Below are 57,671 nucleotides of genomic sequence, written 5' to 3'. Positions count from 1 at the left end.
AAATTGGACAAAAAGATACAATAGCGCATGAAATTTCAAGAGTTAACCAATATAAAGAAAATATAGGTTTGGTATTTACTCTAATTACCAATATTCAATTAGAAAAATTTGCAGAATTTATCTCTAATTTAGCGAAAAAACATAGTGAATTTAAGGATTACTTTCGTAGTGAAGAACAAAAAGAGGGGTTTTTTAAAGAAGATGCTTATAAAAAAGTTGTTAATAAAGGTAAATTAGTTGAAAAATTCCAAAACTCATATAAATATAATTATGAAAAAATAGAACAAAATGTTCATGAATTACAAGCGTATTTAGATTCATATGAATATAATTGTGGTATTCTTAAATCTGATTTATTAAGGCATGATTATTATCATAATGCATAAATTATTATGCTATCTATTTTAGAAGTAGTGGTTTCAATAAAAATCTTATTAATTTTCTTATGACAATATCTATAAATGATTTAAATTTAAGATATAGGAGTTAAATTGAAATAAAAAATATTTAAGTTGAAATTTAAATAAATGTTACTACTATTATGTAGTATCTAACTAAATTCTGTGAAATTAATGATGTTTGATCAGTTAAATATCTTATATCCTCTGTTAATAAGTATTGTTATTTTTCTTGTTGTAGTTGTTATTTCTAAAATAACAAAGTATAAACAAGCCTTAAAAGAAAAAAATTTAAGTATTATTCCTTATGACCTTTTTCATAAGCATAATGCAGGGATGGTAATTGTTTAACCTTTCTATTTTAATTCTTGCTTTATTTTCAAAGAAACTTTCTAAAATTTTTAACATAAGACGCTATTTAAATATATGTGCGTCTTAATAGTCTATTATATTTAATATAGCAGCTACTAATTGAGAGATTTATCGCAAGTTTGTTTGGCCATTTCATACCAGCAATTTTCAGAAGTGGTAGATTTATTACTAAAACCGCATATAATCAGCCTGTCTTTAGCTCTTGTCATTGCAACGTAGAGTAGTCTTATATATTCTTGCAAATCTTTTAATTTTTCAGCTTCTTTCAGCTCTTGCAAAAACTCAGGAGTATCGGCAGCAGCATTAGCAGAGAAAAACATTTCTCCTTTATCATCCCAAATAAATTTATTGCTGCTTATCGGTAAAGTAGTAGAATCGCATAATATAACAATAGGAGTTTCAAGCCCTTTAGAGCCGTGGACGGTCATTACTCTTATTTTGTCTGAATGCTCTATATCACGTTTAATATAGATATCGTTATTCTCAAACCAAGCAACGAATCCTTGCAGTGAATTATCTATATCATTTGCATAGTTTTTGCTTAATGTTAATAGCTCATTTATCATATCATCACTATCATCATCGTAAATCTCTCGTAAATTTAGATTATGTACCACTAAATCAAAGAAGTTCTCAACAAGCGATATTTTATAAATTTCAATTAGAGAATCTAACTTATTATATATCTCCTCATGTGAAGAGAGTATATCCCATAAGCTATTCTCACTTTTATTTACAAGAAGTTCGTATAATTGCTGCTCGCTTATTCCAATAATCGGTGATTTTAGTAAACCGGCAAGATTTAAATCATCATCAGGTAGTAACACAAATTTAGCTAATGAAATTAAATCCATTATAGTTAGATTTTCCTTAAGGTTCATTCTATCGCTTACCTCAACTTTAAGCTTAGCTTTGCTAAGTTCTTTGATCAGATTTTTACTAAATTCATCTCTCTTTCTGACTAATATCATGAAATCTTTTTCAGATATTCTGTTTGCAGTAGACGGTAAAATTTCTTCGCTTTCTATTTGTTCTTTTATAAAATTTACGATTTTTTCTATGAGTAAATCGGCAGCAGATTTAGAATTTTTATAATCTTCAGGTAGTGCCCAAAAAAGCTCTTCTTGTTTTTCACTCGTCACTAATGGCCAAACCGTTACAGAGCCTTGATGTGTACGAAATGAGGATATTAAAGGATTATTCGAAAGGAATAAACTCGGGTAATTGGATTTTATATTTTTTAAAACATTATAAGTAAATTGTAAAATCTCTGTACATGATCTATAAGAATATTCAAGGGTGATATTTTTGAATTTCTTATTAGCATTTGTAAGATTTGCTTTTAGTCGCTCATTTACTAAGTTGAAATTATGAAGATCAGCCCCTTGAAAACTGAAGATCGATTGTTTATCATCGCCGACTATGAAAACACTATTATTTGGCCTCTCTACAGCATTAAACTCTGTTATTAAAGTAGTAATAATATTCCACTGCGAGGGGCTTGTGTCTTGTGCTTCATCGACAAGAATATGATTTATCTCGCTTTCAAGCTTATGCAGCAACCACTTATGAGTAGTTTTATTATTTAGTAATTGCTCGGTGTAGTAAATTAAATCGTCGTAATCGAGTAAATTATTTTCTTCCTTATATGAATCGTATTTTTTTAAAATAATATGCGCAAGTTTAGTAAGTAAGTTCGTATGATATTCTAGCTCTTCTATGCGACGCAGCTCATCTAATCGGTAAATTTCAGAGGTAATTTTTTCTAGCTCTAGTAATAATTTAGGATATTTCCTTATTAATTCTTTCGATAAAAGGCTTTTTCGTTTTTTCCCATCTTTGGTAAAAAAAATTTCTTTCGGTGCTATCTCCACATCATACTCGGCAAATAAGTTTGTTACCTTATCGTAAATATTATTTAATTCCCCTAACGCTAATCTTTTATTAGATATTTCTTTGGGAATTTGCTTATTTATAAATAACTTTCTGAATTTAATTTTCTGCTCGATTATCTCGGTAAAAATATCTTGCAGAGTTATTTCATGAAATCGGTTAAGTAAAATTTTCATTAAGTCATTATGTTCATCGCTTAAGTAAATTTCGTTTCTGATATTTAGGAAGATATCTTGTAATTTAGTTTCTTCAAGGATTTTAAATTCTGGTGTTATGCCGGCTTCTAAGGGAAAAGTGTTAAGGATTTTTTGACAAAAAGCGTGAATTGTATAGATATTTAAAAGCTTATTGCTATTTAGTATTTTATCATATAAAGTTTTTGCGTTTTCTGTGTCTTGCGGCGATGGCTTATTGCCGCTCATTAAGAAAAGTGCTTCTTCTAGTTTCTCAGCGTTGCAAAGAGAAAGATATTTAAGTCTGCTATTAATCCTTACTTGCATCTCTATAGCTGCAGCATTAGTAAAAGTAAGGCATAAAATATTGGAAGGCTCTACGCCCGTTATTAACAGACGTAAAAATCGATCGGTTAGGATTTTGGTTTTACCGGTACCGGCAGATGCCGATACCCAAACGGAGTAATTAGGATCGGATGCTTCTCTTTGTAAGTCACTCATTTATGTATCGATTTTCTACTGTTACCCCGTGGCTTGACCACGGGGTCCAGTCTTTTTAATTATTTTTCTGGACCTCGCTACAAGCTCGCGGGATGACATCCAAAGCCATATAACGACGCCGATAAATTACATATATTACGATTAAAGAAATAGCAAGTCCAAACCAAGTTAGGGCGTATTCTAAATGGTCATTTCTGATTGCTGCTAAATGATTTATTGCAAGAGGTAATAAAATATCTAGATTGCTAATATCTTTTCCTTCCGCAATAATATAAAAATTCTCAAGATCTAAGCCTAACACTTTGGATGTTTCTTTTAAATTTAGCGTTAGCCACACATTATTTTTTATATCGTTAGCAGGTAAGTAGATACGAGTTTTTTCTGATGGCATGGTAACACCGATAATCTCGTGCGGTCGGTCGTTTGTAGCTTGCGTGATAATATTTTTATTGCGATTACTGAACCAACCTCGTGCTACTAAAATCACTTTATCTTCTATGGTTTTAAAAGGAGTAACTAAATAATATCCGTCTTTTTCACTCGACATTGACCTTCTACCGTATAAATATATGTCTTTATTAGGCAAAAATTGACCGGTAATTTTTACTTTGTGATAAGGTAACCCGTCTTGAATTTCTGCTAAATTAATTGCAGGTGAGGTTAGGTTAGCTTGCATTGAAGCTAAAAATAATTTCTTTTCTTTTAAACGACTAAGCTGCCAAAAGCCTAAAGAGATAAGTATTGTAAAGGTTATAAATACAAGAAAATTTGTTTTCATAGATAAGGGGATTATTGATAATCGTCATTGCGAGCGACTAAAAGGAGCGTGGCAATCTCATGAAATAATATAAAATTCCTGAGATTGCCATGTCGAGGCTTTGCCTCTCCTCGCAATGACGTTTTACTAAGCAGTTTTTAAAATCCTACTGAGAAACTCTTTATGTTTTTGCAGCTCTTCTTTTGTAGGTTTAATAACAATAGTAGTTTGCTCTGTTTTGTTATTTACTTGATTAGTTGCTAAATTATTTATTACGGCAGATTTATCAACCATTTTAAAAGCGGATTGTCTACCGCCCATTAACTCTACATATACTTCTGCAAGTAATGCGGCATCTTTCAAAGCTCCGTGAAGCTGCCTACCTGAATTATCAACTTTAAATCTTTTACATAATGTATCAAGATTATATTTTGAGCCTGGAAACATGCTTCTAGCCATTACTAAAGTATCAATAGTATTTGCTAGTTCCAAGAGTTTAATGTCGGTTCTTTTTAATAATGATAATTCGTGATTTAGAAATTTAATATCGAAAGGAGCATTATGAATAATCAGTTTGCTATCTGAAATAAACTCTAAAAAATCATCGGCTATTGTATGAAATAGAGGCTTGTCTTTTAAAAATTCGCTGGATATGCCATGAATTCTATAAGCCTCAAACGGCATATCTCGCTCAGGATTAATATAAAAATGAAAATTCCTGCCTGTTAATACCTTATTTACCATCTCAATAGCACCGATCTCAACGATTCGATGACCTTGTCGTGGGTCAAGTCCCGTAGTCTCGGTATCTAAAATTATTTCTCTTAAACTTGACATTCCAAATCCTTTATTAGCGTTGCTATTTGTTTTTCCAAGTCTAACATATCAACGCCGCTATTTATAGCAAAATCTGCTTTTGCTATTTTGCTCTCTTGTGATAGTTGAATTTCTTTGATTTTATTATAAATTTCTATATCAAACGAAGATCTCGTTATTGCTCTTTGCATTCTTATTTCTTCAGAGCAGTATATTGTTACGACAAAATCAAAATATTTATCAAATTTAGCTTCATAAAGCAGCGGTATTTCGGCAAAGCAAAACTTGGAATTAGCATTTTCTTTTTTAAATAAAATGAGTTTATCTATTAGTAAGGGGTAAATAAAATTTTGTAGTTTTTCTCTAGCTAGGTCGTTATTGTAAATTAAATTACTGATTTTTCCAATATTGAAAGACTCAAGTTCAGGTAGTAATTTTAAAATCTGAGTTTGCAAAACTACATCTTGATATAATTCTTTTATGCATCTATCGGCACAAAAAGTTTTATATCCTTTGTCTGCTAAATAATCCAACATAAAAGTTTTACCCGATGCATAGCTACCGGTAATACCTATTGCTAACATTTTGTTATAAAAATTTTATGTTCATTAGCGAGTTTTATAGTTAATTCCTCTTCGACTATAATTACGTTATTTTTTTGAATCGCTACCCCTTTGTAATTATATTTAGCAAGATTCTTTATAGTATTAGGACCGATCGTCGGCATATCTAGTCTATTATCTTGACCGAATTTCGCTATTTTTACTAATACTCCTCCATGAGGATTTTTACGTAAATCTGCACATCTCGTTATTAAATTATCCGTTCCTTCGGCAGCCTCTATACCAAGTATATAGCCACTTTCAACTATAACCGATTGTGCGATATCGAATGCACTTAGATGATTCAATAATTTTATTCCAAGCTCAATATCATTTTTATCTGAACTTATAGGGTTAGTATCGGTTATAATATTGGAGTTACCTTGTTGATTTTTATATATTTCATTACTTGAAATTACCTTGAAACCGTAACTTTCAAAAAAATCCGCTACTATTTTTAGCAAACTATCATCTCCTCGAATTTTTTGCCCAACTATTTTGAAAAGCAATAAACCGCCTATTTTATCTACGGCTAAATTTTTAAAATTCGGTCTATTAACTCCACCGATAAAAATAATATTTTTTACCTTATGCTCCTTAAAATATTTTATAGCTTCCCCGACCATACCGATTTTTAAAATCTTATATTCAAAATCTTTAATTTGCTCTATATCAGCTTCGTCTTTAATTGCTGCGATATAGCAATTACCGCCTTGCTTTGTATAATTACCTGCTATTAAGTAAGGTAATGAACCTCTGCCGGCGATAATTCCAAGATTTGGTAGCATAATTAAGTTTTTAATTTAGAATTCTAACCATTTATTATAAGTCCATTTTTAATATAAATCTAGAATTCTTATTTGACCTTTACATTTTAATCAAATTAAGGCATAATATTTGGTGCTAATATAGCTATAGTAATAAACGTAATTTAGAATAGAGGTTGCGGACTCGGGGGCAGTACCCGACGCCTCCACCAAAACTTTCTAAATAACTTGCTCCTAAAGGTAATTTGTCGGTATTCGAATCCTCACGTTACTTGCGTGTATCCTGCGGTTCTGCGTTCCGTGTCGCCTTCAAATTTCTCTTTATTAGCTACGTCATTTAGAAAAGTTTAAATATGTAATAACTCTTAAAGAGTAGACAATACGAAGTTCATCGAGTATTTTTGGGGGCGAAATAGGATCGACGTGCCTAATAAAAAGATTGCTTTTACTCGGGATGATTCCGCCGATGGCTTGTGCCATATGGGTCAAAACAAAGAAACGCAAACGATAATAATCGTTCTGTAGGTTGTTTAGCTTTAGCAGCTTAATCCTACGCGGCTGGAGGGTTTGCCGGGCAACAGAAAAACCCTCACTTATACTTGTTTAATTTGAAAAATTGGCATTGCCTAAAAACGGTTGATCTTGTCATTGCAGGCGAATGTAGAGAATGTGGTAATCTCATAAAGTAGGACTCCTGAGATTGTTTCGTCAAAACTTACAGTTTTTCCTTGCAATGACTTACACTGTTCAAATTAAACTTCGTCGACCTATTTTTATTTATTTTTCTCGTATGAATATTGAATATAAAAAATTTGTGTATGAATCTATGCTAGAATTTGTGAAAAAAATTCTAACAAAAATTCAGCATGAAAATTTATATTGGGATCAGTTAATATACATATCGTACAGAACCGATAACCCTGCGGTAATTTTACCTTCAAAAGTTAAACAGGCATATCCGAAACAGATAACAATAGTACTGCAATATCAGTTTGAAAATTTAATAGTAAATGATACGGGCTTTTCTTTAACAGTAAGTTTTGACGGTGTTAAAGAAATAATTTACGTACCTTTTGATGCACTTATTAGCTTTGTTGATTCCAATAATAATTACAGTCTCACTTTTAATCAGTCGTTAAATATACATGAAAATCCTCAACATGAAGAGGCAATAAGTAATAATAAAAGTTATCAGACTTCATCATCTTCAAGCCCAAATGTTATAATGTTAGATAAGTTTCGTAATTCTTCTAAACCTAGTTAATGCATATTATGGATTCAAAAGTAGTGATATATACTGATGGTGCATGTGCGGGTAATCCAGGTCCCGGAGGGTGGGGCGCTTTGCTTCAATTTAATGATACTAGCAAAAAAGAAGTATTTGGGTATGAGTTAGATACGACTAATAATCGTATGGAAATTACGGCAGCACTTGAAGCCTTGAGGATTTTAAAAAAATCTTGTAATATTGAGATTTATACCGATAGCAAATATTTGCAACAAGGAATTACCGTTTGGATTCATAATTGGATAAAAAATAATTGGTGTAAAAGCAACAATGAACCCGTTAAAAATGCCGATTTATGGCAAAAATTATACGCAGAATTGAGTAAACATACTATTATTTGGAAATGGGTAAAAGGTCATGCAAATAATAGCGGTAATATTGCTGCCGATAAACTTGCAGTGCAAGGAAGAGAAACTGCTATAGAAATTTTAAAATGTCGTGGATAGATAAGTTTTTTATTACTTTTTTTCACAAAAAAGTAGGAGAAGATGAGTTTTTGAATCAATATTATGAAAGCCGTAATATTGATTATTTAGGGCGTCCAAGGAGGTTTGTTATTTATAAAAATGTAAATGAACCTACAAAAATTCCGCCAAGTTGGCACGCTTGGTTACATCATTTAGTAAATGAGATACCAAAAAATATTCAGCTTTTTCCATGGCAAAAGAATAATAAAATAGTTAAAAAGCTGCCTAAAGCATCAAATCTTAAATATAATAGATGGCAACCGTAATTAATTAATAAAATATAAAAAACAATGCAACAGAACATTATTGAAACAATTATAGGCTTTGTAGTATTAATTATTGCTTTGCTATTTTTGATTTTTGCCTACAAAACAGGTAGTTCTATAACTAGCTCAAAAGGATATCAGGTAACTGCTCATTTCCAAAGTGCGGAAGGGATAGCAGTTGGAAGCAACGTAATGATTTCAGGTATAAAAATCGGTAGTGTCAAGCAAATTACTTTAGATCCAAATAGCTTTGATGCAAGTGTATATCTAAATATTAATGATGATGTTAAAATACCTAAAGATTCTAAAGCCCAAGTAGTCACCAGCGGGTTACTTGGAGGTAAATATATTTCAATTGTACCGGGTAATGACGATGAAAATTTAGCGGCTAATGAAGAGATAAAATATACTCAATCAGCAATTAATATTGAATCATTAATTAATAAAATTGTTTCTTCATTCGGTAGTAAGTAGAAGTAATACGAAATAAAAAATCATTAAATTTAGCCAAATCTAGTTTAGATTCGGTTTTTTTATTGTTTAAGCTATTGTAAAGTTCTTATAAGAGGAGCAGCGTACAAGTTTTGTAGGCAAAATAATTTGCTTAACAAAATGTACACTAATAAAGGAGTAAATTATGCAAGAATCAAATTCAAACTCTGCTAAAGCAGATGTCGAAGGTATCAAAAAAGATATTGAAAGCTTAGTGTCAAGATTACCTAATTTAAAAGGTAAATCCGGAGATATTCTAGATGAGCAGTTAGGTAATTTATCATCCCGTTATGGAACATTATAAAGATAAAGGAATGGATAAAGGTAAAGCTAATGTAGCGGATTTATGTGAGTCGACACGTGACCACCCTTTGCGGAATCTTGCTTACGCTTTTGGTGCAGGTGTATTGCTCGCTATTCTTATGAAATAGGTAATTCCATGTTAAAATCTCTAATATATGAATTATTAAAAAGTAGCATTAAGCAAGAAGAGAAATCTTATGGCAAACCATTTGTCTATTTTTGAAATATTCTAGGTTTAGTTTTAATAATTATTGCTAATTATTGTTATTGTTCGGATAGTCTAGAATTTGTTATTTGAGTGTCTGATTTTGTTTTTGGGAAATCTACATTATCTTAGCCAAGTGTATGAAAGTGTTTAAGCTTTCTTCGTCGTCTTTGGTCATTATATAATGCACTTTGACATATATAAGCATTTGATGTGTTTTGTCCGATATTTTATTTTTCTCTAAAAACGCATATGATTTATGAGTATTGTTATGTTCATCTTGTAACTAAACACTTTATTTACTGTAACTGATTTATCGGATTTTGATATAAAATCATCAATAAAATAGTTTAAAGAATCTCTAAATAATTCGCTTAATTGCTTATCATTTTCAAGTTCTTCATATGATAACGATCTTGCGGTTTTCAACTTAAAATAAGATTTCATTTCAAGAGCAGAATATCTATCGCAGTTATTATTAAGAATTTAATATAACATTTTTTTATCAAAATATGCAGGTATTATTTTTAAATCCTTATTAATAATTTGCTGTTTGTAATTAAGATAATTGACGCATAAACACGATAACAGTAGCTGTAAGACCTGCAACTAAGATAGACTATAAAGTTAATGATTGAAAAAGCATATTTTGAATATATTTAATGATGACTACCAATGATAGTATAGTATTGTTACTTTTCAATCTAAAAATGAACCATTATTACTGTATATTATTTATTTTTTCTTTCAATTAGTTTATTTATCACATATCTACCCATGCTAATAAAATAAAGTAAATTTAAAGTACTAATTGTTAGTTTGTTTCTTGCTTTTAACGTTACTATTTGCTGGGGAATACAGTTAAATCTATATAATTACAACTTCTTATTTATCGTGTAAAGTGAAATTTTCTATTGATTTTTATATAAAACAGTATAAATTTCTTTACAATTTAATTTTTTGTAAAGAATTTATGCTAGGCTATGAAAAAGAACAGAAAAGTTTAACAAGCGACCAAAAAGCAGCCACGGGAATTTTATCTACAGCTACTTTTCTTGAGTATTTTGATTTAATGTTATACGTCCATTTAGCAGTATAAATGAATTGTTCTTTCCTAAATATGATGCGAGTGCAGCTGTTCTTCTCTCTGCCTTTACCTTTGGTTCTACCTTTATATTTAGACCACTAGGAGCATATGTTTTTGGTCGAATAGGTGATATAAATTAGGGCGAAAATCTACTGTTATTATCTACCTTAATGGCTTTATCCTGTATAATTATGGCAAATGCTCCTGCTTATGAATAAGTAGGTTATTTTGCTGCTGTATTAATCACAATTTGCTCTGCAATTCAAGGTATAGCTTTTATAGGTGAAATAGTTAGTAGCAGAACTTTATTTAACTGAAATTACAAAACCACCTATATAAATATCCCGTAGTTTCTTTTATCGCCGTAGCATCAGTAATGGGGACAACTGTAGCTTTAGTATCTTTAGTTCTACTCAAGGATTTAATTGGCGTCCTGCCGTTTAGATAGGTGCAATTATTGCAGTTGTGAGAGGCTACGCTAAAGCTCATCTTAGAGAAACGCCTGATTTTGTAGATGCAAGTGCTAGACTTTTACGAAAATATGAAAAAGCAAATATCGACAAAAAAGAATTAAAAAACGATGAGATTTTTTACCAAAAACCTAATAAGAAGACAACTATATATTTTTTCATAATGGTTGTGTTGGGCCCATATTTTCTACTATACTTATATTACTTGTGGTGAAGTTTTAAAGAATGCATTTGGATATAATGCAGCTCAGGTTATTCATCATAATTTTATTATTTCAATGTTCCACCTAGCTAGTATGTCTTTAATATGTTTTCTAAGTTATAAAATATATCCTTTAAAAATTCTTATAGTAAAATTAGCTTTACTCTTATATTTATTCTATTTGCACTATACCTTTTAAAAAGTACAACTACACCTTTCCAGCTTCTTTTAATTCAAATAGGTTTGATAATATGTTCATTTGATACTGTTCCTGCTGTTTCAATCTTTTTTAGGCTCCGGTTTTTAAACGCTTTACAGTAGTATGATATATGCTGTTTCTAGAGCCTTAATGTGTATAATCACTTCGTTTGGAATTATATATTTAACAAAATATTTGGGTCAATATGGTTTGTTTGTTGTGATGGTTCCATTACTTATAATTTGTATGTTTGGTCTAAACCATTTTCAAAAGTTGGAAAAAGAAGCAGGTTATTCATAGTGAATAATGATATTTATTTTTGTTGAGAAAATTTATCTTTGTATAAAAACCTATAGCAAATTTCATTAAACTTTTCTTCAATTTCATAACACTCTAAATGTATAGCAACAACTAGAAACTTCTTAAATGTTTCCACAATGATCTGCTTCGCTTTTTCAGGTGATTTAGCTGCTAATGTTTGTACATTATGAATACGATCAAATAATTTTATAAGTGTGGTATCCTATCTTTTTTGCTTAATTAATAGGTTTAAGCTTTCCTCGACACTGATTTGTCCGTGAGGTTTTAATTCTAGTTAAACCTTCTACATGTTTTGCTATTTCTTTACCAAAAATTTCGATGATCAGCTTTTCAGTAAGTTCTGTATCCTCAATAGTATAGTGGAAGTAGAGCAGCATTTATCATATTAGAAGTAAAAAGCTTAGGCGCTTCGTCTGCTACAAACTTTGCAAGCATAATCGCTACTTCGATCGGGTGCGAATAATACGGATCACCTGACTGACGCATTTGTGAACCATGATATTTACGAGCGTAGTAGATACCTGTTTTAACTTCCTCTATATCAACAGGATTTTTTACTTTAGTGTTTAAATATTCGAGTTTATCCAGTAGCTTTTTAGCGTAAACACAAATTTCAAACTTTTCTTTCCAAGAGTTTATATCTTCCATAAAAGTTATTTTATTTATATTAATAATAGTTGATTACAATGAAAGCAAAAGTTTAAAACTTGCAATAACAAATAATTTTTTAACTTTAAATAGATTAATAGTTTTTGGTTACATTGTATTTAAACAATTTCATTTTGTGTTATTATTTATTTTTGCTTCTTGTTCTTGCTGTAATTTATACCCTGCTGCTTTTTCTTCTATATAGTTAAAAAAGAAATAACAAAAAGTTAAAAAACTAGTGAGAATAATAGCAAATGTTATTAATATTAACTTAAGCTCTTTCCTTGCATTGTAGGCTTTTAAATGCTTTTCCTCCTCTTCATCTATTATTCACTCAAAGGTTAAAGTTTCTTCTTCTTGATTTTCCATATTTTAACTCTTATAAATTAGATTATATTATGAATGGCAGAGTTTAATTATCATTTTTAAGAAAAGTAATCTATAAAGTAATTAAAATAAGTCAATGACTATAATTATTTAGAGTTGAAAAGATTATCATTACGCGGGAATGACATCGGAAGGCTAAATTACAGCATAAAACAACTACTTTTAGGTGATACCTGCTTTTAATCTTAATTTTTATATTCCAGGATAAACTATAGTATGCTAAGATATTTTTTTTAAAAATAAGTGATTATCAGTGTCAAAATTTTCTTTTAATATTCATCATCAGCATAAAAAAGCTAGAAACGGTATTATCGTAACCGCACACGGTGAGATGCGTACACCCGCTTTTATGCCAGTTGGAACTAGAGGAACGGTTAAGGCAATGCTACCTGAAGCGGTAGCAGAAACGGGGGCGGATATATTGCTTGGCAATACTTACCACTTAATGCTTCAGCCGACTGCCGAACGTATAGTACAGCTTGGTGGCTTACATAAATTCATGAATTGGGATAAGCCGATATTAACCGATTCTGGCGGTTTTCAGGTAATGTCGCTATCGAAGTTATGCAAGATAACCGAAGAGGGAGTAAGTTTCAGCTCTCATATTAACGGCAATAAATATATGTTAACTCCTGAGCGTTCTACCGAAATACAATATCTGCTCGGTAGCACAATCACTATGGCTTTTGATGAATGTACGCCTTACCCTGCAACCTTTGAAGAAGCTAAAACTTCTATGCAGCTTACGACTAGATGGGCGAATAGATCACGTAATGCTTTTGTTAAGCGGGAAGGCTATGCACAATTCGGTATTATTCAAGGTAGCGTTTACGAAGAATTACGTGAGCAATCGGCTAAGGATCTAGTAGAACTTGATTTTGAGGGTTATGCTATAGGTGGACTTGCAGTAGGTGAGGGGCAGGAGCTTATGTTTAAAGTACTTGATTATGCTCCTGATTTTCTGCCGCAAAATAAGCCGCGTTATTTAATGGGAGTCGGTAAGCCTGCTGATATTATAGGTGCGGTTAGCAGGGGTATAGATATGTTTGACTGCGTAATCCCGACACGCTCAGGTCGCAACGGTCAGGCTTTTACGAAATACGGTACGGTAAATATCCGCAATAGCAAATATGCCGATGATAACAAGCCGCTAGAACATGATTGCCTATGTCCTGCTTGTAGAAACTATAGTAAAGCTTATCTACATCATTTAGTTAGAATCGGTGAAATACTTGGCTCTATGCTAATGACATGGCATAATTTAACATATTTCCAAAATCTCATGAGCCGTATTAGAGCATATATTAAACTAGGTAAAGATTTTGATTTTGATTCTTAAAGTGACTAGTTATAAAACATGCCTTATTACATGTAAACGTACTTAAGTAGGTTATGTTATGAAAAAAGTTTGTGCAGATCACATTTCAGTGATTGTAACTAGACAAAAACAAAAACCGGTGGTTATTATGTCGCTTGAAGATCATAATGCTATGGAGGAAACTATACTTATTAAAAAGTCCTAAAAATGCTGAAAGACTAAAACGAGCAATTAGCGATGTTGAAGAAAATAAAAATTTTAGGAATTGGATTTGATTGTACATTAAAATAAAAGTATGAACTACTAATGCAAAATATTGATTTAATATCTGAAGAGGAAGCACAAAAATTACTAGAAGAACTCGCTGATAAAATTGCAGCGTATAACCATGCTTATTATATAGAAGATAATCCTTTAGTTTCTGATAGCGAGTATGACCAGCTATTTAATACCAATCTCAAGTTAGAACAAAAATTTCCTCATTTAATTTTAGAAAATAGTCCTAGCAAAAAAGTAGGGGCTAAAATAGCAAATAAATTTGCTAAAGTTACGCATCAAGTGCCCATGCTATCGCTCAGTAATGCTTTTGATGAGCAAGATGTGAGAGATTTTGTAGACCGTATAAAAATTTTCTTACGCCTTAATGAGTTTGCTCCTATCTTTTGTGAACCTAAAATAGACGGTTTGTCTTTTTCTGCTGTTTATAAACACGGGGTGCTTACAACGGGAGCTACAAGAGGTGACGGATATGTCGGTGAAGATATAACAGCAAATATTAAAACAATCAAAAATTTTCCTCATAAAATAGATAATGTTCCGGAGTTTTTAGAAGTACGAGGGGAAATTTATATTGAAAAACAAGATTTTTTAAATCTAAATAAAGAACAAGAAGGGCAGGGCAAGGATAAATTTGCCAATCCTCGTAATGCTGCTGCCGGATCACTTCGTCAGCTTGATGCTTCTATTACGGCTAAAAGACCGCTCAAATATTTTGTATATTCAGGAGGGGTAACTGAACAGAATCTCGCTTCTTCACAAGATCAATTACTTACAAAATTAAAAGAATGCGGTTTTAACATTAATGAAATATCTAAACTTGCGAGTTCTGAAGAAGAAATTTGCGCCTTTTACGAATATCTCAAAACAAATAGAGAAAATTTACCTTATGAAATTGATGGAGTAGTATATAAGCTAAATGATTTTGCACTGCAAAATAGAATGGGCTTTATTGCACGAAGTCCACGCTTTGCTACCGCTCATAAATTTCCTGCAATAATAGGACAAACAAAGTTACTTTCTATTACTGTACAGGTCGGTAGAACTGGTACGTTAACGCCGGTAGCCGAACTTGAACCCATAGAAATAGGCGGGGTAACTGTTAGTAGAGCAACATTACATAATTTCCAAGAAATTGCACGAAAAGATTTGCGGATTAAGGATTATGTATTCCTGCAACGTGCTGGTGACGTTATTCCTAAAATCATGGGAGTTGATTTTGATAAACGTCCTAATGATACAGCAACGTTTGATACTCCTTTATTTTGTCTGTCATGCAATTCTAAATTGCATTATACGCCTGAAGATATTATTATACGCTGTGATAATGGCCTTAACTGCCCTGCTCAGAATTATGAGCGTATCTGTCATTTTGTATCGAAAAATGCTATGGATATTGAGGGGCTTGGGCGTAAGCAAGTTGAGTTTTTAATAGATAAGGGATTGATTAGTAATCCTTTAGATATTTTCTTTTTAAAAGAAAAAAATGACTCTAGCTTAGCAAAACTTGAAAATATGGATGGATGGGGTAAAAAATCAGTAGAAAATCTTTTTAAAAATATAGAAAAATCAAAAAACGTTAGTTTGCCAAGATTTATATATGCATTAGGCATAAGGCATATCGGTGAACAAAATGCTAAATTACTTGCTAGAGAATTTGGCAGCTATAATAATTTTATAGCTCAAATGGAATTGCTTAGAATAAATGAGCCTGATATTTATCAAAAACTAAACAATTTAGAAGGAATCGGTGATAAGATTTTAGTAGATATTATTGATTTTTTTGATGTTAAAGAAAATATTGAGCTTATCAAAAAACTTGGTGAAATATTAAATATTGAAGATTATAAAGAGACTAGAGAACAGAGTAGTTTAACGGACAAGATAGTCGTATTTACTGGTAGTTTACCGACGATATCTAGAGCAGAAGCTAAAGCAACGGCTGAGAAGCTTGGGGCTAAAGTTGCAGTTGGCGTATCATCGAACACGGATTTAGTTGTAGCCGGCGTTGATGCAGGCAGTAAACTTAAAAAAGCTAAAGAGCTTAATATTAAAATTATTGATGAAGCAGAATGGCTTACGCTTATAAAAAATGTTTAAGGCAAGGCATTGCTAACTAAATGATAGTAAATAAAAAACTCGATGTCATTTCCGCGAAAGCGGGAATGACATCGGAAAGCTAAACTACAATATAAAACAACTTTTTCTAGGCAATGCTAAACTTTTTGACAAAGATAGAACAGTTATTACAAAACATATTAATAAAATTCTAAAAGAAAGAAAACTAGACAATATAGTATGTGCAAATTTTGCACATACTGCCGCTGATGGTAAAACATACCAAGTAGAATACTATAATTTAGATATGATAATATCAGTAGGATATAGGGTAAATTCTAAGAGAGGGATCGCTTTCAGAAAATGGGCTACTAACTTACTTAAAGAATGTCTAATTAAAGGCTATAGTATTAATCTACACTGCTTTTACGCAAGATTGTACAGTAAATTATACTATGATATAATATATAATTACTGTAGCTAAATTAGATGAGATGTCTAAATCTACTAATACGAGAAGCCATTAAAAATTATTTACGTGAACTAAAAGAAGATAGAGAAGATGCAGAAACTGCTTTAGCAAGAAGCAATAATAAGAGTGATAAATTACTTACTTCAGCAGAAGCAACGGAATTCTTAAAAAAGAAATATGGTTTATAAAGTATATGCTCTATGTCATTCCCGCTTTCGCGGGAATGACATAGAGCCATGCGCGCGAGTTGGTCATAGAAGTGAAATTTATGATTAATTTAAAATGAACTATCGTCATATTTATCATGCAGGCAATTTTGCCGATATAGTCAAACATTTAGTCCTAATTAGTATTTTAGAACAGCTCAAGAAAAAAGAAAAACCTTTTGCGGTTTTAGATGCTTTTGCTGGGCTAGGTCTTTACGATTTAAACTCGGAGGCGGCTTCTAAAACTCTAGAAAGCGATACGGGAATTAATAAATTACTGCAAGCTACCGATCCTATTCCTCAGTTCTTACAAACTTTTTTAAATATAATAAATATAGCAGGCAAAAGTCACTACCCAGGTTCACCTTTTATAATTAAGCAATTATTAAGACCAAATGATCGCTTAATTGCCTGCGAACTTCATCCAAGCGATTATTTAAGTTTAAAAAAATTATTACCAAATGATACGCATAATATAGATGCTTATAATGCTATCAAAGCTTTGCTACCATTTAAAGAGAATAGAGGATTAATTTTTCTTGATCCGCCTTTTGAAGTAAAAAATGAGTTTCAAAAATTACTTGAAGCACTTAAAAAAATTAAGCTACGAGTTCTTAATAATACTGTCTTAATTTGGTATCCTATAAAAGATTTATCTTTAGTCCGTGATTTTTACCATAATTACAAAAATATCGGATTTAAAGAAACTATGATTATTGAATATGAGCTTTTAAATAGTGATAAAAATATGGTAAACTGTGGGTTAATGTTAATTAACCCACCAAATATTAGAGGCGAATTAGAGAAATTAACAGAATATTTAAGTGGCACTCTTAATTTGAAATTTACATACATTTATCTTTAATGTCTTTTAAAAAATATATCTTTTTACTGTTTATAGTTTTTCTTGTTCAAGGTTGTAGCAGTATTAAAAAATCTAGTGATACTACGTTACTTGCTACTACTTCATCTCAATTAAAACAAAAATATAAAATCAGCCATGCGGATTTAGTAGTACAGTATGATTTAACAAACAAAAATAGCAAATGTATATATGCAAAAAACTTAGGTCTAATAATTAATAACCCTAAACAAAATAAGATTTTTTTACACAAATTACATAATAAAAACCCGGCAGAATTTAATAAAGCAGCCGAAATAAAAATAGCTAATATAAAGGCAGTTGTAACAAAACTACATTCAAAATATAAGTTTCTCTCTAAACCGGAAGCTAGCTATTTTGCAAAAAAACAAACTCATAGGAATAATATCTCAGAATTAACCAAGCTTGATAAAATAATTAGTACAATACCACTTATGATGCCGGAATATGAGCCGAAAATTACTAGCCATTACGGCACTAGGACAAGTCCTCATAAAAAGAAAAGAAAAAAGAAATGTTTCCATAGCGGTATTGATTTACAAGCTAAAAAAGCAGCACCGATATATGCAGCAGCAAGCGGAATTGTTATAAAAGCCGCTAGATCACCTGATTACGGGAATTTTGTTGAAATTAAACATGGACGCAAATTTGTTACGAAATATGCTCATTTAAAAGAAATGTCAGTCAAGGAAGGAAATAAAATTAAGCGTGGTCAATTTATCGGTATACAAGGAAGCACTGGTAATGCAACGGGTGAACATTTGCATTTTGAAATTCTGTTAGATAATAAAGCAATCAATCCGTTTGACTTTATTTTTAACTACCATAAATGTTAAACTATGATCAAACTTTTATATCCTGAATTTTGGCAGAAGCGAAATATTATAGCTTATTTGCTTTTGCCTATAAGCTTGATATATCAATTTTTAGGCTATTTACGAGCTAGTTTAGCACGTCCTATTATGTTGCCTGCTAAAGTTATTTGTGTCGGTAATTGTAGCGTAGGAGGTACGGGTAAGACGCAGATAGTAATGTATCTAGCCAAATTACTAAAAGCTAGAAATGTAAGTTTTGTAATAGTAACTAAGGCTTATGGTAGTAACCTTAAAAGTGCAACTACCATACATCAAGGACATACAGCATTAGAGGTAGGAGATGAGGGGGTAATACTTGCAAAGTACGGAGCAGTTATTGCTACTAAAAATATTAAAGAGATTGTGCCGTTAATTAACGAGCTTAAACCTGATATAATAATAGTTGATGATTTCCTACAAAATCCTTATTTTCATAAAGACTTTACTATAGTCGCAGTAGATAGCCAAAGGCTTTTCGGCAACGGTTTTCTAATTCCTGCCGGTCCTTTAAGACAATATCCAAATAAAGCCCTTGATGCAGCTGATTTAATTTTTTTAGTCAGTAGCCACCAAGATAAAATACCGAATATTTTAACTCCTTATGTCAATAAGTTAATAAATGCTCAAATAGTGCCTTCCAATAATATAGATAAAACTAAAAATTATTTTGCTTTTAGCGGTATCGGTAATCCTGAGCGTTTCTTTGCGACTTTAAAAAATTACGGATTAAATATAACCGGTTACAAAATTTTTCCTGATCATTATAATTATTTACAAGCAGATTTAGAAAATTTATATTCATTAGCTAAAGAGCATAATGCTACCTTAGTTACTACAAGAAAAGATCATGTTAAGTTTAATGATTTAAATAATAATATTGTCTGTCTAGATGTAGAATTATCTATAAACCATCCTGATTTATTAAATGAAAAAATTTTTAAAAAAGCTTAGATATTTAATTGAGTATTTTATCGTTGTTATATTCCTGAAAGTAATAGGAATATTCGGTGTAGATAAAGCGGCGGATATTTGTAGTTTTATAGCAAGAAAAGTTGGTATATTATTTGCTGTTAATAAAATTGCTAGACGAAATATTAAAGTAGTATTTGGCGATATGTGTGATGTTGCAAAAATCATAGATCAAACTTGGGATAATTTCGGTAGGTTTATCGGTGAATTTACATATGTTAGCAAGATGGATGAAGCCGAGTTAGAGCGTAGAATCGCAATAATCGGCATAGAAAATATTAAAAAACTTGAAGGACAACCTTTTTTATTATTTAGCGGTCACTTTGCCAATTGGGATATTAGTATTAAGATTCTTCATAAATTTTATCCGAAAGTTGCCGTAATTTATCGTAAAGCAAATAACCCGTATGTTAACAAGTTGGTTAATGAAAGTCGTGCCGGTGATAAATTAAGACTTATACCGAAAGGTCCTAAAGGTAGCAGAGCTTTAGTCAGGGCTATCAAGGAGAGTGAATCTATTGTTATGCTTGTTGATCAAAAAATGAACGATGGAATTGAAGTGCCTTTTTTAGGGCATCCTGCTATGACTGCAAGCGCCATCGCTAAAATTGCTTTGCAGTATAAATATCCAATTATACCTTGCCAAATCATTAGAACTAAAGGCAGTTATTTTAAAGTAATAGTTCACCCGCAATTAAAGTTTGAGCAAACCGGCGATAATAAAGCCGATTGCTATAATATTATGCTTAATATTAATCAAATGCTAGGAGAATGGGTTAAGCAAAATCCTTCTCAATGGTTTTGGTTTCACAATAGATGGAAGAAATGAAACGTCATTGCTTGCGAGCAGCCGTAGGCTGCGTGGCAATCTCGTCAAATATCCTGAGATTGCTTCGTCAATTGCTATGCAATTTCCTCGCAATGACACAAAAATGAGCCACGGTATGATATTTTAAGAAAGCATAGTCCGTAATTTCTCAAGTACTTCTTGAGCGTGATTTTTAGCATTTACCGACCGCCAAATATGCTTAACTATGCCTTCCTTATCAAGTAAAAACGTAGCTCTATCAATACCCATATATTTTTTACCGAACATTGATTTTTCTATCCATACCCCTAATTGTTCGCATAAATTTGAATTTGCATCAGAGGCTAAATCAAATCCTAAATTATATTTTTCTTTAAATTTATCATGAGAGTCAAGCTTATCTTTGGATACTCCGATAATTACCGTATTAAGTTTATCGAATTCCGGTTTTAGCTTGTTAAAATCTTGTGCTTCAATAGTACATCCAGGTGTATCGTCTTTCGGATAAAAATATAATATTACGAATTTTTCTTTTAAATCCGATAGTTTAATTACGTTATCTTGACCTATGTGTAAAGATAAATCAGGAACTTTTTTTCCTAGTTCTAATGTCATAACACCCTCAAATTTATTTGATACAATAACTATATATTCAATATGTACTTTTTAAAATTGCTTTTTATAATTATATTATTTATGATACCGGTATATAATATTTAAGTTTAATTTGTATTAACTATTTCCATAAAGAGGTTTTATAAGAACTATAAGTGAAGCACTTGAAGAATTACATTTAAATCTTAAGGACTCTGCTAAAATTATTACTGTCGATTTTAATAAAAAATGTCATGAAGTAGCAGATAAATTATCCGTCAAAATTAATGATTTAGAGGAATATGCTAAGGATAGTAAAGACCATTCTTTAGAAACTATAAAAGCGCAATATTAAAATTTAACGAGAGAGTTACAGGATTATCAGAAAATTAAAGATGATAAAGTGGAAGAATATAGACAAAAAAACTTGATGATTTAAGTAAGAAAGTTGAACATTATAATAATAAACATAAATAATTGGAGAATATAATGAAAAAATTTTTAATAACATTAGGTGCTACCGCTACTTTATTATTAACACCTAGTATTTTTGCAGATTTGCCTACCAAGGATGAAACAAAAGCAAATGAAGTGCAAACTGAAGAAGTAGCTACAAGCAGTACAAAAACAATTACCGAAAGCTTACAGGAATTAAAAGACAATTTAACAAACCTAGCACAAACGGGAACCGATAAATTTAATCAGACCTTAAGCAATACTTATGATCAGATAGCCCAAAGCGTTACAGAGATAAAAAAGAATGTGAAAGATCAGAAAGATAAAAAAGGTGAAGAACTGCAAAAATCTATAGATGCTGTAAAAGCAAAAATGGAAGATTATAAAAAAGCAGGCAGCAAGAAGCAAGAACAAATACGTCAGCACCTAGTGGATAAATTAGAAGAGCTAAATAAAAATATTAACGAATATAATAACGATAAAGAAAAAGTAAATTCGTAATTTTTTAACGTCATTGCGAGGAGATGCGTAGCATCGACGCGGCAATCTCATAAAGTAGGATCAACTCCTGAGATTGCTGCGTCGAAACTTATAGTTTCTCCTCGCAATGACTGTAGACAATATACCCTTAAAAACCGGTATTATTTATGACTATTACCAAAGCAAAAATTGCAGCTATGTTAAGCTCTAAATTGGGTTTTTCAAATAATTTATGCGAGGAAATAGTTCATACGGTTTTTTCTAATATTTTAGAAATAGCAAAAGAGCAAAAATTAACTTTAAAGAATTTTGGTAGCTTTGAGGTGAAACAAAAAAATCCACGTCCCGGAATAAATTTTCATACCAAAGCACCGGTAATTATAGAATCAAAAAAGAATTTACGTTTTGTCCCTTCTTCTAAATTAAAAGCTTTAATTAATGAATCTACTCGATGAATTTCGTTATAATTTGTTGGTTTGTTGCATGTCTCGGAAAATGCTTTTTATGTCATTCCCGCGAAAGCAGGAATCCAGTAAAACCTATAAAAAACTTGTTTTTTTAGGTTTATTTCGTCAATGATGTGTATCAATATTAAGGTTATTTTTGGGACTCCCGCCTACGCGGGAATGACATAAAACGAGCCATGCAACAAAATCTGTATTCGGAGTATATGACAAACAATAAGCTAACAAAAAAATATTATTCTGCTAGTGAAGTGATTAAGCATTTAAATATTGCTTTACATCAATTAAGATATCTAGAGACAAAAAGCCCTGATTTATCTAATTATAAAATAAATAATAGAAAATATTATACTGTTAATGATATTGATCTACTCCAAAAATCTTTAAATAAAGATATTACATCTCTTTCTACCGCTAGAATCGATATATTACTTACCAATTTCCATAATTTGTCTCTTCAAATAAAAAAATTCTTGCCGATTCCTCGATGACGTGCGTATAGTACTTGTCATATCACGTTTTAAAGAAAAGAAAGGAACATATTATGACAATAAGACACATGGTAAAGCCAGTAATTATAGGTATATCTGGTCCTGAATTAACCGATGCCGAAAGAGAATTATTTGAAGAGCATAATCCTTTAGGTGTAATTTTATTCCGTCGTAATATTAGAAAGAAAGATAACGGTGCGCAGGCTAAAGAAGTCCTTATTAAGCTTATTGCAGATATAAAAGAAGTATTAGGGGAAGATACTATCATCTCTATAGATCAAGAAGGCGGTAGGGTACAAAGGCTTATAGCACCGACTTTTTATGACGCTCCGGCTGCTCAAACTTTTACTGATCCCCAAGCATGTAAACAAAATTATAGTGATATTGCGAAAGAGCTGAGAGAAGTAGGCATTAATCTAGATTTTGCACCGGTAGCGGATTTGCTCTACGAAGGAGCAGACAAGATAGTCGGCGATAGAAGTTTCGGCGGGGAGCCGGAAGTAGTCGTGCCTTTATGTTTAGCTGCTATAGACGGATTACAAGAAGAGAAAGTCGGGGCTTGTATAAAACATATTCCGGGCCATGGTAGAGCTACGGTGGATAGCCATAAAAAATTACCGATTGTCGATGTTGATATAGAAGAGTTAGCAAAAACAGACTTTAAAGTATTTAAGGAGCTCGCGAAGCACGATAATATTAAACTTGCTATGACGGCACATATAATTTATAAAGCTCTTGATCCTGAGAATCCTGCTACCCTATCAAAAAAAGTGATAGACTATATTAAAAATAATATTGGCTTTAAAGGGCTTATTATTTCCGATGCAATAGATATGAAAGCTTTAAGCGGTAGTATGGCAGATATGACCAAAGAAGTTTTAGATGCAGGCGTAGATATAGTGCTTGAATGTACCGGAGAATTTAACAAAATGTCTGAAGTTCTATGTAGTGTTTCGGAAAGTTCTATAGATAAATTTTCTGACTTGTTTATTGTGTAATGCTATTATTCATTTAATGTCATACCGCAGCTCGACCGCGGTATCTTAGGACACAGTCTGTGATGTAAGATCCCGTGGTTATAAAGCCACGGGATGACAACGGAACTGCACAACGGCAGGTATTTAGCCGTAAAATGGCTATTAAGGAACTTATCCAATTAATCTAAGTTAAAATTAATTAAACAATTATATTGAAAAAATTTATTTTTACTATTAATCTGTTTTTTAATTTTTAGTTAAAGAATTAATTTTATAAATTACTTGAATAGTGTTATGAACAGTCTTGTGGATTTAAGTTCTAAAAGCTATAGGTAATATTTACTAAGAATAGAGACATAGAGAATTTTAGGTGGCAGGAGGGGATTTGATTTGTGATATTATTAATCTGCTTAAAGAAGATTTAAATAAAGCAGATATAGAAAATGAGATATATATGCGTCTTAAAGACCCTTATTCTGTTTTAAAAAAGATGAAAAGGAAAGAAGTGCCGATTGATGCATTGAAAGACTTAATTGCATGTAGGATTATAGTTAAATCTAAAGCTCTATGCTATAATGCTTTGGACGTAGTTAAGAGTTCTCCGCATTTAGATTGGTTATACACCAAAGATTATATCAATAGACCAAAAAGTAACGGCTATCAGTCCCTTCATAATATAATGCAGCTTTTACACTCTAAACGTAATTTTGAAATACAGATAAGAAGTGAAAATATGCATAAAGATGCCGAGCTTGGTAGAGCAGCTCATTTAAATTATAAAGCAGAACAAGACCGTCATTTGAAAAAAGTTTTTGACGTTACTAATGACACGATACTTTCTAAAGCACGTCAAATGGTGAAACAATTTGAAGGATTAGAAGAGCAAATTGTAGAATATGAAAAAGAAATTATGCGTATTTGGCATACTAAATACGATGAAATGCTAAAGTGGGCAAATACTGCTGAAGTGCTAATATTTAACAAAGATTAGGGGGATAATTAGTTCGTCATCCCGTGACTTGACCACGGGATCCAGTGCCTGGTGTCATACTGCGAGCTTGTAGCGGTATCCATCTAAAAAAATCAAAAATGTATACTTATTAAGTTATTTTTTTGGCTCCGCGGTCAAGCCACGGGATGACACTGATAAGGCATAACGTCAATGTGGTAAAAATATAACATTTATTAAAACTTTATAAAAAAACTATAGCGATGCTTGTAATTATATACAATATATAGTATGCTACAGCTTGTAGTTTAGAAACTATTGAAACAAAATAATAGGTTATTTCCTTATTAAATGTGGGATATCTTGACTCACGTTTGATAAGTTTGTTTTAATACTAGGTACTAAATATTTAACTTAAATATAGGACAAAAATTATGGCTCAAAAACCAAATTTTCTAAAAAAATTAATTTCCGCAGGGTTGGTAACTGCTTCTACAGCTACCATAGTAGCCAGCTTTGCAGGTTCAGCTATGGGTGCTGCTATGCAGCAGAATAGAACAACAAACGGAGTTGCTACAACTGTTGATGGTGCGGGATTTGACCAAGCTGTCGGTCCTGCAAATGCTGCAGTTGCTCTAAATGCAGTTATTACTGCTAATGCTAATAATGGTATTGAGTTCAATACTCCAGCCGGTAGTTTTAACGGTTTGTTTTTAGATACTGCAAACGCTTTAGCAGTGACAGTGAGTGAAGATACTACCTTAGGGTTCATCACTAATACTGCTAATAATGGTCAGTTCTTTAACCTTACGCTTAATGCCGGTAAAACTCTTACTATAACAGGTCAAGGTATTACTAATGCACAAGCTGCTGCTACACAAAATGCTAAAAATATTGTTACAGTAGTTAATAATGGTGCTGCTATTAACAATAATGATCTTAAAGGTGTAGGAAGAATAGACTTCGGTGCTGCGGCTTCTGTAGAATTTAATTTAGCACATCCTACAACTCAAGAAGCTCCTCTTATACTTGGAGCTAATGCTGTAATAGTTAATGGTGTTAACGGTACATTAAATGTTACTAATGGATTTATTCAAGTTTCAGATAACAGTTTTGCTACTGTTAAGGCAATTAATATCGGTGACGGTCAAGGTATCATATTCAATACTAATGCTAATAATGCTAATGCTTTAAATTTACAAGCAGGTGGTACTACTATTAATTTTAATGGAACAGACGGTACGGGTAGGTTAGTATTATTAAGTAAGAATGCTGCTGCTACCGACTTTAACGTTACAGGAAGTTTAGGCGGTAATCTAAAAGGTATTATCGAATTTAACACTGTTACAGTCAACGGTCAACTTATAGCTAATGCAGGTGGTCCTGCTAATGCAGTAATAGGTACTAATAATGGCGCAGGTAGAGCTGCAGGATTTGTTGTTAGCGTAGATAATGGTAAGGTAGCAACAATCGATGGACAAGTTTATGCTAAAGACATGGTTATACAAAGTGCTAATGCAATAGGACAGGTAAATTTTAGACAGATAGTTGACGTTGGTGCAGACGGTACTACTGCCTTTAAAACAGCAGCTTCTAAAGTTGCAATAACCCAAAACTCAAACTTTGGTACTACTGATTTCGGTAATGTTGCAGCACAGATTACAGTGCCTGATACTATAACCCTTACCGGTAATTTTACAGGTGATGCTCGCAATCCCGGTAACACTGCAGGTGTGATAACTTTTGATGCTAACGGTGCTTTAGCAAGTGCTAGTGCAGATGCAAATGTTGCGGTGACAAATAATATTACAGCAATTGAAGCATCAGGTGCTGGAGTTGTCCAATTATCAGGAACACATGCTGCCGAGTTACGTTTAGGAAATGCCGGTTCTATCTTTAAACTTGCTGACGGTACAGTTATAAACGGTAAAGTTAACCAAACTGCTCTTGTCGGCGGTGCTCTTGCAGGCGGTACTATTACCTTAGACGGTAGTGCTACAATTACCGGTGATATAGGGAACGCTGGCGGTGCTGCTGCGTTACAAGCAATTACTTTAGCTAACGATGCTACAAAAACATTAACACTTGGTGGAGCAAATATTATCGGTGCTAATGGTGGAACGATTGATTTCCAAGCTAACGGTGGTACTATTAAATTAACAAGCACTCAAAATAATATTGTAGTTGATTTTGATTTAGCTATAACTACTGATCAAACAGGCGTTGTTGATGCGAGTAGCCTAACAAATGCTCAAGCTTTAACTATTAAAGGTAAAATCGGTACTATTGGAGTTAATAATAAAACTCTTGGACAATTTAATATTGGCTCAAGTAAAACAGCTTTAAGTAACGGTGATGTTGCTATTAACGAGTTAGTTATTGGAAATAACGGTGCAGTACAATTCGCGCATAATACTTATTTAATAACAAGCACTACAAATGCTGCCGGTCAAGGTAAAATAATATTTAATCCTGTTGTAAATAATAATACAACTCTTGCAGCCGGTACAAATTTAGGTAGTGCTACAAATCCACTTGCAGAAATTAATTTTGGATCTAAAGGGCTTAATGTTGATACTGTATTAAATGTTGGTGCAGGTGTAAATTTATATGCTACTAATATTACTACTACCGATGCTAACGTAGGTTCTTTCGTCTTTAATGCCGGTGGAACAAATATAGTAAGCGGTACAGTCGGTGGACAGCAAGGTAATAAGTTTAATACTGTAGCATTAGGTAACGGTACTACTGTTAAGTTCTTAGGTAATGCAACATTTAACGGTAACACTACAATTGTAGCTAATTCTACCTTACAAGTCAGTGGTAACTATACTGCAGACTTTGTTGCATCTGCCGATGGTACCGGTATAGTAGAATTCGTTAACAGCGATCCTATTACCGTAACATTAAACAAACAAGTTGCACCTGTTGTTAATGCTTTAAAACAAATAACGGTTTCTGGTCCCGGTAACGTAGTGATTAATGAGATAGGTAATGCAGGTAATTATCATGGTGCCGTGACTGATACGATTGCTTTTGAAAATTCAAGTTTAGGTGCAGCTTTATTCTTACCTAGAGGTATTCCATTCAATGATGCAGGCAACAGAATTCCTTTAACAATTAAAAGTACCGTAGGTAATAAAACAGCTACAGGTTTTAATGTTCCTAGCGTGATTGTTTTAGGTGTTGATAGTGTCATCGCTGACGGTCAAGTAATCGGTGATCAAAATAATATCGTAGGTCTAGGTCTTGGAAGCGATAACGGCATAATCGTTAATGCTACTACATTATATGCAGGTATCGGTACTGTAAACAATAATCAAGGTACTGTCACACTTAGCGGTGGTATTCCTAATATCCCTGGTACAGTTTATGGCTTAGGCATAGGTATTGGCGCTCCACAGTTCAAGCAAGTAACGTTTACTACAGACTATAACAACTTAGGTAATATTATTGCAACTAACGTAACAATTAATGACGGTGTAACTGTTACTACAGGCGGTATAGCAGGAACAGATTTTGACGGTAAAATTACTCTTGGAAGTGTTAACGGTAACGGTAATGTAAGATTTGCTGACGGTATATTGTCTAATTCTACAAGTATGATTGGTACTACTAAAGCTAATAATGGTACTGTAACTTATTTAGGTAATGCATTCGTCGGTAATATAGGTGATTCAGATACTCCTGTAGCTTCTGTTAGATTTACAGGTAGTGATAGTGGTGCAGTATTACAAGGAAATATTTATTCACAAGTCATAGACTTTGGTACTTATCACTTAGGTATTTTAAATTCTAATGTAATTTTAGGCGGCGGTACTACTGCTATTAACGGTAAAATCGATCTTCTTACAAATACTTTAACATTTGCAAGTGGTACTTCAACATGGGGAAACAATACTTCTATTGAAACTACTTTAACATTAGCAAACGGTAATATAGGTCACATCGTTATCGTGGAAGGTGCGCAAGTTAATGCAACAACCACAGGAACTACAACCATTAACGTACAAGATAATGCCAATGCAAATTTCAGTGGTACACAAACTTATACTTTAATCCAAGGTGGTGCTAGATTTAATGGTACTTTAGGAGGTCCCAACTTTGCTGTAACCGGAAGTAATCGTTTCGTAAATTATAGTTTAATACGTGCTGCTAACCAAGATTATGTAATAACACGTACTAACAATGCAGAAAACGTAGTTACTAATGATATCGCAAATAGTCCGTTTGGAGGTGCACCGGGTGTAGGTCAGAACGTTACAACATTTGTAAATGCAACTAATACTGCAGCATATAATAATCTTCTTTTAGCTAAAAATAGTGCTGATGCTGCTAATTTTGTTGGAGCTATCGTTACCGATACAAGTGCGGCCATAACTAATGCACAATTAGATGTAGCTAAAGATATCCAAGCTCAACTTGGTAACAGATTAGGTGCTCTTAGATATTTAGGTACTCCTGAAACTGCTGTAATGGCTGGACCTGAAGCTGAAGCAATACCGGCTGCGGTTGCTGCAGGTGACGAGGCTGTTGATAATGTAGCTTACGGTATATGGGCAAAACCTTTCTATACTGATGCACACCAAAGTAAGCAAGGTGGTTTAGCTGGTTATAAAGCTAAAACCACCGGTGTCGTAATCGGTTTAGATACGCTAGCTAACGATAACTTAATGATTGGTGCTGCTATAGGTATCACTAAAACTGATATAAAACACCAAGATTATAAGAAAGGTGATAAAACCGACGTTAACGGTTTCTCATTCTCTCTATATGGTGCCCAGCAGCTTGTTAAGAACTTCTTTGCTCAAGGTAGTGCAATATTTAGCTTAAACCAAGTGAAGAACAAAAGTCAGCGTTACTTCTTCGATGCTAACGGTAATATGAGCAAGCAAATTGCTGCCGGTCATTACGATAACATGACATTCGGTGGTAACTTAACAGTCGGTTATGATTACAATGCAATGCAAGGTGTGTTAGTAACTCCAATGGTAGGACTTAGCTACTTAAAGTCTTCTGACGAAAACTACAAAGAAACCGGTGCAACAGTTGCAAACAAGCAAGTTAACAGCAAGTTTAGCGATAGAACCGATTTAATAGTAGGTGCTAAAGTAGCCGGCAGTACTATGAACATAACTGATCTTGCGGTATATCCGGAAGTTCACGCTTTTGTGGTTCACAAAGTAATCGGTAGATTATCTAAAACTCAGTCTGTATTAGACGGACAAGTTACTCCGTGTATCAGCCAGCCTGACAGAACCGCTAAAACATCTTATAATTTAGGTTTAAGTGCAAGCATAAGATCTGATGCTAAGATGGAGTACGGAATCGGTTACGATGCTCAGATTTCAAGTAAATATATTGCACATCAAGGTACTCTAAAAGTCCGTGTAAACTTCTAATCGCTCCCGATTAGCAAGTGTATAAGTTCCTCAAGAAAAAAGCCCTCTTTGAAAAAAGGGGGGCTTTGTTTGTTCTTTCTTTCCGCCTACATGCCTTGTTGCATGGCTCAAAACCTATTACATCCCCGCGTAGGCAGGGATCCAGAAAAAAGCAAGATAAATCGAGCTTTTAATTTTACGAACTTATTGTGTATAATCTTTAAATTACTGGAGTCCCGCTTTCGCGGGAAGGACATAAACGAGCCATACAACAACCCTCCGCCTATGCGTGAATGACATCACCTACTTTTCCACCCTGTGCAATACCTGCACTAACCTCAAATTTTATTGACTTCTAGTCGAAAAGATATAATTTTACAGCTAAGAATTTTATATTAATAAATATTATAAAATATATATTAGTGATTATTATGCTTCTAATAAGCGGAAGTATATTTGCTCAAAGTCAAATATCCAATTTAGTTGTACCGGTTAACTATTTTATAAATCATGTATCCCAATTGGAAAAACTAAAGGAAAATCTTAATAAATATAAGCAATCTAGTGTAGTAGGGGTAAGCGGTATGGGTAAAACGCAGCTTGCTAGAATGTACGCTTATGAAAATAAAGATAACTATAACATAATTTGGTTGATTGATTGTAATCTAAATATAGAGCCGCAATTACTCAAATTATCTAAAACTATTATACCGAGGTAAAATCACCGGTGATTTCAGAAGATATGGCAGTGATGAAGAAAGATTTAATGGTTTAGCTAGTAAGTAAAGATAAATGGTTATTGGTGTTTGATAATTTAAAAATAGGCGAGAATAAGAAAATAGAGGATTTTATTAATTGGGAGTATAACGGTAATATTATATTTTGTACCCAAGACGATGAATTATTATCTAACATAATCAAAGCAAACGCTTTCACTAAGCCGGAAGCTGCATTACTTGCAAAAAATATATTGGAAAATAAAAATCTGGAATTAATAAATTTGTTGACTCAAGCACTTGGAGGTTATCTGATGCTCATAGTTCAAGGAGCACAAATATTAAATCAAATACAAGGTTTAAACTTAGAGAAATACAAGAAAAAGATAAAAGCCTCTAAGGATAAAATTGAGCTAAATATAAAACTTGTTAGCAATGAATTAAAGCCTAGTGCCAAGAGATTACTAGATGGGATAGCATTGCTTAATAATCAAAGTGTTGCAAAAGAATTATTAAATTCTATTACTGAAGATAAGCATAGTCTAGATGATTATATTTATCAGTTTTCTAAATTTGCTTTGATCCCTAATATTGAACCTAATGAAGTTAATCCGATATTTGAAATGCATGATGTTATAGCTGAAAAAATATTACAAATAAATGGAGATAAAGGAAAGAATATCTTAAACGTAGTGTTACTAATCGTTTAAATTCTATACCTAAAAGTTTAGTAAAGGGGCGTATTTTTAGAAATGCTAAAACTATACCGGATTAATTACAAAAAATGCAGAAAAATACGATATATCGATATATAAAATTTTAGAGTTATAAATTTATTAATACAATATGCTAATTCTTCCGATTTATATAACTCAAAAAAATTAGTAAATTGGTGTGATAAAAACGATCAAAAAGGTACATTTAAATTATGGACAATGAATAATGAAGAAAAATTTGCTTATGCTACATATTTAGGACGCATAGGGGGTATTATAGAACTTGGTCAGATCCTAAAAAAGCAATTGAATAGATACGAAAGCTAAGCAGGTATTTGATAGAAGTGAAAGGGATATGATTCCATAAAATGTAATGTAGTTTTCGGTTCGGCTATATCCAATATCCAGCTAGGAAATCTAGAAGAAGCAGAAAAAAATATCCAAATGATGGAAGATATGTTCAATCAAAATCTAGTAGATCAAACTGACATAGCAACTATATATTATACAAAAGCTAAGTTATTTAATATCCAAGGTAAAAATTATGAAGCATTAAGAAGAATTGACGATACTATAAATGCTTGTATCGAAAACGGGATGAAACCTCAAGATTTATTTCTTACCGGTTCATATCTCATTAAATTAGATGTATTAAATAATCTTAAGAAACATCAGGAAGCTCTTTCTTTATTAGAATAAGTATATGATATGAATAAGTCTAGTAAAAAAGAGGAAAATCAAGTATTTGGACGAATTTTTACCCAAAAATCAAGAGCAAAACTAGGTTTAGGTGATGTTACCGAAGCTCTAGAATAAAAAAGCTAAAGCAATTTTTCTTAATGATCCAACTAGACCTAACAAAGAGATTATTATAGCACCGGATATAGATTTGGCAAAAACGTTTGTTGCTGAAGGGGATGCACTAGTATTACTTAATCAAAATGAGGAGGCGGTAGATACTTATGCTACTGCTGAAAATATATATTGGAATAATTATAAAGAAAATATGAAACATGTGTATGAAATAAGTAACATGTATTTTGCAGCCGCTAAAGCTAATTGTACTTTACCTAAGAAATTTTGGTATGAAAAATTCCGTAATAATCAGATAGAACAATTCGGCGCTGATCATCCGAATAGTATAAAAATTTTAAACCTTAAATGTGATGGTTCAAATTAGCTAGAATTTTTTCTGATTAGTGCAATAAAAAAACCGGACGCGGTAAGAATAATTCCAAGCCAAATAAAGCTTATCGTTGGCTTGTAATATATTTTAGCATGGATTATATCGCCGTCTATATTACTTAAAACTGCGTAAAGATCATATAATAAGTAAGAGTATATATCACTTTCTTGCGATAAACTCTTTTCAACTATATAAAGTCTATTTTCCGGCTTTAATATAGTTATATTACGGCTATTATCCTCAAGCCAAAATTCAGCGATTTGTCTATAATAATTTTTACCTTGAGCAAACTTAATATTTTGCAATGTTACTTTAAATTCGTTAAATGTTTTACTTGTTCCTACTCTGCCGGTAAAATCCATTTCACATTGTAATAATGTATTCATAGTAATACTAAAACTCATTAGTGCAAAACCAAAATGCCCAAGGATCATACTAGCGTTACTTGCTTTAAGTCTATTTCTACAATAATTAGTTTTAACCAAAAGATAATGAATATTATGAAGCATAAGAAATATAGATGCGATTATAGTTAAAATCGATATAACACTAAATGTTACTTTTAATGATATTAAATAAGTAATTATTAGAGATAATATTAGAATTATAATATGTTTTTTAATAGAGCTTCTGGTAGTAAATAATCCTATGGTACCAAGAATAGGGATAACGAATATAATAAAATTATTAACAAAAAATGTTTCACTAATAATAATAGATTTATCGTCGAATAAAGAGTAAATTGGCGGATAAAGTGTGGCAGCTATTAGCACAATAAGGCTAAGAAGGAGGAATGTATTACCGAGGAGTATGGAGTTTCCACAATTCGTCATTGCGAAGCCACGAAAGTGGCTGTGGCAATCTCGGTTAGTTTCCTGAGATTGCTTCGTCAATGCTAATGCATTTCCTCGCAATGATGTGGTAGTATACCACCCAATACTACCAATCCCCATAATCAAAAATATCCCAAGTAAGTATATTCCTCTCTCAGGTGAGAATGCAAAAGAGTGAATTGAGGTAATAAAACCGGAACGTACTAAAAAAGCACTAAATATTACTAATAAAAAAGTAATGATGGATAAAATTACTGTCCAGTTTTGCATACGTCTGGTTTTTGTTGTTACAATTATAGAATGATGGAGCATAATTCCGGATAACCAAGGAAATAGTGAAATATTTTCTACCGGATCAAAAAACCAAAATCCGCCCCAGCCGAGTTCTCTATATGCCCACCAAGAACCAAGGCTAATTCCTATGGTAGTAAATAAGATACCGATATTGGAAAATGTTTTGAGAAGTCTTATGTCATTAATGGATTCCCGCTTTCGCGGGAATAACATAAGTGGGTATGAGAATGACATAGAGGCACAAACAATAGTAAACGGTACTACATAGCTAACATAGCCTAAATAAAGCAGAGGAGGATGGATGCTCAAAGCAATATCTTGTAGCATCGGGTTTAAGCCTAACCCTTCTTTAGGAACGAAAGAAAACACGTTAAAAGGATTGGAGGTAAAGTAAATAAAGCTGCTAAAAAATAATTGTATGGCTGATAGAATAATAATAGATAAAAATTTAAGACGGTTATCTTCAAGTAAAAATATATAACAGCAACTAACGATTTGTAATAAACAAAACCATAATAACATTGAGCCTTCGTGGCTCGACCAACTACCGGCTATTTTATATATTAAAGGTTTTAAAGTACTGGAATTTAAGAAAACATTTTGTAGTGCAAAGTCAGAGATAATAAAAGCATAGACTAGGGTAAAAAAGGCAAGTATAGTACATGAGGCAGCTATGTAGAAAGGGCAAGTAATGAGGTAGTTGTCATTCCCGTGCAAGCGGCAATCCAGTCTATAAAATAGAGATTTTTTATGGATTCCCGCTTTCGCAGGAATGACATAAAAGACAAAAGACAAACCGATAACCGACAAGTACATCGTTGTTAGCAGTAAAAAATTACCGATTTCACTCACTGCTTATTGTTGCCTCGGTAGTAGGTAATACGGTAATTTTTACGCTATCAATCTTATTGGCAATTTTCTTTAAAATAATTACCTTTAAATTAAATATTTCAATTACTTCCCCTTGATTTGGAATTCTAGCAATTTTATGGATTATTAATCCTGCTATAGTGTTTGCATCTTCATCCGATAAATTCCAATCAAGTTCTCGGTTAATATCTCTAATAGTTGTAGTTCCTTTTATAATGAACTCGGTATTAGACTTCTTGATAATTTCATTATTAAGTCTATCATGTTCATCAGTAATAGGCCCTACGATTTCTTCTATAACATCTTCAAGAGTAATAATACCTAGTAGAGTACCATACTCATCTACAACACAAGCAAAATGATTATTACGTTCTCTAAATGCATGTAGCTGGTCTACTACAAGTGCATTCTCAGGGATAAACCAAGGTGGGGTTAGAAGTTTATTAATATTAACTTTTTTTGCATCATTATTATTTTCGTATAATGCTTTAAGCAAATCTTTTAGATTGAGAATTCCTATTATATTATCTCTATTATCTTGCCACAAAGGTATACGTGTATGAGCACCCGATAATAAAGTTTTAATTATCACTTCATGAGGTAGGTCGATATTAAGGGCTATAATACTACTTCTGTGAGTCATAATTTCCGATACCGTCATATTACGTATATCTAATATTCCGCCGAGCATATTACGATCAGATTTATAAACTCCGCCTTCTTGATGGTAATGCTCAATCACGCCTCTTACTTCTTCCGTGCCTGATATTTGAGGATTTAAATTAATACGAAATATGAAGCAAAATATTTTTGTAATGTAATCAAGAGCAATATTAATAGGTTTGAAAAGCTTTAAAAATATTACGATAGTTGAAGCCATTTTTAATGCTAATTGTTCAGGTTTAGCAACGGCTATTGCTTTCGGTACTACTTCGGCAAAAACAATAATTATAAAAGCCATAACGCCGGAAGCAACAATGGGTCCATTATCTCCAAGAAAGCTAATAAAGAGAGTAGTAGCAATAGTGGTACAAACAGTATTGATTAAACTATTACCTATTAATAAAGTTCCTATGACCTTTTCTTTTTTCTTAAGAACCTCTAAAATTGTTTTAGCACGCTTATTACCGGCGATTTTAAGCTTATGAATCTTCCCTGGGGAAGAAGCGGTAATAGCAGTTTCGGTAGCGGCAAATAAAGCAGATAAGGCGATCATTATTATAATAACGATCACAAGTATGGTAGTCATTCTTTGTTAAAATATAAATTAACTATAAATAATTATATTAGTAATTATAGATTTTGCCTAATGTTTTTTTGTTATCAACGACTCCTTTCAGTATCTTTTGTTTTTCGGCTGTTACTAAGATTGTGAAATTTATTATTTGTAGATGATGTCTTGCGTGATTCATGTCCAATCGCTATTGCTTGTTGCTGTATTAATAATGTATTAGCTTGAGCTTTCCTTAAATTTATACCTTGGTCTTTAGATTCTTCAGTAGTTAGAATTTTTTGCCCTTTAGAGAGTTTGATCGCACTATCGCATACGAAAACTCCGCAATCATATACATTTTCTTGTTGCTTGGTATTTAGGTCTGTTATTTTTGCATCGGAATAAATTTCGGTAATATATTCTGTTACTTTTGGTCGAGATTCCAATGGTTCACCATAGGGGTCATTATACATAAAGTTTATATTACCTTTATCATCTTTATTAGCCATTAAGAGTAACCAATGTTTATATCCTGTATTTAGTGGTATAATTGCAGGCTTATTATCTAGTATTAAATCCTCTACTGTAACACGCAGAGTATCTTTTAGTATTTCCGGCTCTTCTAAAGAGGCATGATGAAATATAGAGAACATATTCTTATCTATATTTGCTTCCAATATATTTTTTATATCATCTTCAGTGTATAAATAAGTAGGTTGTTTTATATTTCCTGTATTATAAACACCAACTTGATCTTCAGTATTTATAACCAGTGATGATTTTTTTTCAGGTATCTGCTGTTTTGGCTCTATCACTGGTGTGGCTAATTGTTGTTCTGCTTTTAGAGATTCCTTATACATTTCCTGTGGAATTCCTAATTTTTCCCATGGTTTTTGATTATTAGCGGGAGCTTGCTGTTGCGGTGGATTTATAGAAGATGCAACAGTGGTTAGTGGTTCTTCTGTTATTGTCGGCTTTGCTTCCGTAGTTGGAGTTGTTGATTCGTGAGTTTTAGGTTCTTCTTTTTTGCCGAATATTGCTTCTTTAAAACTAGTTATTATATCTTTAAAATAGTTAAAAATTCTTTTAAAAAAAACTTGCGGTTGTGGTTGGTTTGCTTTTGGAGGTTCATATGATATTGTTTGTTCTATTTGTATATCCTTAGGTCTATCATTCATAACTTTCTTTGTATTAATAAAATTAAAGTCAATAGGATTTACCTCAGTTTTACCTAAATCTTTTTGAAATTGCCTAGATATTTGTGATACATATTTTTTTAAGTTTTCAGCAGCATTATTTGCATCTTTTAAGATTTCATTAATTTCGAGTTTCAATCCATAAATTTGATCTTCAGAGGTAATACCGAACTTAGCAGTGATAAGATTTGTTGCTTCGTCTGCAGAAAGAGGCCAAGTTTCTATAATCACTCTACCGCCTTGATTTTTAGTGTTTTTTATTATTTTATCTAGCTTTTCTTTATCAGGTATTGTACCGGAAAGTAATTGATCAATTTTACGATCAGATACAAGATTGTTAAAAACAGATGTTACTAAACTTATATCCGTAATTGTAGTGGCTTTATCTTTTGGTACTATACCATCGGCTATAGATAAATTTTGATCTGCTTCATTTGTAAAAAAAACATGATCAACTTTTTTCATAATTTGCTTCCAATAAGCTTCTAGTTCAGAATTTTGGGGTAATGAATTATATTGATCAAAAGTAATAGTAGTTTTTATATTTAAATTTTGTAAATTAATTAAATCTTGTACCTTAAAAATGGGTTGTATATTATTGTTATTAAGTTGAATATTAAAAATCGGTGTTTTGCTCTTTTTGTGGGATTCTTGTAAGATCTCCGAAAAAATACGTTCTTTATCGGGTATATGTGATGCTTTATTAACTTCTAGCCGGATAATAGGCAGTTTATTTTGAGTTTCCTGCTTGTTTATTTTCTCTAATATCCGATCTTCATCTCCAAGTAAAAGAGTAAATATAATAGGATCAGCCATTACTAACCTTTATTAAAAGAATATTGGGTTCTGTGAAAATTTCTAATTGATTTGCTATTTTAAGATATTTTTTAGCAAAAAAGAGCCAAAATTAAATCTTCACAGAACCTACATATAATTATTAGAATTTTTGAGCTTTAAATCAAGCTATATTTAATAATCTGTGCTTTAACTTATATAATTTATCCATTTTATGTGCTAATTCATGGTTATGTGTTACCATAATAATTGCGGTATTTTGTTCTCTTGCTACTTTTAAAAATAAATTAAATACTTCATTTGTAGTTTTGGGATCTAAATTACCTGTCGGTTCATCTGCTAAAATAATTTTCGGCTTATTAATTAAGCTCCGCGCTATAGCGACCCGTTGTTGTTCTCCTCCCGATAATTCTCCAGGCATATTATAGAGTTTTTCCCCAAGCCCTAAATCATCTAATATCTTTGTTGCATCTTCTATTGCTTCTTTTTGATCAAGACCACTAATAAGCCTTGGCATAATAACATTTTCAAGAGCGGTAAAATCTTTAAGTAAGTGATGTTGTTGATAGATAAAACCTAAATAATGAAGACGAATGAGATGATATTTTTGATACTTGCTATTTGGTATGATGACTTGACCTTTTGTAGGTTTATCAAGCAAGCCGGCAATATGTAGTAAAGTTGATTTGCCGCTACCTGAAGAACCTATTATAGCGATTAATTCACCTTCATTAACCGTTAGATTAAGATCATCTAGTACTCTAACAATAGTTTTGCCTTGGCTGTAATGTTTTGAGATATTTTTTAAAATGAGGACTGTATTATTCATATCTTAGGGCATCCACGGGATTTAATTTTGAGGCTCTATAAGAAGGATAAATTGTCGCAAGAAAACACAATATTATAGATAAAGAGGTAATTAAAATAATATCCTCAGCTCTTACTTTTGAAGGTAAACTATAAAGAAAATAAATAGCTGCCTCAAAAATTTTAGTACCGGTTATACGCTCCAAATAATTCTTGATAGTTTGAATATTATAAGAAAAGGTAACACCAAGGATTACACCTAGTGTTGTGCCAAGTAATCCTATAAACATTCCGTTATAGATAAAAATAAGCATTATTTGCTTAGTGCTTGCTCCCATAGTTCTAAGAATTGCAATATCTGAAGTTTTATCTTTAACAAGCATAAATAAGCTTGAAATAATATTAAATGCGGCAACCGTAATAATTAAAGATAGAATAGTAAACATAGCCGTACGCTCAACAGCAAGAGCACTTAAAAATTGTGAATTTAAGGTTTGCCAATTAAATACATATAGGGTTGGACCTAAGAGTGATTGTATTTTATGTGAATATGTGAGAGCTTTATCGGGATCTAGACTATTAATTTCGATTAAATTAATATTGTGGCCGAGAGATAAGAAATTTTGTGCTGCGGTAAGCGGCATTAATATCGTTGTCAAATCATAATCATACATACCGCTATTGAAAATTGCTATAACTTTAAATTCTTTTGATCTTGGTATACTGCCAAAGGTGGTAGAAACTGAATTCGGTGAAATTAATCTAATCTTATCCCCAACGGTTACGCCTAAATTGCTTGCTAATTGTTCTCCGAGTGCTATTACGTTTTTGCCGTGAAAATTATCAAAACTACCAAAATTTACATTTTTAAAAATTTCATTTCTTACACTTAGATCCTTTAATTTCATACCTTTAACAAGCACACCGCTATTATTACTTTTACCAAGAGCCAAAGCTTGACCGTGAGCAATGAATGTTACATATTTTACATAATCTTGTTTTAGGAGTTTGGCTTTAATCTCTTCATAGTTATCAATACTACCATCTTGTCGATTTATCACTATATCCCCATTTAAGCCGATAATATTTTTAGTAAGCTCTATATGAAAACCGTTCATAACGGACATGACTACTATCAATGCTGCAACGCCGATCATGACGCCCACTAAAGAAAAGGCAGAAATAATAGAAACAAATTTTTCGTTTTTCTTAGCTCTAAAATATCTGAAAGCTATCTTGAAGATAAAATTGTTATTGATCATTTGTTTATTTTTTCTTACATCCGTGTCTAGGTTATTCCTGTGTGAATCAGCTTTTTTGTCATTGTGAACAGCCGTAGGCTGCGTGGCAATCTTATGAAATAATAACAAATTCCTGAGATTTTGTTGCGTCAACACTTACAGTTTTGCCTCACAATGATGACATAAAGACATCTACACGTTACTAGAAATCTCAAAGACTTTATCATACTTAAATAATTTAGGTAATGTTACTAACCCAAATAGCGTAACACTGGATATAGTAATGCCAAGAGGAGTAAAAGTACCGTTATATAAAAATCCTACTAATTGCAGCCCAAATGCCGTTAAAATCAATCTAGCCACAGTGAAAATAGCCGTCATACGAGCTTTACCGTTCGGAATAGCTTCTAAAAGCAATGGCCATAATATGTTAATCGGATATATCACGCCAAGAGATAATAATAAAGTAACTATTGTTATGGTTAAAGGATTATTAATATTATATACAACTAATATGCTATTGCCTAGTAGGAATAGTATTATAAATATAACTCCAAAATAGAAGCAATTTTTAATACCGAATTTTTTAAAGCAATAACCGCTTGAAAAGCTCATAATTGAGAATAGAGCTGCCATTGCTCCTTGATAAAGTCCGAAATATTCTAAAGTTACACCTAAATCTTGCATATATAAAATAGGAGCAATCCCAATAAATATCCAATATCCTTGTGCAAGAAATATCATTGTAAGTATATAATATATAGCTTTTGGCGATTTGAAGATAGGTATATATTCTTTTAAAGAAATACGTATTTTTTTTATTAACTTCTCTTTTTGGAATAAATAATATACCAAGAATTAGGCTGATCAAACCTACTATAAGCAACAAAATAAAATTGCCACGCCAGCCCCAAAATAAATTGACGTAGCTACCTATAAACGGTGCTATTGCCATAGAAAGGGCAATAGTGCCGTTTAAAATGCCCATGAATCTTTGCTGTTCTTGTACCGAATAAATATCGGCAAGAACAATATATACTAGCACTGCAACCGATGATATCCCGCATCCTTGCAAAAATCTTCCAAATAATATAACTGCATAATTATTTGCAAATACACAAAATAAACTACCAAGATTAAAAATCAGTAAACCGAGTATAATAATCGGTCTGCGTCCGTACCTATCTCCTAAATTACCGACTATAAGCGAAGTAATACAATAAGCAGTTAGATTAACACCAAGTAGTAACTCTGTCATAAAAGTTGAAAGGTTGAATGTATCTTGTATTTCAGGAAAACTTGGAATGAATAAATCTATTTCCGCTCCAGCGAGTATTTCCATGATGATTACGGTAATAATTAATTTCATAAGTAATTGTTAGTTTGAGGTTATTTTAGCAAAGTATTATTGAAGCCGAAAGCCTTGCGCGATGTCATCCCTTGCGAGGCATTGTTGCATAGATACCAAGTCGTCATTGCGAGCGAACGTTAGTGAGCATGGCAATCTCAGGAATTCTTCCCAAGATTGCTGCATCAATTTACTATTGTAAATTTTCTCGCAATGATGGAAAAACTGATCCACGCAACAACATTTTTGTGGGAATGACATAAATAAGGACGCAGGAATGGCAGCAAAGCCACACAACAAATTAGCTTTCTATATTCTTATAGCTTACAATAATTAGTGTATTGTTTTACTAAAGAAAGAATAAATGAATCTTTATACTCGTCTAGCAATTTTTATTTATCAGGAGTATATACATGATACGATAACAGGAAGACTGAAAGGAAGTGCAAGCAGAAACTTTTAGTAATATATGTTAAGAATAATGATTCCTAACATGTGGGACTATTAACAAAATAAATTTTAAAGCTAATTAAATTTATTTTTACTGCAAATTATAAGGCTTTTTTAAAATAGAATTAACTATTCCTTCAAAACTCTTATTAATGTTCACTAAAAATTCTTTTTAATTATCAATTAAAATTATTTTGTTAACAGTCCCCTATCAATTTTAAAAATTAATTAAAATCTTACTTATTAATTCCTAAAGCTTGTTTTTGAGTATCGGTAGTATTCTCCATTACCCACTTTTGGACATCAGGACTTAACATATTATACTGATCTGCTGTTAAACTAGCAACCCAAGCTTGTTGATCGTCAGTACTCATAGCTTGTATTTGGGTTGTTGTAACTGAAGCTGGGGCAGGCATTTGCATTGATGAAGCAAATACTGAGTTCGCGAAAGCTATAATTAATAAAATCTTTAATAAATTTTTCATTTTGTAAACCTTTTTTGTTTTGTAATTACGATTATAACAAAGCTATGGCAGCTTTCAAGCTAAATTATATTAAACATTTAAATTTTTTATACTAAGGAACTTTTATTGTAACAAATATATCAATTATATACTTTATTGTCATTCCCGCAACAGCGGGAATCCAGTAAAAAGCGTTCAGTATCATACCGTGGCTTGACCACAGGATCTTGTGTCACAGATTATGCTCTAAGATACCACGCTCAAGTCGTGGTATGACATTAAGGTTGACTGGATTCCTGCTTTCGCAGGAATAACATACCCCTTTATATTGTTAACTGCTCTCTGCAAATATTTCGATAAATTTCTGAGTTTTTAGATAAATCATTATGTGATCCTTCAGCGACTACTCCTCCTTTATCTATTACTAAAATATAATCAGCTGATTCTATACTACTAATTCGATGGGCAATTGATATAATAATGTTCCCTTTCATTATTTTTTTTATAGACTCTAGTAATTTCTGTTCGCTCATCGTATCTAAAGCACTCATTGCCTCATCAAGAAGCAAAATTTGCGGCATGCGTAGTAATGCTCTAGCAATAGCTATTCTTTGTTTCTGTCCTCCTGATAATCTAACCCCTCTTTCACCGATTTTAGCATTTATACCGTCATGAAGTTTAGCAGCAAATTCTTCTATTCCTGTAATTTTTATTATCTCATTTATTTCGTCGTCGCTTGCTTCATTATTACCGAATATAATATTTGATTTTATAGTGCCGGAAAAAATGCTAGCCTCTTGAGGAACATAGGCAATTAATTTACGAATTTCAGCAGGATTTAAAAGAGTTATATCTTGATTGTTAATAAGGATAGTGCCGTTTTCTTGCCGGTAAAAACGCAGCAGTAACTGTATCACAGTACTTTTTCCTGCACCTGATCTACCTACAATACCAAGAAACTTATTGGCATTTATCTTCAAAGACATATTATTAATAATCCTTAAATTAGGTCTTGAATGATAGGTAAAATCAACATTTTTGAATTCTATCGAGATTGGATCGGAATTATTTAATTCTAAATAATTAGTATGTGCTATAGGTGTCTTATCTATAATTGTAATTATTCTCTCAAGGGCTGTAACAGGTAAATGCATTTCGCTTAGTAGCTCAAAAATACCACCACAGCTAACTCCGGCGATAATCGCATAATAAATAAACGAGATAATTTGTCCCGCAGATAAATGACCTTTCACTATATCTGAAGCTCCGATCCAAACGACTAAAGTAATCGCAAGAAATATAACGGCTATTGAAATCGCAAAGAATAAAGCACGAATTTTTAAACGGGTTTTGCAGTATATTAAATAGTTTTGTAATTTAGTGTCAAAATCGGCAATTTTGTTTATTTGATGGTTAAAAGCATAAATAGCTCTAATATTATTAAAAGTTTCATCAATATCCGATGCTAAAAGTGACTTAGATTCTAGAGCTTTTTTAGATAAAACCTTAACATGCTTGCCAAATTTAATTAAAGGAATTAATAAGATAGGAATGGTAATAATTACTATAGAAGCGAGTTTAAAGCTTTCAAAAAACATTAATGTAATGCTGCCAATTAGCATCACCGAATTGCGAATAAAAAAAGATAAGAAATTAACGATGAGAGTAGATATTTGATCTATATCATTTGTTAGGCGTGAAATTATATCGCCGATTTTTAGTTCTTCAAACTCTTCAATTTCATAATTAATTAAATTATTATAAGCTTCTTTTCTTATTTGATTAACTGCCTTTTCAGCAACATTATTGATAAAATATGAACGAAAAAAACTAGCAATACTTAAGATGATAATTAATAAACAAATATATAATATAGATTTATCAACCGATAAAATATGGTCTTTGCTCAAGCCTTTATCAACTAAATTTCTAAAAACACTACCGATTAGTAATAATGAAGCTGATACGCTAAGTAAAGAGATCATAACGATGATCAAATCTTTTTTATAGAACCTTAGATATTTAGCTAGTCTATATAAAAGTTTGATATCCATAAGAAAAAAATGTCATTGCGAGCGACTGTAGACGTTGTTGCATGGATGTCAAATCGTCATTGCAAGGAGCGAAGCGACGTGGCAATCCAGAAAAATAACAAAAAAGTACTAATTTTAGTATTTTTTACTGGATTGTTTCGTCAATTACTTTGTAATTTTCTTCGCAATGATGATTTGGTAACCACACAACAATTCCAAAATATGGGGCGAGTGACGGGATTCGAACCCACGACCCTCAGAACCACAACCTGATGCTCTAACCAACTGAGCTACACCCGCCATAAATTAACAACATAAATTTAGATTATCAGAAGGAGTTAGTCAAGAATATTTATTGTATTAACATATATTATTTGACTTATATATTATAACTATATATAGTTACAACATCAGTATATAAAACTTATAAATAAATAAAGCTAAACAAAATCCTAAAGGATTAAGTTTCTCTGATTCATACTTTAATGACTAAGTGCGGTTAGCTTAAAGATAGGCAAAAAGGTAGCCATCAGATTTGGTACTTGCCCAAAGGAACTAGGTTATCTATTCACACTTTTGGAAATATGGTAAAAGAATATCAAGTTCGACCATTTTTAAACTTTGCAAAAGGAAATGAAGATGAAAACAAATGATACATTTGATGGGTTTACTATAGAACTTTTTAAAGATACGGATGGAGATTGGCTAGCAAGGTTTGAAGAGCTACCGAATGTATCAGCTTTTGGCAATTCGCCTGCAAAAGCACTGCAAGAATTACAACAAGCTTGGACTTTAATGAAAGAAAGTTATATAAGTCATAATCAATCTATCCCCTTAGCTCCGTCTAGGAAAGAGTATAGCGGACAGTTTAATGTTAGAGTAGATAAACGTGTGCATCGAGCTTTAGTACTTGAAGCACTTAGAGCAAAAATTAGTTTAAATGCTTTAGTATCTCAAAAATTAACTTTATCGGTAAAACAATGAAAAAAAAAGCAGTTATTTTATTAAGCGGTGGACCTGATTCTACTACGGTTCTTGAGATAGTTAGCAAAACGGATTATGAAATTTATGCTCTAAGTTTTAATTATCATAGACGCAATAGTCTGGAAGTCCAAAAAATCCAAGGATTAATTAAAGATTATAATGTAAAACAACATAGGGTTATTAATATTGATTTGCAGTCATTTATCGGTTCGGCATTGACTGATGATAATATAGATGTACCAAAATTTAAAAACACAGATCAATTACCAAGTGACATACCGGTTACTTATGTACCGGCACGTAATACAATATTTTTAAGCTACGCACTAGGAGTTGCTGAGGTTATAGGAGCTAGAGATATTTTTATTGGGGTACACACTAATGATTATACTAACTATCCTGATTGTCGTCCTGAATATATAAAATCTTTTGAAGCAATGGCAAATTTAGCAACTAGGGTAGGAGTAAATGGAGAAAAAATTACTATCCATGCTCCTTTAATAAATATGACCAAAGAGCAAATAATTAAAAAAGGGCTTGAGCTTCGAGTAGATTATAGTAAAACAATATCATGTTATGATCCAACAGAAGACGGTTTATCTTGTGGTCAATGTCTATCATGCATTGCACGACTTGATGCTTTTAAAAAGAATAATGTACAAGACCCGATTAAGTATGTATAATTATAGATATATACTCATAAATAAAATTAATAATAAAATAATATGAAGTAAATTTGTATACAAGGTGGAAACCGTTGTTCACCGTGTATACTTTTTATTTAAAAATCTTCTGTATAATATGAATATGCAATATTTCTATTATAGAAAAATAGTTAGTATATATGATAAATAGAGGACATTTATATGCCCCTTTTCCTGTGCTTGATTTAAACGATATAGTTTTACGAGAGTTAGTCGCGGAGGATGCACAAGATTATTTTAATTATATGAGTAAGCCGGAAATGGCTATTTATATAACTGATAGCAATAGGCCTAAAGACGTAGAAGAAGCCGGAGAGGAAATACGTTATTGGTCTAGTTTATATAAAAATCATAGAAGTTTTTATTGGGGCATTGCCATTAAAGACGATAATAAATTAATAGGTACTGCCGGTTTTAATATAATAAATCTAGAGCATCATAGAGCAGAAATAAGTTATGATCTAGATCCTAATTTTTGGGGTCAAGGTATGATGTTAAAATCTATAAAGAATATTTTAAAATTTGCTGATTATATTGGTATTATAAGAGTACAAGCAACAGTAATTACTGATAATTTTCGTTCAATTAATCTTCTTGAGAGATGCGGTTTTGCTAGGGAAGGAATTCTTAAAAAATACGAAATAGTTGCAAATGAGCATAAAGATTATTATATATACGCAAGAGTACTATAGTAAGAATTGTTAAAATAAACATAAAAAAGAAAGTTAATGGTAGTAGAAGCTGATAAAAAAGCATTGATTTGTTCGTTTTGTAGTAAAAAACAACATGAAGTAAAAAAACTGATAGCAGGTCCTGCAGTATTTATTTGTGATGAATGTATAGCTTTATGTACAGATATTATGAAAGAAGAAAATAAAGTTGCTTTAAAGCAAATTACTTCTTCAATTCCAACGCCGCAAAAAATATGTGGCATTCTAAATGATTATGTAGTTGGGCAAGATCACGCGAAAAAGATTTTAGCAGTAGCGGTTTATAACCATTATAAGAGGCTTGAATATGTACAATCCGGCAATAATGACGTTGAGCTTAATAAGTCGAATATCTTACTGATCGGTCCTACCGGTTCAGGAAAAACTTTACTTGCTCAAACGCTTGCTAAAATTTTAGACGTACCTTTTACTATGGCGGATGCTACTTCTTTAACGGAAGCCGGGTATGTTGGTGAAGATGTTGAGAATATATTACTACGTTTATTGATAGCATCTGAGTTTAATATAGCAAAAGCACAAAAAGGTATAATTTATATTGACGAGGTTGATAAAATTGCCCGTAAATCGCAGAATCCTTCTATTACACGGGATGTATCGGGTGAAGGAGTACAGCAGGCATTACTTAAAATTATGGAAGGAACAGTTGCTTCCGTGCCTCCTCAAGGTGGTAGGAAACACCCACAACAAGATTTCGTACAGTTAGATACTTCAAATATCTTATTTATTTGTGGTGGTGCTTTTATGGGGATTGATAGCATTATAACCTCAAGAACTAATCATAGTTCTATAGGCTTTGCAGCTAACGTAAATATAGATAAAGAGAAAAATAATAGTGAGATTCTTAAATCCCTAGAGATTGAGGATTTAACTAAATTTGGTTTAATTCCTGAATTTATCGGTAGATTACCCATCGTTACTACTTTAGATGAGTTAGACAAAGAAGCTTTAATTACAATTTTAAATAAGCCTAAGAACGCCATAGTAAAGCAATATCAGAAACAATTTGAGCTTGATGATGCTGAGCTTGTAATTGATGATTCAGCCTTAGAAGCTATTGCCGAAAAAGCTCTAGCTAAAAAGACGGGAGCAAGAGGACTTCGTTCAATACTTGAGCATCTTTTGCTTGATAGTATGTATAAAGTTGCCGAGCTAAAAAAACAGCGTGTTACTATTACAAAAGAGGTAGTTAACGGCTTAGTCGAACCGATAATGACCTCTCTCATTTCTACAAAATCAAACAAAAAACAACCGATTATTGCAGATATACCGGCGTAAATATTATTTCTTCTCTATGTCATTCCCGCGTAGGCGGGAATCCAGAAAAATAACTTCAATATTGATGTAAGAAGTTACACATGTGATAAAGTAAACATATACAACACAAGTTTTTTATATGTTTTACTGGATTCCCGCCTACGTGGGAATGACATAAACAAGCCTGCAACAAGACCTACGACTGCTCGCAATGATGGGTGGGTATCCACACAACAACGCCGGCTTGACCACGGGACAATACTAATTTAGTATAAAATTTATCCTAAACTAGTATTATAGCGGTTTAAATACCATTAAGAAAAAAATAATACTCAAACTGATAAATACCGGCCAGCCTAGATAGAATCATAATTTATAATATTTTTCCGGTAGGGGAATGCGCGGTTTTAATGTTTCAAGTGCCATATTTCGTAGTGGAATTTGAATCCATACCACCAGAAGCCAACAACTACCGGCGATTATGTATCCGATATAAGTTAAGGTAAGCAATTATAGCCAAGCATATTTACTAATATTATGTCGCTAACCGGTTGCATTATCACAGTTGGAGTAGTAAAAAGAAGATCAGCTATTGTAGTGCGAGCTGTATATGCTGTTGCATTCAAATCACCGGTTTTATTTGCCCACCACATAAAAAAAGCAGTACCAATTCCAGTACCAAATAAAGTGGTAGAGCTAATAATATGCATAGTTTTTATAAAAAGATAATCCATTATTTATCTCGTTCTATTGCCATGAATATTAAAGTAAGTAATATTACTGGAATATTTTTAAATATCGGACCAAGCGGATCTAGCCACAATATTGGCTTAAGATATGTTAATAGTAGAGTATAAGCTAGTTTTAATAAAATTTGTAAACTACATATCCTATTTATTTTATTTTTGATAATTAGTAGAATTCTAAGAATAATATCTGTAAAGCAACTGCCATATAATATGTAAGGTGCTATTTGTTTATCAAATCCTAGTGATATTATAATTTGCATACTAGCATCATAAACAAAAATGCTTGAAATAATTCCTGTCATTATCCAAAATAGTCCTAAGACAATTTTTATTATAGGTTTTAAAAAATAAAGCCTAGCGTGCCATATGGATTGTACGGTTAAAGGTTCGGTTGCAAAACCTTGTTGCAAGTTTCTAGGGATTATAGAAGTAAAATCGATAAAATCTTTTTTATCAGCAATATTAGGTTGAAGTAACATATTATACCCAGTAGAATTAATGGGTCCTATTTTTAGACAATCCCCTAATTTAGCTGCTATTTTAATGAATATTAAAGGAATTTTTATTAGTCTTCCATGACTCCAAGCCATCTTCTGAATCCAAGCAAGATATTCTTCATGTTCACTATGTCTGGTCCAACTATTTTTAATAATGTGTGGATTTTTCCTTCCCTTTCTATACAGTGAATAATTACTTTCGTTAAATCATCAATATGAATAGGTTGAAATTGTTGTAAACCATCACCTATTAAAGGAATAAAATACGGTAATGTTGCAAGAGCCCTAAATAGCAAGGTACCACCATAACAACCGCTTGCGTAAACAAGAGACGGTTGTAAAATTACCCAGTCTATATTTCTAATTTTTGTAAATATTCTTCAGCTGCTTTTTTAGTTAAAGCATAAGCAGTGTTTTTTTCATCATCTATTCTAAGAGCTGAAATATGAATAATTCTTTGTACGTTAGTAAGGGTGCAAGCCTTAAATAGCGCCTTTGGATCATTGACATGAACATTGCCAATATTATTGCATGACTAGACGTTAACACACCTGATACATTAATAACTATATCTATGTTATTTAATCTATTTATCCAGTTTTGTGGTGTTAGGTCTATATTAAAATCACAGTATATCACTTCTGCAGTAGGGAATTTTTCCTGGTCGATTCAACATCTCTAACACAGCATATTACTTTATAATTATTCTTTAATAATTCAGCTGTAATATATGATCCAATAAAGCCGTTAGTTCCTGTTACTAGTATTCTCATTATAATATAAACGATTCAGGTACTGACATTTTTTATATCACTAATCAGATCCTGTTGCCAATAGAAGATAAAAAAGGATATGTTATGTCCACAACTATTGTTTTTTTGGTTAAAAACTTTTATAACCCAATCCTCTTCTCTCTTATCATAAACTGGGGTTGCTCGTGTGTGACTTTAATGTTAAAATAATTAAAGATTATATAATGATTATATATAAAAGATTTGAATAAATATTAAGAGATGTTTATATTTTTAATATTTATTTAATTGAAATTATGAGTAATAAACTAGAAGTAATAATACAATATTATAATGATATATCAAATTTAGGCGTAAGATTATGGAAAACTACTACAGCACTTGCTAGTTTTAATTTAGGTGAGGTATGGACAATATGGTTCTGTGATAAAAAATTTTAAAGATCTACTGACACTAGATCAAAGTTTAATTTATACTCAATCTTTAGAAACAATGTGAAGTAAAGTAGCCGCTACCGGAAAGTATCAAGATAATAATATTGATCATTCTCAATGGAGCCATTGTTTTGAAGAGCTAAATAATCGAGATCATTTTTTATGTATAAAGCTACAGAAGTTAATAGGAGTAGAAAACAAGAATATCATTGATGCTATGCTAGATGATATAGGGGATATAAATTCATTAGATTTTAGTACCCTAGTTACTAAAGTCCAAGTGTTTTTAAAAAATAATTTAGATCAATCTGAACACTTGATTAAAGCAGCCAAAGAAATCGATGCTATGGCATATCCTCTGACGAGAGAATATTTTTTATATCGCTATATAGCTAAAGCAATATTACTTACAAATACTTTAAATGCGCCTTCCTCGTATGAAAACGCGTTTAATATAGTAAAAAAAGCTCATTTAATTTTTGCAAATTATCTTAATTCATTAGAGTAAAGTCTTACTAGAATAGAAAAAGCTAGTGATAAGTATAATGAAGATCACAAAATTGCTTCTTGGTTAACCGAAAAATCAGCTTTAGTTAGTAATCATTCAGGTAAAATAGCAATTACTTATGTTTCTCTTATAGTGGGTGTAATTGCTTTACGTTCATATGTAATTGACGAAAAGGATCCTTGGTATGAATTATGTGCTTTACCGATCACTAGCCTTGCGATGTTACAAATTTTATTATCTTTCCCGGTACGGTCTTATCAAATAGACAAACTAAAGAGGTGAATAATAATATGTTTCAAGCATTAGAAAATAACAATGACAATGCTGAAGATGTTAAATTTTTATTTGATCATACTCCAAGCTTTGCTAATGATGCCGTAAATACAACTGCGATTTGTTTTAGATATGCTGCTAATTTAGGGTTGCAGCCTATTGATTTATTAAATAATAATACTATTTAATCGTATAATTGTATATACGGGCTTTACGATGGTATACAGTTGCAGGAGTAGTAGAAGAACAAAGTAAAGTTACAAATTTTATGCAAAATAAATTAATTAAATTTTTGCATGATAAAATTGTACCGGCTTTAATTGAGCATAAGAAATTTACAGCTGAAGAAATTAAACCATATTTTCAGTTACTATATAAACATTCCAAAACAGATAAGAATACGCAAATAAAACTTCAGGCAATATATAATAAACTTACCAATCAAGATATAGATTTTAACAATATTGAATCAGACATTAGTATCTATCATGGATGGAAGAGTACTGCTATATGTTCGGCAATAGCCACACTGATTTTGGATTATATCTGTTTTTATTTTCGTAATCCAGCATTAGAATTTTATGAAGATCCAATGTTTTATGTATCAACTTCTGTTAAATTCATGTGTCTTGTTTCTTTATATTAGTATCAACATATTATGGCAATAAAGTTATAGAAAATATCACCAACAAAACATTAACTAATGATGTGTTTTTTCAAAAGTGTTACTATAATGATGCGGCAAGATTGACCGTAGCGATAGTACCTTTAATAATGTTTGAGTCTATTAAAGATTTAAAATTCTTAAGTCTTGCAACTTTAATAGATGTTTTAACAACTGTTATATTGGATTTCAATGTCGGCAAGGCAATTAGTAGTGCAGGCAAGAATATTGCCGAGAAAACCGCTACTACCCTTACTTGGCTTAAAAGGTTACCTCAGGCACAAACGATGATACAGTTATTGATATTAATCCTACAGAAGAAGTACCATGCTTAGAGGTTTTGTGGACACTGCTAATTGGTTTGCTATTTTGCAGCAAAAAATAGCCAAAATTAAATCTTTTTAGAAATGTCCACAAAACCTCGATTAAGGTTGTATAATTTACGTTATTTAATGTGCTCTTCCCATTTCAAATATAATTGAATCTTCAGAATTAAGTGTTGCATATATTAAAAAAGGCGAGGTGACATAGGACTGCACTTCGCTATGCATAAAAGCTTGGTACATTATCAATCTCTAAAGTAAAGTTTTTGCTATATTCAAGAAGTTTTTGAGCAGCTTTTAAGTGTATCAAACAACCTGTAGTTGTATTAAAGTAACCACCATAACTTATCTTCTTTAAATACGGATTATTGTAAATATTATAAAATATTTTGTTTTTAGAATATGACAAGGACAAATAAATTAAATCCCAGTCGGTAGGTAAATGCTTAAGCATTGTTAAAAATTTATTACGGAAATCGTCATTTAGTATAGCATCATCTTCTATTATTAGGGCATAAGGTATATTGTCTTTAACCATTTTAAGCCAAATTTCTCTATGGTTACAATAACAACCGAGTTCACCTGCCGTTAAAGTATGATTTAATATTTTGCTATCGGAATAATAATTTATATTTTCCGAAGGACAAAGTACAGTATAACCGTTATTAAGGGATAAAAGAGCAGGGTTATTTTTTACATCTAATCCGGTAAATCTTTTTCCCCCTGAATTTGTCATAGATAAATTATAACCGTCTACTGCACTAAACCTTTCATAGAATAAATTATTATTGTCGCATTGTTTACTATAATAAAAATTTTAATATCTTTTGCTTCAAGTGGAGCAAGAACCTATTTGATAAGTTTTTAAAAATATAAAAAGCAATGATAAACAAATAATTATAATTGATATTATAAAAAGAATTTTTAATTTGTATTTAATAAAGGTAATTTTTTTCTTAATTTTTCTTTTACTGCGATGTAATTATTTTCTGAAACCGGTACAATCTTATTATTATATATCTTATAATATTTTTCATCATCTTTATCAACAGAAATAATATAATTATATAAATCTTCTTCTGAATAATCTTTAGCAAATATTACTGAATTAGGGTTTACATCTTTTATATAACTTTTATCTGCATAATATATAATAGGTACTGCTCCTGCTAAATAAGCTTGAAAAGGTTTTGCAGTAACATACCCCTCATATGTTTTATTTTCAAAAGCAATAACAAATTTACATTTAGATAACCATTCACGAGTTTTTTCTTTTGGTATAATTGTAGATTCAGTATTTAAATATTTACTGCCGCTTACTACTTTTTTATACAGCGACAATTTATGAAAAAATCGATTTCTTGCTATGCAGCCGTCGTTCTCAGGATCTTCTATACCGTTAGAGACTAAGCAACAAGCAAAATACGTTTTGTTCGGATTGTATTTTGAGCGTTTATATTCAAGTACTGATGTCATTAGTACAATATATATAATATACAGGTATTCTTATATAATTTGGATGATCTATATAATCAAAACCTATAGATATATCATAATTTTCTAGTTTTGGTCTAACGGATTCACCGGTAAAAAATATCTTTATACTATCTTTATTACTAATAGTTCTTTGACCAAAAACACTATAAATAATAAGGTCATAATTGTTATGATCTATAACAATTGTTCTCGTTTTCTTTAATGATTTCTTTTATCATCGGTAGCTCGTCTATTGTAAAGCACGGCCACATATTAATAAGGCTCACTCTTATAGCATGTTTGTTTTCTTTTTTAGGAGCTTTAATCTTATATGCTTACACATAGTAACAATATGGCTATACACATTATGGAAAGTTTTTTTAACATTTAAATTACCTATTACGAGAAAAATTTATTTATAATTTTTCTGCTATTTGTGGTGGATTTTCTGCTTCCACTTCAATAATCTCAGATTTAGAGGAAACGATTTGATAACGCTCTAAGGTAGCCGGCATGGCTTTATTCCCTGAATCAATACCGAGTTTTTGAATATTCTTTACTCTTGACATAAAATTACGATTAAATGAGGCAGCAAATTTATCGTAATTAGTAACCATATTATGCAGGTTATTACCGATCTTTTGAGAATAATCTGCCATAGTACCGATGGAGCTTAATAGCTTTCTCACTTCTTCAATGATTACCTTATAATTTTCTGAGCGGCGATGATCGGTAATTTGAAATTTTGCAAATGATAGCATATTCATAAGTCCGCTAGGTCCTACCGGAAAGATATTACAGCCCCAAGCTTTTTGTAAAAATTCAGGGTCGGCTGCAATAACTTTCTCAACCGCTTGTTCAGTCGGCAAAAACATTAGAGTAAGAACATTGTTAAAGCTCTGATCCTTTTTGTTTAGATTAGTTAAAATATTTGCGGCATATTCTTTATTCGCCAAAGATTTTAAATGGTAATTCATAGTTTTATTAAGACTCATGTTATTATCTTGCTTGTCTACAAGAAACTTTGAAGCTTTAGAATCAATAACCATTAAATTACCGGAAGGAAGAAAAATGAGCGCATCAGGTCTTAGCTTTCCGCTATCTAATGTAGTTAGACCGTATTGCATAATGAAATCTAAATTAGGACGTAAGCCCGAAGATTTTAAGATATTCTCAAGGGTAATCTCAGCAAGTAGCCCCGCCCCGATCGGAGAAAGCAGAGACTGTTTTATCAAATCAACCGTACCTTTTGATTGCTCTATATCTTTATTTAATGCTCCCACCATCGTAATTAACCGTTCAAACTCACTATTAAATTTTCCTGAAGCAGTAGCGATATTTTTCTCGGCTAGCTCTCTTGCCGCCGTGTTTTCCATTTTATGTATCGCTATTAATTGCTTAGACAAATCTTGACCTAAATCAAATAACGCAGCTTTAGCCGATGAAAATGACTCTTCTCTTATTTTTTCTGAATCCTTAATAGTCTGTGCTTGATATTCTATTTTACACTGCAATTGCTCAATTTTCTGTAAATATCCTATCTTTTCTTGATTTAATAATTGGTTGTTATTGCTAATTTCTAGATTCTGCTCTGATAAAAATTGTAGCTGTGTCCTTAAGGTTTGAGTTTTTACATAAAACCAAATTATTAGCGCTAATAAAATAAGTAGCGTAGTTATAATAGTGGGTAATAAATAAGGCATAGAATGAAGCAAAGTTTAATGTTAAATAATACTAAAGTACCGCATAATTTGCACTAATTATTTTGGTATTGCCTAGAAAAGGTTGATATAGTCATTGTGAGTTACTGCAGGTGTTGTTGCATGGCTCGTTTTATGTCATGCCTGCGGCAGGTCTTGTTGTGTGGACCGAAAAACCCGTTCGGTGTTATGTCGTCGCTTGACCACAATATCCAAAAACACAACTTAAAATACTAAAATTTTAATGTTTTAAACTGGATCCCGCGATCAAGTCGCGGGATGACAATTAGGAAACTGGTCCACGCAACAAAGCATTCCCGCTTTCGTGGGAATGACATCGGAAGGCTAAACTATAAAACAACTTTTTCTAGGCAATGCTCAATTTCAATACTACAAGTAAGACTATTTCGATATTAGCCTATAATATTTTTATAAACTTATAGAAATATTATAATGGATAGGTTACATAAAAAGCAAGTTGAAGAATATCTAACAAATTACGGTAAGCTTGTATTTATAAGCGGAGTAAGGCAAGTAGGAAAAACTACAGTATCAAAACAAGTAATTAAGCCTAATCCTAATTCAATTTACCTAAATTGGGATTCTCTAGAAGATAGAAATAAAATCTTAAACAAACACACCGAACTTTTTAAAAATCTACTTTCTACTATATCCGATAAGAAACCGTGCTTAATATTAGATGCAATTCATAAATATAAAGATTGGAAAAATCTTGTAAAAGGATTTTATGATAAATTCGGAGAAAATATTGAATTTATTATAACAGGTAGTGCCAAATTAAATATATATAAAAAAGGCGGTGATAGCCTAATGGGACGTTATATAAGTTTAACCGTGCATCCGTTATCGGTATCTGAAATAGCTACAAATTTTGATAATGACATTGATGATATAAAAAGCCCCAAAAATATCACTATAGATGAATTTGAAGCTTTAATAAATTTTGGAGGATTTGCAGAAAGTTATTTAAAAGCAACTGCTAAATTTCATAGAATATGGAGTAATCAAAGATTCGAGCAATTATTTAGAGAAGATGTAAGACATACTGAAGATATCAACAATATTTATGCGTTAGAATTACTTGCTAGCATTATAAATGAGCAAGCAGGCTCATTAATAAGCCATACAAACCTTGCTAACAAAGTTAGAGTTTCAGACCAAACAATAAGAAGATGACTCTCTTTGCTAGAAAAGCATTATTATTGTTTTGCTATCAAACCTTGGTCTAAAAATGTTGTAAAAAGTTTGATAAAAGAGCCCCAAATTTACCTTTGGGATTGGTTGCAAATAAAAGATATAGGAACGAGATTTGGAAATCTTGTAGCTTCTCACCTTTTAAAAGCCGTATATTTTTGGAACGAAACAGGGCTTGGTGATTTTGGTTTATACTATCTGCGTGATAAACAAAAACGTGAAGTCGATTTAGTAATAACAAAAGATAACCAACCGTGGATTTTAGTGGAAGCGAAAGTAAGTGACTCAACTGTTTCTGCAAGCTTAAAATATTTTCATGAATTACTTAACCCTGAGTTTAGTTTTCAAGTAATTCAAAATAAACAAGCTATTTTGGACTCTTGCTTTGATAAACCGGGTTTATGGATAGTACCGGCTATTACTTTCTTATCTCAACTTGTTTGATATGAATTTTTGCAAAAAAGGTAATCTAGGCAAATGTAAATCATATGACTATTTCGTTGCTTAGAAATAGTCATTACCAATTCGACATTTAATTATAAGCTGTATCCTCGCACATACCACTAAATGTAGCTGAATTGACTATATTCACTTTATCTTCTAGCGGTCCGAGTGGCTGAGCCGGTTTTAACAATTCCGGCGTTAATATAAATTTAGTTTTTTTCTCGATATTCGATAAAAAAGGTAAATGTAAACTATGAGGGCTGTATATTATTGCATATTTATCCCATTCTAGATATTGTCTATTCAAATTCTCTTTATATTCAGATGGCCCATATACTTCTATACTACCAAATTTATATTTTTTTAAAGGATATAGCTCATAATCATAAAAAAAATCATTTGGATATTTATTACGCATACTTTGATTAAAATGAACAAATTTATCATTTTCTTTATGAAATACGAAAATATCTAAGCATCTTTCTCCGCAAATTACATAAATTTTATTATGTTTAACACGATATCCTAATTGTTCAAATTGCGGTAATATT

58 protein-coding genes, 1 tRNA gene, 1 other RNA gene and 8 pseudogenes (1 of these 68 running past the window's edge) are annotated in these 57,671 nt (G+C 31.9%); 40 read left to right on the top strand and 28 right to left on the bottom strand.

Going from position 1 to position 57,671, the window contains the following annotated elements; genetic code table 11:
- Positions 1-386 carry the 3' portion of a hypothetical protein gene (locus TENJIKU01_RS00300; protein ID WP_064428763.1) on the top strand. The gene continues 184 nt to the left of window position 1, outside the view, so the window shows 386 of its 570 coding nt (coding positions 185-570); the start codon falls outside the window, past its left edge; it ends in the stop codon at positions 384-386.
- 186 nt (positions 387-572) lie between these two features.
- Positions 573-749, top strand: a complete 177-nt coding sequence (locus tag TENJIKU01_RS08720; RefSeq protein WP_172794992.1) for a hypothetical protein — start codon at positions 573-575, stop codon at positions 747-749.
- Between the two features lie 116 nt (positions 750-865).
- Here TENJIKU01_RS08720 and TENJIKU01_RS00295 read toward each other — a convergent pair whose 3' ends face one another.
- The 5 genes from TENJIKU01_RS00295 to TENJIKU01_RS00275 form a co-directional block, all read right to left on the bottom strand.
- Positions 866-3,337, bottom strand: coding sequence for a UvrD-helicase domain-containing protein (locus tag TENJIKU01_RS00295; RefSeq protein WP_064428762.1), 2,472 nt, complete (start codon positions 3,335-3,337; stop codon positions 866-868).
- A gap of 55 nt (positions 3,338-3,392) precedes the next feature.
- On the bottom strand, positions 3,393-4,115 hold the full coding sequence (locus tag TENJIKU01_RS00290; protein ID WP_064428761.1) for an SURF1 family protein: 723 nt from the start codon (positions 4,113-4,115) through the stop codon (positions 3,393-3,395).
- 126 nt (positions 4,116-4,241) lie between these two features.
- Positions 4,242-4,931, bottom strand: coding sequence for a DNA polymerase III subunit epsilon (gene dnaQ, locus TENJIKU01_RS00285; protein WP_064428760.1), 690 nt, complete (start codon positions 4,929-4,931; stop codon positions 4,242-4,244).
- On the bottom strand, positions 4,919-5,494 hold the full coding sequence (gene coaE, locus TENJIKU01_RS00280) for a dephospho-CoA kinase (protein WP_064428759.1): 576 nt from the start codon (positions 5,492-5,494) through the stop codon (positions 4,919-4,921). Before coaE ends, dnaQ begins: the two co-directional genes overlap by 13 nt.
- The gene (locus tag TENJIKU01_RS00275; protein WP_064428758.1) at positions 5,488-6,300 is read right to left on the bottom strand and encodes an LpxI family protein; all 813 of its coding nucleotides are present in this window, start codon (positions 6,298-6,300) and stop codon (positions 5,488-5,490) included. Before TENJIKU01_RS00275 ends, coaE begins: the two co-directional genes overlap by 7 nt.
- A gap of 74 nt (positions 6,301-6,374) precedes the next feature.
- Here TENJIKU01_RS00275 and ssrA point away from each other — a divergent pair.
- The 6 genes and pseudogenes from ssrA to TENJIKU01_RS10395 all read left to right on the top strand — a co-directional run bounded on the left by ssrA (position 6,375) and on the right by TENJIKU01_RS10395 (position 9,223).
- Positions 6,375-6,873, top strand: a transfer-messenger RNA (tmRNA) gene (gene ssrA, locus TENJIKU01_RS00270).
- 196 nt (positions 6,874-7,069) lie between these two features.
- Positions 7,070-7,543 carry an SspB family protein gene (locus tag TENJIKU01_RS00265; protein ID WP_064428779.1) on the top strand — a complete coding sequence of 158 codons (474 nt, stop codon included), beginning with the start codon at positions 7,070-7,072 and terminating at the stop codon, positions 7,541-7,543.
- Complete coding sequence (rnhA, locus tag TENJIKU01_RS00260; protein WP_064428757.1) at positions 7,543-8,013, top strand: ribonuclease HI; 471 nt, start codon at positions 7,543-7,545, stop codon at positions 8,011-8,013. Before TENJIKU01_RS00265 ends, rnhA begins: the two co-directional genes overlap by 1 nt.
- Positions 8,001-8,300 carry an NADH-ubiquinone oxidoreductase subunit NDUFA12 family protein gene (locus TENJIKU01_RS00255; RefSeq protein ID WP_064428756.1) on the top strand — a complete coding sequence of 100 codons (300 nt, stop codon included), beginning with the start codon at positions 8,001-8,003 and terminating at the stop codon, positions 8,298-8,300. The genes rnhA and TENJIKU01_RS00255 overlap by 13 nt, the downstream gene beginning before the upstream one ends.
- A 24-nt stretch (positions 8,301-8,324) precedes the next feature.
- The gene (gene mlaD, locus TENJIKU01_RS00250; RefSeq protein WP_064428755.1) at positions 8,325-8,774 is read left to right on the top strand and encodes an outer membrane lipid asymmetry maintenance protein MlaD; all 450 of its coding nucleotides are present in this window, start codon (positions 8,325-8,327) and stop codon (positions 8,772-8,774) included.
- A 163-nt stretch (positions 8,775-8,937) separates the two neighbouring features.
- Positions 8,938-9,223 (top strand): annotated as a pseudogene (locus TENJIKU01_RS10395) (hypothetical protein).
- Between the two features lie 195 nt (positions 9,224-9,418).
- On the opposite strand, the pseudogene TENJIKU01_RS10390 reads toward TENJIKU01_RS10395, so the two are convergent.
- Positions 9,419-9,916: pseudogene (locus tag TENJIKU01_RS10390) on the bottom strand (hypothetical protein).
- A 357-nt stretch (positions 9,917-10,273) separates the two neighbouring features.
- Here TENJIKU01_RS10390 and TENJIKU01_RS06835 point away from each other — a divergent pair.
- The gene (locus tag TENJIKU01_RS06835; RefSeq protein ID WP_082894430.1) at positions 10,274-10,399 is read left to right on the top strand and encodes a proline/betaine transporter; all 126 of its coding nucleotides are present in this window, start codon (positions 10,274-10,276) and stop codon (positions 10,397-10,399) included.
- Between the two features lie 1,528 nt (positions 10,400-11,927).
- On the opposite strand, the gene TENJIKU01_RS00225 is transcribed toward TENJIKU01_RS06835, so the two are convergent.
- The gene (locus tag TENJIKU01_RS00225; protein WP_064428753.1) at positions 11,928-12,227 is read right to left on the bottom strand and encodes a bifunctional (p)ppGpp synthetase/guanosine-3',5'-bis(diphosphate) 3'-pyrophosphohydrolase; all 300 of its coding nucleotides are present in this window, start codon (positions 12,225-12,227) and stop codon (positions 11,928-11,930) included.
- Between the two features lie 129 nt (positions 12,228-12,356).
- Positions 12,357-12,557, bottom strand: a complete 201-nt coding sequence (locus TENJIKU01_RS09240; protein WP_227779761.1) for a hypothetical protein — start codon at positions 12,555-12,557, stop codon at positions 12,357-12,359.
- A 310-nt stretch (positions 12,558-12,867) separates the two neighbouring features.
- Here TENJIKU01_RS09240 and tgt point away from each other — a divergent pair, with 310 nt between their 5' ends.
- The 10 genes and pseudogenes from tgt to TENJIKU01_RS08075 form a co-directional block, all read left to right on the top strand.
- Positions 12,868-13,953 (top strand): tRNA guanosine(34) transglycosylase Tgt, encoded by a 1,086-nt coding sequence (gene tgt, locus TENJIKU01_RS00220; protein ID WP_064428752.1) that lies wholly within the window; start codon positions 12,868-12,870, stop codon positions 13,951-13,953.
- Positions 13,954-14,011: 58 nt separating this feature from the next.
- Positions 14,012-14,137: a type II toxin-antitoxin system Phd/YefM family antitoxin gene (locus tag TENJIKU01_RS09235; protein WP_082894424.1), complete on the top strand. Its 126-nt coding sequence runs from the start codon at positions 14,012-14,014 to the stop codon at positions 14,135-14,137.
- Between the two features lie 101 nt (positions 14,138-14,238).
- Positions 14,239-16,308: an NAD-dependent DNA ligase LigA gene (gene ligA, locus TENJIKU01_RS00215; protein WP_064428751.1), complete on the top strand. Its 2,070-nt coding sequence runs from the start codon at positions 14,239-14,241 to the stop codon at positions 16,306-16,308.
- Positions 16,309-16,378: 70 nt separating this feature from the next.
- A complete protein-coding gene (gene rhuM, locus TENJIKU01_RS06800) occupies positions 16,379-16,750 on the top strand; it encodes a RhuM family protein (RefSeq protein ID WP_371440148.1) in 372 nt (123 codons plus the stop codon).
- Between the two features lie 5 nt (positions 16,751-16,755).
- A complete protein-coding gene (locus tag TENJIKU01_RS00210) occupies positions 16,756-16,926 on the top strand; it encodes a hypothetical protein (RefSeq protein ID WP_172794994.1) in 171 nt (56 codons plus the stop codon).
- A gap of 94 nt (positions 16,927-17,020) precedes the next feature.
- A complete protein-coding gene (locus TENJIKU01_RS00205; protein WP_064428750.1) occupies positions 17,021-17,809 on the top strand; it encodes a 23S rRNA (adenine(2030)-N(6))-methyltransferase RlmJ in 789 nt (262 codons plus the stop codon).
- Positions 17,809-18,663: a M23 family metallopeptidase gene (locus TENJIKU01_RS00200; protein WP_064428749.1), complete on the top strand. Its 855-nt coding sequence runs from the start codon at positions 17,809-17,811 to the stop codon at positions 18,661-18,663. Before TENJIKU01_RS00205 ends, TENJIKU01_RS00200 begins: the two co-directional genes overlap by 1 nt.
- 3 nt (positions 18,664-18,666) lie before the next feature.
- Positions 18,667-19,632, top strand: a complete 966-nt coding sequence (gene lpxK, locus TENJIKU01_RS00195; RefSeq protein ID WP_064428748.1) for a tetraacyldisaccharide 4'-kinase — start codon at positions 18,667-18,669, stop codon at positions 19,630-19,632.
- On the top strand, positions 19,607-20,479 hold the full coding sequence (locus TENJIKU01_RS00190; protein WP_064428747.1) for a lipid A biosynthesis lauroyl acyltransferase: 873 nt from the start codon (positions 19,607-19,609) through the stop codon (positions 20,477-20,479). Before lpxK ends, TENJIKU01_RS00190 begins: the two co-directional genes overlap by 26 nt.
- Positions 20,467-20,583 (top strand): annotated as a pseudogene (locus tag TENJIKU01_RS08075) (NADH-quinone oxidoreductase subunit A); the annotation flags it as partial. The gene TENJIKU01_RS00190 and the pseudogene TENJIKU01_RS08075, both read left to right, overlap by 13 nt.
- 19 nt (positions 20,584-20,602) lie before the next feature.
- Here TENJIKU01_RS08075 and bcp read toward each other — a convergent pair.
- Complete coding sequence (bcp, locus tag TENJIKU01_RS00185; RefSeq protein WP_064428746.1) at positions 20,603-21,073, bottom strand: thioredoxin-dependent thiol peroxidase; 471 nt, start codon at positions 21,071-21,073, stop codon at positions 20,603-20,605.
- 468 nt (positions 21,074-21,541) lie between these two features.
- On the opposite strand from bcp, the gene TENJIKU01_RS00180 reads away from it, so the two are divergent.
- The 10 genes and pseudogenes from TENJIKU01_RS00180 (at position 21,542) to TENJIKU01_RS00140 (ending at position 32,862) form a co-directional block, all read left to right on the top strand.
- A complete protein-coding gene (locus tag TENJIKU01_RS00180; protein ID WP_064428745.1) occupies positions 21,542-22,009 on the top strand; it encodes a hypothetical protein in 468 nt (155 codons plus the stop codon).
- 146 nt (positions 22,010-22,155) lie between these two features.
- Positions 22,156-22,443, top strand: coding sequence for an HU family DNA-binding protein (locus tag TENJIKU01_RS00175; RefSeq protein ID WP_064428744.1), 288 nt, complete (start codon positions 22,156-22,158; stop codon positions 22,441-22,443).
- 215 nt (positions 22,444-22,658) lie between these two features.
- A pseudogene (locus tag TENJIKU01_RS00170) lies at positions 22,659-22,954 on the top strand (hypothetical protein).
- Positions 22,955-22,996: 42 nt separating this feature from the next.
- Positions 22,997-23,941, top strand: a complete 945-nt coding sequence (nagZ, locus tag TENJIKU01_RS00165; RefSeq protein WP_064428742.1) for a beta-N-acetylhexosaminidase — start codon at positions 22,997-22,999, stop codon at positions 23,939-23,941.
- Between the two features lie 364 nt (positions 23,942-24,305).
- The gene (locus TENJIKU01_RS00160) at positions 24,306-24,911 is read left to right on the top strand and encodes a guanosine polyphosphate pyrophosphohydrolase (RefSeq protein ID WP_064428778.1); all 606 of its coding nucleotides are present in this window, start codon (positions 24,306-24,308) and stop codon (positions 24,909-24,911) included.
- Between the two features lie 392 nt (positions 24,912-25,303).
- Positions 25,304-30,271, top strand: a complete 4,968-nt coding sequence (ompB, locus tag TENJIKU01_RS00155; RefSeq protein WP_064428741.1) for an outer membrane protein OmpB — start codon at positions 25,304-25,306, stop codon at positions 30,269-30,271.
- 410 nt (positions 30,272-30,681) lie between these two features.
- On the top strand, positions 30,682-30,969 hold the full coding sequence (locus TENJIKU01_RS09230; protein WP_227779749.1) for a hypothetical protein: 288 nt from the start codon (positions 30,682-30,684) through the stop codon (positions 30,967-30,969).
- A gap of 83 nt (positions 30,970-31,052) precedes the next feature.
- A complete protein-coding gene (locus TENJIKU01_RS09225) occupies positions 31,053-31,676 on the top strand; it encodes a hypothetical protein (RefSeq protein ID WP_227779747.1) in 624 nt (207 codons plus the stop codon).
- Between the two features lie 450 nt (positions 31,677-32,126).
- Positions 32,127-32,381 (top strand): hypothetical protein, encoded by a 255-nt coding sequence (locus TENJIKU01_RS00145; protein WP_227779744.1) that lies wholly within the window; start codon positions 32,127-32,129, stop codon positions 32,379-32,381.
- Between the two features lie 190 nt (positions 32,382-32,571).
- Entirely contained in the window at positions 32,572-32,862 is a 291-nt protein-coding gene (locus tag TENJIKU01_RS00140; protein ID WP_064428739.1) for a hypothetical protein, read from the top strand.
- On the opposite strand, the gene TENJIKU01_RS00135 is transcribed toward TENJIKU01_RS00140, so the two are convergent.
- The 9 genes and pseudogenes from TENJIKU01_RS00135 to TENJIKU01_RS00095 all read right to left on the bottom strand — a co-directional run bounded on the left by TENJIKU01_RS00135 (position 32,859) and on the right by TENJIKU01_RS00095 (position 44,712).
- The gene (locus TENJIKU01_RS00135) at positions 32,859-34,847 is read right to left on the bottom strand and encodes a heme lyase CcmF/NrfE family subunit (RefSeq protein ID WP_082894421.1); all 1,989 of its coding nucleotides are present in this window, start codon (positions 34,845-34,847) and stop codon (positions 32,859-32,861) included. The genes TENJIKU01_RS00140 and TENJIKU01_RS00135 overlap by 4 nt on opposite strands.
- Positions 34,840-36,114 carry an HlyC/CorC family transporter gene (locus TENJIKU01_RS00130; RefSeq protein WP_064428737.1) on the bottom strand — a complete coding sequence of 425 codons (1,275 nt, stop codon included), beginning with the start codon at positions 36,112-36,114 and terminating at the stop codon, positions 34,840-34,842. The genes TENJIKU01_RS00135 and TENJIKU01_RS00130 overlap by 8 nt, the downstream gene beginning before the upstream one ends.
- 74 nt (positions 36,115-36,188) lie before the next feature.
- Complete coding sequence (locus tag TENJIKU01_RS00125; protein ID WP_064428736.1) at positions 36,189-38,090, bottom strand: Ulp1 family isopeptidase; 1,902 nt, start codon at positions 38,088-38,090, stop codon at positions 36,189-36,191.
- Positions 38,091-38,232: 142 nt separating this feature from the next.
- Positions 38,233-38,898, bottom strand: a complete 666-nt coding sequence (locus tag TENJIKU01_RS00120) for an ABC transporter ATP-binding protein (RefSeq protein WP_064428735.1) — start codon at positions 38,896-38,898, stop codon at positions 38,233-38,235.
- Positions 38,891-40,138: a lipoprotein-releasing ABC transporter permease subunit gene (locus TENJIKU01_RS00115; RefSeq protein WP_064428777.1), complete on the bottom strand. Its 1,248-nt coding sequence runs from the start codon at positions 40,136-40,138 to the stop codon at positions 38,891-38,893. Before TENJIKU01_RS00115 ends, TENJIKU01_RS00120 begins: the two co-directional genes overlap by 8 nt.
- Before the next feature lie 171 nt (positions 40,139-40,309).
- Positions 40,310-41,486 (bottom strand): annotated as a pseudogene (locus TENJIKU01_RS00110) (multidrug effflux MFS transporter).
- A 665-nt stretch (positions 41,487-42,151) separates the two neighbouring features.
- The gene (locus TENJIKU01_RS00105) at positions 42,152-42,400 is read right to left on the bottom strand and encodes a DUF2673 domain-containing protein (protein WP_064428734.1); all 249 of its coding nucleotides are present in this window, start codon (positions 42,398-42,400) and stop codon (positions 42,152-42,154) included.
- Between the two features lie 302 nt (positions 42,401-42,702).
- Positions 42,703-44,433, bottom strand: coding sequence for an ABC transporter ATP-binding protein (locus TENJIKU01_RS00100; protein ID WP_064428733.1), 1,731 nt, complete (start codon positions 44,431-44,433; stop codon positions 42,703-42,705).
- A gap of 202 nt (positions 44,434-44,635) precedes the next feature.
- Positions 44,636-44,712 (bottom strand) — tRNA-His (locus tag TENJIKU01_RS00095).
- A 339-nt stretch (positions 44,713-45,051) separates the two neighbouring features.
- Between TENJIKU01_RS00095 and TENJIKU01_RS00090 the strand changes: the two genes are divergently transcribed.
- The 4 genes from TENJIKU01_RS00090 to clpX all read left to right on the top strand — a co-directional run bounded on the left by TENJIKU01_RS00090 (position 45,052) and on the right by clpX (position 48,106).
- Positions 45,052-45,396, top strand: a complete 345-nt coding sequence (locus tag TENJIKU01_RS00090) for a type II toxin-antitoxin system HicB family antitoxin (protein ID WP_064428732.1) — start codon at positions 45,052-45,054, stop codon at positions 45,394-45,396.
- Entirely contained in the window at positions 45,393-46,079 is a 687-nt protein-coding gene (gene queC, locus TENJIKU01_RS00085; RefSeq protein ID WP_064428731.1) for a 7-cyano-7-deazaguanine synthase QueC, read from the top strand. Before TENJIKU01_RS00090 ends, queC begins: the two co-directional genes overlap by 4 nt.
- A gap of 161 nt (positions 46,080-46,240) precedes the next feature.
- Positions 46,241-46,792, top strand: a complete 552-nt coding sequence (locus TENJIKU01_RS00080) for a GNAT family N-acetyltransferase (protein ID WP_014363222.1) — start codon at positions 46,241-46,243, stop codon at positions 46,790-46,792.
- Between the two features lie 36 nt (positions 46,793-46,828).
- Positions 46,829-48,106: an ATP-dependent Clp protease ATP-binding subunit ClpX gene (gene clpX / locus TENJIKU01_RS00075; RefSeq protein ID WP_064428730.1), complete on the top strand. Its 1,278-nt coding sequence runs from the start codon at positions 46,829-46,831 to the stop codon at positions 48,104-48,106.
- 345 nt (positions 48,107-48,451) lie between these two features.
- On the opposite strand, the gene TENJIKU01_RS10035 is transcribed toward clpX, so the two are convergent.
- From TENJIKU01_RS10035 to TENJIKU01_RS09215, 5 genes are all read right to left on the bottom strand, one after another.
- Entirely contained in the window at positions 48,452-48,541 is a 90-nt protein-coding gene (locus TENJIKU01_RS10035; protein WP_255374141.1) for a hypothetical protein, read from the bottom strand.
- Positions 48,542-48,582: 41 nt separating this feature from the next.
- Positions 48,583-48,819: a DUF2269 family protein gene (locus tag TENJIKU01_RS10030; RefSeq protein ID WP_255374137.1), complete on the bottom strand. Its 237-nt coding sequence runs from the start codon at positions 48,817-48,819 to the stop codon at positions 48,583-48,585.
- On the bottom strand, positions 48,819-49,313 hold the full coding sequence (locus TENJIKU01_RS08710) for a DoxX-like family protein (RefSeq protein WP_064428776.1): 495 nt from the start codon (positions 49,311-49,313) through the stop codon (positions 48,819-48,821). The genes TENJIKU01_RS10030 and TENJIKU01_RS08710 overlap by 1 nt, the downstream gene beginning before the upstream one ends.
- A gap of 86 nt (positions 49,314-49,399) precedes the next feature.
- Complete coding sequence (locus TENJIKU01_RS09220) at positions 49,400-49,627, bottom strand: hypothetical protein (protein ID WP_227779743.1); 228 nt, start codon at positions 49,625-49,627, stop codon at positions 49,400-49,402.
- A 339-nt stretch (positions 49,628-49,966) separates the two neighbouring features.
- On the bottom strand, positions 49,967-50,104 hold the full coding sequence (locus tag TENJIKU01_RS09215; protein ID WP_227779740.1) for an NAD-dependent epimerase/dehydratase family protein: 138 nt from the start codon (positions 50,102-50,104) through the stop codon (positions 49,967-49,969).
- Between the two features lie 275 nt (positions 50,105-50,379).
- On the opposite strand from TENJIKU01_RS09215, the gene TENJIKU01_RS08705 reads away from it, so the two are divergent.
- The 5 genes and pseudogenes from TENJIKU01_RS08705 to TENJIKU01_RS10385 all read left to right on the top strand — a co-directional run bounded on the left by TENJIKU01_RS08705 (position 50,380) and on the right by TENJIKU01_RS10385 (position 52,347).
- Positions 50,380-50,523: a hypothetical protein gene (locus tag TENJIKU01_RS08705; protein ID WP_172794993.1), complete on the top strand. Its 144-nt coding sequence runs from the start codon at positions 50,380-50,382 to the stop codon at positions 50,521-50,523.
- A 211-nt stretch (positions 50,524-50,734) separates the two neighbouring features.
- On the top strand, positions 50,735-51,025 hold the full coding sequence (locus TENJIKU01_RS09210) for a hypothetical protein (RefSeq protein WP_227779739.1): 291 nt from the start codon (positions 50,735-50,737) through the stop codon (positions 51,023-51,025).
- Between the two features lie 290 nt (positions 51,026-51,315).
- Positions 51,316-51,486, top strand: a complete 171-nt coding sequence (locus tag TENJIKU01_RS08700; RefSeq protein ID WP_172794991.1) for a hypothetical protein — start codon at positions 51,316-51,318, stop codon at positions 51,484-51,486.
- 80 nt (positions 51,487-51,566) lie between these two features.
- Entirely contained in the window at positions 51,567-51,944 is a 378-nt protein-coding gene (locus TENJIKU01_RS00040) for a hypothetical protein (protein ID WP_227779737.1), read from the top strand.
- 128 nt (positions 51,945-52,072) lie between these two features.
- A pseudogene (locus tag TENJIKU01_RS10385) lies at positions 52,073-52,347 on the top strand (hypothetical protein).
- Between the two features lie 158 nt (positions 52,348-52,505).
- On the opposite strand, the pseudogene TENJIKU01_RS06790 reads toward TENJIKU01_RS10385, so the two are convergent.
- The 4 genes and pseudogenes from TENJIKU01_RS06790 to TENJIKU01_RS00020 all read right to left on the bottom strand — a co-directional run.
- Positions 52,506-53,030: pseudogene (locus TENJIKU01_RS06790) on the bottom strand (glycosyltransferase family 25 protein); the annotation flags it as partial.
- A 179-nt stretch (positions 53,031-53,209) separates the two neighbouring features.
- Positions 53,210-53,761: a glycosyltransferase family 10 domain-containing protein gene (locus tag TENJIKU01_RS00025; RefSeq protein ID WP_064428728.1), complete on the bottom strand. Its 552-nt coding sequence runs from the start codon at positions 53,759-53,761 to the stop codon at positions 53,210-53,212.
- Positions 53,745-53,933 carry a hypothetical protein gene (locus tag TENJIKU01_RS08695; RefSeq protein WP_255374140.1) on the bottom strand — a complete coding sequence of 63 codons (189 nt, stop codon included), beginning with the start codon at positions 53,931-53,933 and terminating at the stop codon, positions 53,745-53,747. Before TENJIKU01_RS08695 ends, TENJIKU01_RS00025 begins: the two co-directional genes overlap by 17 nt.
- 244 nt (positions 53,934-54,177) lie before the next feature.
- Positions 54,178-55,464, bottom strand: coding sequence for a DNA recombination protein RmuC (locus TENJIKU01_RS00020; protein WP_064428727.1), 1,287 nt, complete (start codon positions 55,462-55,464; stop codon positions 54,178-54,180).
- Positions 55,465-55,914: 450 nt separating this feature from the next.
- Here TENJIKU01_RS00020 and TENJIKU01_RS09200 point away from each other — a divergent pair, with 450 nt between their 5' ends.
- Both TENJIKU01_RS09200 and TENJIKU01_RS09195 read left to right on the top strand, forming a co-directional pair.
- Positions 55,915-56,658, top strand: a complete 744-nt coding sequence (locus tag TENJIKU01_RS09200) for an ATP-binding protein (RefSeq protein ID WP_227779733.1) — start codon at positions 55,915-55,917, stop codon at positions 56,656-56,658.
- A gap of 6 nt (positions 56,659-56,664) precedes the next feature.
- Positions 56,665-57,120 (top strand): DUF4143 domain-containing protein, encoded by a 456-nt coding sequence (locus tag TENJIKU01_RS09195; protein ID WP_227779731.1) that lies wholly within the window; start codon positions 56,665-56,667, stop codon positions 57,118-57,120.
- 88 nt (positions 57,121-57,208) lie between these two features.
- Here TENJIKU01_RS09195 and TENJIKU01_RS00005 read toward each other — a convergent pair.
- Positions 57,209-57,671 (bottom strand): annotated as a pseudogene (locus tag TENJIKU01_RS00005) (hypothetical protein); the annotation flags it as partial.

This window comes from Rickettsia sp. Tenjiku01, from assembly GCF_001653015.1.
In the GTDB taxonomy this organism is placed as follows: domain Bacteria; phylum Pseudomonadota; class Alphaproteobacteria; order Rickettsiales; family Rickettsiaceae; genus Rickettsia; species Rickettsia rickettsii.
The sequence above is the reverse complement of the archived record's forward strand: the minus strand, read 5'-3'. Positions and strand labels throughout refer to the sequence as shown.

Bases quoted from the DNA above. Each gene is read 5' to 3' on its own strand.
- TENJIKU01_RS08720 (WP_172794992.1), top strand. From the start codon at position 573: ATGATGTTTGATCAGTTAAATATCTTATATCCTCTGTTAATAAGTATT.
- TENJIKU01_RS00295 (WP_064428762.1), bottom strand. From the start codon at position 3,337: ATGAGTGACTTACAAAGAGAAGCATCCGATCCTAATTACTCCGTTTGG.
- TENJIKU01_RS00290 (WP_064428761.1), bottom strand. From the start codon at position 4,115: ATGAAAACAAATTTTCTTGTATTTATAACCTTTACAATACTTATCTCT.
- dnaQ (WP_064428760.1), bottom strand. From the start codon at position 4,931: ATGTCAAGTTTAAGAGAAATAATTTTAGATACCGAGACTACGGGACTT.
- coaE (WP_064428759.1), bottom strand. From the start codon at position 5,494: ATGTTAGCAATAGGTATTACCGGTAGCTATGCATCGGGTAAAACTTTT.
- TENJIKU01_RS00275 (WP_064428758.1), bottom strand. From the start codon at position 6,300: ATGCTACCAAATCTTGGAATTATCGCCGGCAGAGGTTCATTACCTTAC.
- TENJIKU01_RS00265 (WP_064428779.1), top strand. From the start codon at position 7,070: ATGAATATTGAATATAAAAAATTTGTGTATGAATCTATGCTAGAATTT.
- rnhA (WP_064428757.1), top strand. From the start codon at position 7,543: ATGCATATTATGGATTCAAAAGTAGTGATATATACTGATGGTGCATGT.
- TENJIKU01_RS00255 (WP_064428756.1), top strand. From the start codon at position 8,001: ATGTCGTGGATAGATAAGTTTTTTATTACTTTTTTTCACAAAAAAGTA.
- mlaD (WP_064428755.1), top strand. From the start codon at position 8,325: ATGCAACAGAACATTATTGAAACAATTATAGGCTTTGTAGTATTAATT.
- TENJIKU01_RS06835 (WP_082894430.1), top strand. From the start codon at position 10,274: ATGCTAGGCTATGAAAAAGAACAGAAAAGTTTAACAAGCGACCAAAAA.
- TENJIKU01_RS00225 (WP_064428753.1), bottom strand. From the start codon at position 12,227: ATGGAAGATATAAACTCTTGGAAAGAAAAGTTTGAAATTTGTGTTTAC.
- TENJIKU01_RS09235 (WP_082894424.1), top strand. From the start codon at position 14,012: ATGAAAAAAGTTTGTGCAGATCACATTTCAGTGATTGTAACTAGACAA.
- ligA (WP_064428751.1), top strand. From the start codon at position 14,239: ATGCAAAATATTGATTTAATATCTGAAGAGGAAGCACAAAAATTACTA.
- TENJIKU01_RS00210 (WP_172794994.1), top strand. From the start codon at position 16,756: ATGAGATGTCTAAATCTACTAATACGAGAAGCCATTAAAAATTATTTA.
- TENJIKU01_RS00205 (WP_064428750.1), top strand. From the start codon at position 17,021: ATGAACTATCGTCATATTTATCATGCAGGCAATTTTGCCGATATAGTC.
- TENJIKU01_RS00200 (WP_064428749.1), top strand. From the start codon at position 17,809: ATGTCTTTTAAAAAATATATCTTTTTACTGTTTATAGTTTTTCTTGTT.
- lpxK (WP_064428748.1), top strand. From the start codon at position 18,667: ATGATCAAACTTTTATATCCTGAATTTTGGCAGAAGCGAAATATTATA.
- TENJIKU01_RS00190 (WP_064428747.1), top strand. From the start codon at position 19,607: ATGAAAAAATTTTTAAAAAAGCTTAGATATTTAATTGAGTATTTTATC.
- bcp (WP_064428746.1), bottom strand. From the start codon at position 21,073: ATGACATTAGAACTAGGAAAAAAAGTTCCTGATTTATCTTTACACATA.
- TENJIKU01_RS00180 (WP_064428745.1), top strand. From the start codon at position 21,542: ATGAAAAAATTTTTAATAACATTAGGTGCTACCGCTACTTTATTATTA.
- TENJIKU01_RS00175 (WP_064428744.1), top strand. From the start codon at position 22,156: ATGACTATTACCAAAGCAAAAATTGCAGCTATGTTAAGCTCTAAATTG.
- nagZ (WP_064428742.1), top strand. From the start codon at position 22,997: ATGACAATAAGACACATGGTAAAGCCAGTAATTATAGGTATATCTGGT.
- ompB (WP_064428741.1), top strand. From the start codon at position 25,304: ATGGCTCAAAAACCAAATTTTCTAAAAAAATTAATTTCCGCAGGGTTG.
- TENJIKU01_RS09230 (WP_227779749.1), top strand. From the start codon at position 30,682: ATGCTTCTAATAAGCGGAAGTATATTTGCTCAAAGTCAAATATCCAAT.
- TENJIKU01_RS00145 (WP_227779744.1), top strand. From the start codon at position 32,127: ATGATGGAAGATATGTTCAATCAAAATCTAGTAGATCAAACTGACATA.
- TENJIKU01_RS00130 (WP_064428737.1), bottom strand. From the start codon at position 36,114: ATGACTACCATACTTGTGATCGTTATTATAATAATGATCGCCTTATCT.
- TENJIKU01_RS00125 (WP_064428736.1), bottom strand. From the start codon at position 38,090: ATGGCTGATCCTATTATATTTACTCTTTTACTTGGAGATGAAGATCGG.
- TENJIKU01_RS00120 (WP_064428735.1), bottom strand. From the start codon at position 38,898: ATGAATAATACAGTCCTCATTTTAAAAAATATCTCAAAACATTACAGC.
- TENJIKU01_RS00115 (WP_064428777.1), bottom strand. From the start codon at position 40,138: ATGATCAATAACAATTTTATCTTCAAGATAGCTTTCAGATATTTTAGA.
- TENJIKU01_RS00105 (WP_064428734.1), bottom strand. From the start codon at position 42,400: ATGAAAAATTTATTAAAGATTTTATTAATTATAGCTTTCGCGAACTCA.
- TENJIKU01_RS00100 (WP_064428733.1), bottom strand. From the start codon at position 44,433: ATGGATATCAAACTTTTATATAGACTAGCTAAATATCTAAGGTTCTAT.
- TENJIKU01_RS00090 (WP_064428732.1), top strand. From the start codon at position 45,052: ATGAAAACAAATGATACATTTGATGGGTTTACTATAGAACTTTTTAAA.
- queC (WP_064428731.1), top strand. From the start codon at position 45,393: ATGAAAAAAAAAGCAGTTATTTTATTAAGCGGTGGACCTGATTCTACT.
- TENJIKU01_RS00080 (WP_014363222.1), top strand. From the start codon at position 46,241: ATGATAAATAGAGGACATTTATATGCCCCTTTTCCTGTGCTTGATTTA.
- clpX (WP_064428730.1), top strand. From the start codon at position 46,829: ATGGTAGTAGAAGCTGATAAAAAAGCATTGATTTGTTCGTTTTGTAGT.
- TENJIKU01_RS10030 (WP_255374137.1), bottom strand. From the start codon at position 48,819: ATGGATTATCTTTTTATAAAAACTATGCATATTATTAGCTCTACCACT.
- TENJIKU01_RS08710 (WP_064428776.1), bottom strand. From the start codon at position 49,313: ATGTTACTTCAACCTAATATTGCTGATAAAAAAGATTTTATCGATTTT.
- TENJIKU01_RS09215 (WP_227779740.1), bottom strand. From the start codon at position 50,104: ATGAGAATACTAGTAACAGGAACTAACGGCTTTATTGGATCATATATT.
- TENJIKU01_RS08705 (WP_172794993.1), top strand. From the start codon at position 50,380: ATGAGTAATAAACTAGAAGTAATAATACAATATTATAATGATATATCA.
- TENJIKU01_RS09210 (WP_227779739.1), top strand. From the start codon at position 50,735: ATGCTAGATGATATAGGGGATATAAATTCATTAGATTTTAGTACCCTA.
- TENJIKU01_RS08700 (WP_172794991.1), top strand. From the start codon at position 51,316: ATGTTTCAAGCATTAGAAAATAACAATGACAATGCTGAAGATGTTAAA.
- TENJIKU01_RS00040 (WP_227779737.1), top strand. From the start codon at position 51,567: ATGCAAAATAAATTAATTAAATTTTTGCATGATAAAATTGTACCGGCT.
- TENJIKU01_RS00025 (WP_064428728.1), bottom strand. From the start codon at position 53,761: ATGACATCAGTACTTGAATATAAACGCTCAAAATACAATCCGAACAAA.
- TENJIKU01_RS00020 (WP_064428727.1), bottom strand. From the start codon at position 55,464: ATGCCTTATTTATTACCCACTATTATAACTACGCTACTTATTTTATTA.
- TENJIKU01_RS09200 (WP_227779733.1), top strand. From the start codon at position 55,915: ATGGATAGGTTACATAAAAAGCAAGTTGAAGAATATCTAACAAATTAC.